This is a genomic window from Leifsonia xyli subsp. cynodontis DSM 46306 (genome assembly GCF_000470775.1).
Classification (GTDB): domain Bacteria; phylum Actinomycetota; class Actinomycetes; order Actinomycetales; family Microbacteriaceae; genus Leifsonia; species Leifsonia cynodontis.
In genome coordinates, this window is the sequence record NC_022438.1 from 512,442 (window position 1) to 570,112 (window position 57,671).

Consider the following 57,671-nt stretch of genomic DNA (forward strand, 5'->3'; position numbering starts at 1 on the left):
CGGCGTGCGGGCGCGCGATCTGGAGACGGACGAACGGTTCGAGATCCGCGCCAAGCAGGTCGTGAACGCGACCGGCGTCTGGACGGACGACACCCAGGCGATGGTGGGGGAGCGCGGTCAGTTCAAGGTGCGCGCCTCGAAGGGCATCCACCTCGTCGTTCCGCGCGACCGCTTCCAGTCGAAGATGGGTCTGCTGCTGCGCACCGAGAAGAGCGTGCTGTTCGTGATCCCGTGGGGCCGGCACTGGCTCATCGGCACGACCGACACCGACTGGAACCTCGACAAGGCCCACCCGGCGGCGACCGCGGCCGACATCGACTACTTGCTGGCCCACGTCAACGAAGTGCTCAACGTCCCCCTCACCCGCGAGGACGTGGAGGGTGTCTACGCCGGCCTCCGCCCGCTTCTGGCGGGAGAGTCGGAGGAGACCTCGAAACTCTCCCGCGAGCACCTCGTGGCGCATTCCGTGCCCGGGCTCGTCGTGATCGCGGGCGGCAAGTGGACGACCTACCGTGTGATGGCGAAGGACGCGATCGACGCCGCCGTGGACGCGCTCGACGGCAAGATCCCGGCCAGCGCCACAATGGAGATCGCGCTCGTCGGAGCCGAAGGCTACCAGGCCGCCTGGAACAGCCGCGGCCGCATCGCGCGGGAGAGCGGCCTCCATCCCGCCCGCATCGAGCGCTTCCTCAACCGCTATGGGACGATGACCGGCGACATCCTGGCGCTCATCCGCGAAGACCCGGCGCTCGCCGAACCGCTCCCGGGCGCCGACGACTACGTGGCCGCCGAGGTCGTCTACGCCGCCTCCCACGAGGGCGCCCTGCACCTCGAAGACGTCCTCGCCCGCCGCACCCGTATCTCCATCGAAGCCTGGGACCGCGGCGCCTCGGCGGCGCCCGTCGCCGCATCCCTGATGGCCAGGGTGCTCGGCTGGGACAGGGCCCGCGAAGAACGCGAGGTGCAGACCTACCTGCTGCGCGTCGCCGCCGAACGCGAGAGCCAGCTTCAGCCCGATGACGAATCCGCCGACCGCGTGCGGCTCGAAGCGCCGGACATCGTGGCGGTGGACGCCGCGGCCGAGACCGGGTCCGCGGCGAAAGCGCCGCGGACGGCAGCAGCGTCCCGGACGGCAGCAGCGCCGCGGACGCCCAAGGAGCCTAAGGGGTAGCCGCTCGACGGGCGGCCTCACCGCGCGCTCCCCCTGGCGGATCGCTGTCTCCGTGGACGTTCCGTGCCTCCGGTAGGCTGGAACCCAGTGCCCGCGACGGATGGAGACAGGGAAATGGTTGACGTTCGACGGGTCAAACTGCCCGGGGTCGGGGTGTTGCACACCTTTGTGACGGATGACGGCGGCAAGGTGGGCGTGATCGCGCACCGGTCCGGGCACAGCGACTTGATCACGTTCTCGGACTACGAAGACGGCTCCGATGTGACGAAGGTCTCGTTGCGCCTGAACGAGGACGAGGCGCACACACTGGCCGAACTGCTCGGCGGCACGCAGATCACCGAATCGCTGACCGCCCTCGACCAGATCCCGGGGCTCAGCATCGACTGGTTCACCGTCGACTACGAGGACTACATCGCCGGGCAGCAGCTCGGCGCTCCCGGCGATCGCGGTGTCGTCGGCCTCACCGTCGTCGCCGTCGTGCGCGGGGACTCGGCCAGCCCCGCGCCCGCGCCCGACTTCAAGGTCTTCCCGGGCGACACCCTCGTCGTCGCCGGGACGCCGGAGAAGGTCGCCAAGGCCTTCGCACTCTTCCGGACAGGCGAGACCGCCCTCCGGGCCGCCGCCGACGCTCCGCCCGGAGGCTGATCCATGCATCTCGGCGAAGACCTCATCATTCTGGGCCTCCTGCTGCTCGTCGCCTATGCGCTGGGACGCCTCGGCAAGCTGGTGGGTCTCCCCGCGATCCCCATCTACATGATCGTCGGGCTGCTGGCGAGCCCGCGCACCGGGTGGTTCCCCTCGATTTCGAGAGCCGCTACATCGAGCTCATCGCGGTGTTCGGGCTCATCCTGCTGCTGTTCAATCTGGGGCTGGAGTTCGACCAGGACGAGTTCTTCGGCAATTTCGGCAAGCTCATCATCTCCGGCGGCTCCTACATCCTCATCAATATGGGCGTCGGGCTCGCGTTCGGCTTCTGGGTCAGCTGGGGCACGCGGGAGGCGCTGGTCATCGCTGGGATGACGGCCACCTCCTCGTCGGCGATCGTCACGAAGCTGCTCATCGAGCTGCGCCGTCTGGCCAATCGGGAGACGCCGATGATCCTCGGCGTGACCGTGGTGGAGGACATCTTCATCGCGATCTACCTGGCGATCGTCTCGGTGGTGCTCAGCGGGGAGACGGCGCTCTGGCCGGTGGTCGGGAAGCTGGCGATCGCCTTCACCTTTCTCGTGGTGATGTTCACGCTGGCCCGGTGGGGCGGGAAGGTGTTCTCCCGGCTCTTCCGGACGAAAGACGATGAGCTGTTCACCATCCTGTTCTTCGGGCTCGCCGTGCTCTTCGCGGGCATCGGCGAGATCCTGGGCGTGACCGACGCGATCGGCGCTTTTCTCATCGGCCTCGTGCTCGGCGCGACGAAGCACCGGAACAAGATCGAGCACATCGCCATCCCGCTCCGAGATGTTTTTGCCGCCTTCTTCTTCCTCAACTTCGGGCTCGAACTCGACCCGGCGAAGTTCCCCGAGGTACTCGGACCGGTGCTCATCGCCGTCGCGATGACGATCGCGCTCAACATCCTGGCCGGTCAGGTCGTCGCGTGGATCAATCGGATGGACGCACAGGCCGGCATCAACACCACGGTCATCCTCCAGAACCGCGGAGAGTTCGCGTTCATCCTCGCGACCCTGTCGATCAGTGCGGGGCTCGACGCGCGCATCCAGCCGTTCGCGGGGCTCTATGTGCTCATCATAGCCGTCCTCGGCCCGGTGCTCGCAGCCAACTCCGAGAGGATCGGTGCCGTGGTCCTGCGGACCGGCAAGCCCCGGCGGCGCGGCCGGCGCAAGCCTCGCCATCCGATGCTCGACGAGGAGATCGCGCTTGTCGAGGCGGCGACCGCCGACCTCGACTCCGACAACCGCCGCGAGGAGAACAGCGCCGGAGCGAACGCGGAGGAGACCCGCCGGGCCGTCGACCGGCTCGTCGAGCAGGCCATGCAGCAGCAGGCCGGACCTCAGAACGACACCACCGGCGACCGAAAGCGGGGCTGACCCATCGAAACCACTCCGGCCCGCTTGGCGTCTCCGGGCGGGACCACCCTCCTCAAGACGATGCTGCGCCCTCGCTGGATCGGCGCGCTGGTGTTCGCGCTCGCCCTCGCCGCCGGTTTCGCCGGGCTCGGTCAGTGGCAGCTGGAGCGCGCGATCGAATCGGGCAAAGCGGTCGAGGCGCCGACCGAGACCGTTCTGCCCCTCTCGCGGGTCGCTCAGCCCGGCGGCCCCATTCGGGACGCAGCGGTCGGCCAGCTTGTGGAGGTCACCGGCACGTTCGTCCCGGGCGACGAACAGCTCCTCTCCGGCCGGCTCAACCACGGCGTGAGCGGTTTCTGGGTCGTCAGCCACGCGACCGTCGAGCTGCCCGGCGGCGAGACGGCGGCGCTCGCCGTGGCCCGCGGCTGGGCGAGTGACGAAGCCGCCGCCCGGGCTGCGGCCGGGCGGCTGGCGCAACAGCCCGAGACCCGGCAGTCGATCGTGGGCCGGATCTTGCCCGATGAGCAGCCCGAGGTGCCCGCCGACAGATCGAAGCCGACCGCGATGCGCACGCTCGGTGTCGGCGCGCTCTACAACCTCTGGCACGGCGTGGACGGCAGGGCGGTGTATTCGGCGTATGTGGTCGATCGCACCGCGCCCGCGGGCCTGGCGGCGATCGACTCGCCCCCGCCGATCGCCCAGACCGAGCTCAACTGGCTCAATGTCTTCTACGCGGCCGAGTGGATCATCTTCGCGGGCTTCGCGATCTTCCTCTGGTATCGGCTCGTGAAAGACGCGAAGGAACGCGAGGACGAGCTTCGCGGGCTCGCCGCGGCGCAGGACCCGGATGCGCAGTCCGGTGCCGCGGAGGCTGCTGCCGCGGAGAAAGTAGACTAGGCCCATGCCCCTCGCCCCCAAACCGGAAGACGTCCCGAAGATCCGCGGGGCGCTGCGGCTTTACCAGGTCTTCGCCTACGTCACGGGCATCATGCTGCTTCTGCTCTGCGCGGAGATGATCGTGAAGTACGGCCTCGGTCACCAGCTGTTCGCTTTCAGCAACTACGGCGCGCTCGCCTTCGTCCCGGTCGAGACCGCCGTCGCGCCCACGGGCGTGGACCTGAGCACCGGCATCCTGATCGCGCACGGCTGGCTGTACGTCGTGTACCTCTTCTCCGACTTCCGCCTGTGGAGCCTCATGCGCTGGAACTTCACGAAGTTCGTCATGATCGCCCTCGGCGGCGTGGTGCCGTTCCTCTCGTTCTTCGTGGAGGCGCGCATCAGCAAGCAGGTCAAGACCTATCTGGCCGGCCGTGGGGCCGCGAACCTCGTGGAGGCGACAAATTAGCACCGATCCCGCACTCTCGGACCGTGGGGAGGCTGCCGGCTCCGCGAACCCGAGCGGCCCCCTCCTCGTCATCGACTTCGGTGCGCAGTACGCGCAGCTGATCGCCCGCCGCGTGCGGGAGGCGAACGTCTACTCCGAGATCGTGCCGCACACCGTCACGGCTGCCGAAATCGCCGCCAAACGCCCTGCGGGCATCATCCTCTCCGGCGGGCCGTCCAGCGTCTACGAGGAGGGCGCGCCCCGTCTGGACGAGGGCATCTTCGAACTCGGCGTTCCGGTGCTCGGCATCTGCTACGGCTTTCAGGTCATGGCGGCCGCGCTCGGCGGCGAGGTCGCGAAGACCGGCCATCGCGAGTACGGCTCCACGGCGGTGCGCGTCTCCGCGGACGCCGGGAGCGGAGCGGGCTTTCTGCTGGACGGCCAGCCGGGCGAGCAGACCGCGTGGATGTCGCACGGCGACTCGGTCTCCCGGGCGCCCGAGGGCTTCGACGTCCTCGCTTCCACGGACGACACCCCGGTCGCCGCGTTCGCGAACGACGGGCGGAAGCTCTACGGCGTCCAGTGGCATCCCGAGGTCAAGCACTCGGAGCACGGTCAGGCGGTGCTCGAGAACTTCCTGCACCGTGCCGCGGGCATCCCGGCCGAGTGGAACTCCGGCAATGTCATCTCCGACCAGATCGCCGCGATCCGCGCCCAGGTCGGCTCCGGCCGCGTGCTGTGCGCCCTGTCCGGCGGAGTGGACTCCGCGGTCGCCGCAGCGCTCGTCCACAAGGCCATCGGCGACCAGCTCGTGTGCGTGTTCGTGGATCACGGCCTTCTCCGCCAGGACGAGGCGCGGCAGGTCCAGGAGGACTACGTCTCGGCGACCGGCGTCCGGCTCATCACGGTGGACGCGGAGGAGCAGTTCCTCGCCGCGCTGGAGAGCGTGAGCGACCCCGAGGCCAAGCGCAAGATCATCGGCCGCGAGTTCATCCGCGTTTTCGAGCGGGCTCAGGCCGATCTCATCGCCGAAGCCGCGAGCGAAGGCGACCCGATCCGCTTCCTCGTGCAGGGCACGCTCTATCCGGATGTGGTGGAGTCGGGCGGTGGCGCGGGAGCCGCGAACATCAAGAGCCACCACAATGTGGGCGGCCTGCCGGAGGACCTGCAGTTCGAGCTCGTGGAGCCTCTGCGCACGCTCTTCAAAGACGAGGTCCGCGCCATCGGCCGCGAGCTCGGTCTGCCCGAGGTCATCGTCGGCCGCCAGCCTTTCCCGGGGCCGGGGCTGGGCATCCGCATCGTAGGCGAGGTGACGCGCGAGCGTCTCGACCTGCTGCGCGACGCGGACGCCATCGTTCGCGCAGAGCTGACCGCTGCCGGTCTCGACAGTGAGATCTGGCAGTGCCCCGTCGTGCTGCTGGCGGACGTGCGCTCGGTTGGCGTGCAGGGCGACGGGCGCACCTACGGCCACCCGATCGTGCTGCGCCCCGTCTCCAGCGAGGACGCGATGACCGCCGACTGGACCCGTCTGCCCTCCGATCTGCTCGCGAAGATCTCCAACCGCATCACCAACGAGGTGGACGGGGTCAACCGCGTGGTCCTCGACGTCACCTCGAAGCCGCCGGGAACGATCGAGTGGGAGTGACCTCCCGCTGAGGCGAGACCCTCGCGCACGAAGGCCCGGGATGCTGTGGAAGCATCCCGGGCCTCTTCGTGCGCGGCGGCGTCTAGTTGCGCGAGATCGCGAGGAGTCGCAGGATCTCGAGGTACAGCCAGATGACCGTGACCATGATGCCGAACGCGCCGGACCAGCCGTAGATGCGCGGAGCACGGTTCCGGACGCCGCGCTGGATGAAGTCGAAGTCGAGCACGAGCGAGTAGGCGCCCATGATGACGACGACGACACCGAGGAGGATGCCGAGCGGGATGCCGAAGAGCCTGACATCGGTGCTCAGGTCGAAGGCGCTGTTCGTGACACCGGTCCACATCAGCACGACGTTGATGAGCGAGTAGGCCAGGTACCCGAACATCGCGATCATGAAGACCTTGGTCGCCTTCTTCGATGCGCGGATCTTGCCCGAGGCGAAGAGCGCGAGCGTCACGCCGACCACCGCGATCGTCCCGATGACCGCCTGAATGACGATGCCCGGCAAGTTCGTCTCGAAGATCATCGAGATCGCGCCGACGAAGACGCCCTGCACACCGGCGTAGCTGAGGATGAGTGCGGGCGACGGCTTCTTCTTGAAGATGTTGACCAGCGCGAGCATGAATCCGATCAGAGCCGCCGGCAGCGCCAGAGCGGGAACCAGCCAGCCGACGACCGCCCCCACGACCAGCAGGCCGAACGAGGCCGCCGTCTTGTGAATCGTGTCTTCGACGGTCATGCGGTCGGTGTCGAGGGCCGTCGCGGACGGCGCCTGGTACAGCTGCTCGAGGTTCTCGGCGTTCACCCCTCCGGCGGTCGCTGTCGCCGCGGCCGTGCCGTTGGTGCTGAAAGCCGGGTTGTTCGAGAAGGCCGGATTGGTGAGTGCCATGCATTCCTCGCTTGCTCGGGGGATCGCTCAGGATCCCTGTCCATCAAACTTAGCTTGTTGGTCTCTGTGAGGTCTGGCAGATTGCCATGAATCGGCCACACGTGCGATGAGACGGGCGAGCCAGGTCGCGCCGATGACGGCCAGCGACATCGTCAGAATGACGATCCAGCCTTGTTCGTAGTCGCTCACGACAAGCGGCAGGACGAGACTCGTAGCCACCGGCATCGCGAGGGCCGCGTATGACGGCACAGGCCGTATCCGCACCAGCAGCCACGCTGCGAGCAGAACGGCATAGCACCACGCGAACTGGGACCCTCCGAGCATCAGCCAGCTGAATCCGAGCACGGGGAGCGGGACGGCCGCACGGCGTCCGAGGGTGGTGGGGAGAACGGCCCAGCCGGCGGGCTGGAGGAGGGAGCCTGCCAGGAGGAAAGGCAGACTGTAGGCCGTCGTGGCGAGGATGCAGGCGGAGCCGATCGTGATCAGCGCGATGCCGGCGACGAGCCGCGGGCGGTAGGCTCCCCAGCGCAAGGGGAGCAGAGAAGCGGGTTCGCGCCAGATGCCGGATGCGGGCACGGCACGATTCTGTCACCGGGAGCGCTGCCGGGACAGCCCCTGCCTGCAGTCTAGGATCGCCACATGCCTGCCCACCGGAGCCCCCTCGTCATCGGCCACCGCGGCGCGCCGGGGTATCGGCCGGAGCACACCGCGGCCGCCTACGAACTGGCTTTCGAGCTGGGCACGGACGCGGTCGAACCCGATATCGTCGCGACCCGGGACGGGGTTCTGGTCCTCCGGCACGAGAACGAGCTCTCGGGCACCACGAACGTCGCCGAGCATCCCGAGTTCGCCGCACGCCGGACCACCAAGGAGGTCGACGGCGTCCCGCTCACCGGCTGGTTCGCCGAGGACTTCACCTGGGCGGAGCTCTCGGGGCTGCGCTCGCGTGAGCGCATCCCGTCGCTCCGGCAGGGGAGCGCGACCTTCGACGACCGGTATCCGCTGCTGCGGCTCGCCGACCTGCTCGACCTCATCGACCGCGCCTCCGACGCCGCGGGGCATCAGCTCGGGATGGTCGCCGAGCTCAAGCACGCCACCTACTTTGAGGCTGCCGGGCTCCCGCTGGACGAACTGTTCGCCGCCGAGCTGGCCGCCGCCGGATGGTCGGAGCATCCGGGGCTCATCGTGGAGAGCTTCGAGCGCACGGTGCTGACTCGGCTGTACGAGCGCGGTTTCCGCGGCAAGCGGGTCTACCTGGTCGACTCCGACGGCGCTCCGGCCGATCGCGTCGCGGCGATGGGGACGGACGCGCCCGGCTATTCCAGCGACCTCGCCCCGCGCGGTCTCTACGCGCTGAGCAGCGCCCCTGCCCTGGCCGAGCGGGTCGACGGGATCAGCGTCGGCACCGAGCTCATCCTCCGCGCCGGTTCTGTCTCTCTCGGGCTGTTCGGAGAGGACGAGGGCGGGACCGACATCGGCTCGGTCACCTCCGATCTGGTCGACCTCGCACACTTGGCGGGCCTCTCGGTCTACTGCTGGACACTGCGGCCGGAGAACGGGATGCTCCCCGAACCGTTCCGCGGGCCGGGCCGGTCCGAGGAGTGGGGCGACTGGCGGCGGCTGTACACCGTCCTGTTGCGCTCGGGTGTGGACGGGGTCTTCGCCGATCATCCCGACCTCGCCGTCGCCGTTCGCGACGGACGGTGACCCGGAGCGACGCCTCCCGCCCGGAATGACGGTGGAGGCGGCTAAAATCGTCAGCGATATGACGAGCCTCCCCGATGCCCCTTCCCCCTCCGCCGTTCCGATCGTCCTGGACGGGTGGGAGGGCGACCGCCGGTCCGCCGTCGGCACCGGCGCGGCCGATGCGGACGGGGCTCCGGGCGCAGCCTGGCTGAATGCGAGCCAGCGGCTGTTCGACGGTTTGAACCCCCAGCAGCGCATCGCGGCGGAGTATCGCGGCCAGGCGCTTCTCATCGTCGCGGGAGCGGGGTCCGGCAAGACGAGCGTCCTCACCCGGCGCATCGCCGGCCTGATCGAGAGCCGGGAGGCGTGGCCGAGCGAGATCCTCGCGATCACGTTCACCAACAAAGCGGCGAACGAGATGCGCGAGCGCGTCGAGCAGCTGCTGGGCGGGCGAGCGCAGGGGATGTGGATCTCCACGTTCCACTCGGCGTGCGTGCGCATCCTCCGCCGCGAGGCCGAGACCATCGGCAAGACCCAGAGCTTCACCATCTACGATTCCGGCGACAGTCGCGCGCTGCTGAAACGCATCATCAAGGAGCTGAGCGCCGACGCCCTCGGCGTCACCGTCGCGAGCGCCGGCGGCCGGATCTCCAAGCTCAAGAACGAACTCACCGACCTCGAGACCTTCGCCCGCACCGCCGATCTGAGCGACCCGAAAGAGGTGATGTTCGTCGAGATCTTCCGCCAGTACACACGGGAGCTGCGGCGCGCCAATGCGTTCGATTTCGATGACCTCATCGTCGAGACGGTCTTCCTCTTCCGTGCCTTCCCGAAGGTCGCGGCGCTCTACCAGTCCCGGTTCCGGCACATCCTGGTGGACGAGTACCAGGACACGAATCACGCGCAGTACGCGCTCATCCGTGAGCTGACCATGCCGATCGCCGCCGATATCGCGGACGAACTGGAAGCGAACGGCCGCGCCATCGGCAAGCTGCGGGACGCCGTCGGCGTCGTCCCGAGCGCGTCGCTCACCGTCGTCGGCGACTCCGACCAGTCCATCTACGCCTTCCGCGGTGCGGACATCCGCAACATCGTGGAGTTCGAGCGCGACTTCCCCGGGGCCAGGGTCGTCCTGCTGGAGCAGAACTACCGGTCCACGCAGAACATCCTGAGCGCCGCGAACGCCGTCATCGCCAACAACTTCGACCGCAAGGACAAGAAGCTGTGGACCGCCGTCGGCGACGGCGAGAAGATCGTCGGGTACACGGGATACTCCGGCCACGATGAGGCGCAGTTCGTCGCAGACGAGATCGAGAGGCTGCACTCCGGCGGGATGGACTACAAAGACATCGCCGTCTTCTACCGCACCAACGCCCAGACGCGAGCGCTGGAGGAGATCTTCATCCGTTCGGCCCTGCCCTACAGAGTCATGGGCGGCACGAAGTTCTACGAGCGCGCGGAGATCAAGGATGCGATGGGGTATCTCATCGCCGTCGCCAACCCGGCCGATATGCTCGCTCTGCGCCGCATCCTGAACACCCCGAAGCGCGGCATCGGACCGGCCACCGAGACCCAGCTCGCCAGTTATGCCGACGACAACGGGATCGCGTTCCGCGATGCCATGCGCGACGCCGGTTCGCTCGGGCTCGGTCCCAAGGTGACCGGCGCCATCCTGCAGCTGTCGGCTTTGCTGGACGACGCGACCGCCAAGGCCGACCCAGCGAATCCCGCGGGAGTCGCGCCGGTGCCCGACATTCTGACCTTCCTGCTCGACGGCAGCGGGTACCTCGACGTGCTGCGCAACAGCCGCGACCCGCAGGACGAAGCGCGTGCGGAGAACGTGGAGGAGCTCGTGGCCGTGACGCGCGAGTTCGTGCGCAACAACCCGGACGGGACGCTGGTCGACTTCCTCACCGAGGTCTCCCTCGTGGCCGCAGCCGATGAGATCGACGACTCCAGCGGGTCCGTCTCACTCATGACGCTGCACACCGCCAAGGGCCTCGAATACGATGCCGTGTTCCTCACCGGCATCGAGGAGGATCTGCTTCCCCACCGGATGTCCGCGAACGAGCCGGGCGGCCCGGCGGAGGAGCGGCGCTTGTTCTACGTGGGCATCACCCGCGCGAAGAAGCGTCTGTTCCTGTCGCTGGCGATGACACGCGCGCAGTTCGGCGAGACCGCCGTGGCGATGCCGAGTCGTTACCTGCAAGAGATCCCCTCCGATCTGATCGACTGGCGGCAGTCGCCTGGCGCCGCGAACGGCCGTGGCGGGTCGCAGTCGCGTGCGCTCAACGCGCGCCGTCTGGGGCTCGGCTCCGGGGGCACGGCCGGGCGCTGGAACGAGAGTTTCCCGGTCGGCGGCTCGGGCGTCCCGGAGCGGCCGAAGGCGGAATGGCCGAACCGGGTCACCGGCAAGGTTCGCGACAACGGCGACCTTGTGCTGGCGCCGGGCGACCGCATTCGCCACTCCGACTTCGGCGAGGGCCGCGTGACCACCGTGACCGGCGAGGGAGCGAAGCGCGTCGCGCACGTCCAGTTCGAGAAGGCGGGCGCGAAGAAACTCCTCATCAAGATCGCCCCGATCGAGAAACTGTGAGGTCGTTCGGACGGGTCTCGACGGACGAGGCCGGTGTCCGCGCCGTGTCCGCGGCTCCGGCTTAGCGCTCCGGCCGCAGGGAGCCGCTCGTGCCCAAGCGGCTGGTTCCGGTGCCCGTTCCGGTCTCTGCGTCCGTGTCGGGAGGGCTGCCGCTCGCCGTGTCGCCGGCGTTCCTGTTTCCGTCGCCGCTCATCGCGCCGGTGCTGTCGCCGCTGCCGGTGCTCTCGGCTCTCTCGCCGCTGCCGGCGCTGCCGCTGTGCACCCGGTCCGCTTCCGGGGTGGGCGGGGTACTCGTGTTCGACGCGTTCGCCATCGACTCCCGCAACCGCCGCAGGAAGAGGTCGCGGGGGCGGTGGCGGAGCCGGGTGGGCAGAAGCGGGTAGACCGACGCGATCCACCGCAGCTGTCGCTGGAAGCGGCGCTCCCGGCGCGCGTCCCACGGCAGGCCGAACTGTCGGCGGACATCCGCCGGGAGCAGCCCCGTCGTCAGGAGACGTGTGGCGGGCAGGGCCGGTCGCAACCAGGCCGGGACATCGCTCGGGGAGAGTAACTGGCGTGCGACGGCCCGGGCGCCGTCGGACACTCGGAGACTGCCGAGCGACTCCGCCCAATACGCATCGAAGGCCGCTGAGTCTCGCGGCCACACATCGGGATGTGCCTGTAGCATCCGGTCGCGCGAGCGGATCTGCTGGTAAACCTGCTCCCGCTCCGCCGGGCAGAGCGGGCCGAAAACGCACTCGTGGAGGTCGATCATCGTGTGGTGGAGCGTCGCGGCGACCCAGAGCTGGAGGGAGACGTCGTACGCGCTGTAGGCGGGCTGACCTTCGCTCGCTGGCGCGTGAACCGGAGCATGCGCCTGGTTCACTCGGCGGCGCGCCTCCGCATACTCCTCCGGTGTTCCGAACGCCGCGGCGTACACGAACATCATGGTCCCGTGGAAGCGGTCCATCGCCCGCGTCGCGAAGTCGCTGTGCTCCACGACTCCCCGCCCGACGGCCGGATGAGCGATTTGCAGCAGGAGCGCCCGCCCGCCGCCCGCGAGCGCGAGCGCTTCGGACGCGATCTGTTCTAACGTGGTCTCCCCGACCTTGCTGCGCACCCGCACATCCTCCTCGTTCCGGCTGAGCTTCTGCAGGGAGTTCTGTGCCGCACGGGCGCTGACCGCGTGAGCCGGTCCGGGCGGCGGTCACGAGCGGTTCCGCGCTCGCCGGCGTCGCACGACGCTCGCCACAGCGAGCGCACCGAGGCCGGTCGCCAGCAGTCCGAGCGCGATCCCCGGTTCGGCTGTCGACACCGGGCCGCCCGTCGCCGCCAGGGTGGCGGGGCGGTCGGGCGCCGCGACGGGCGGCGGCGCGTGCGCGAACGTCACCTCGCTCGCGACGCCGAACGCGCTCTGCCACGGGAGTAGCCGTGCCCCGCCCTCGGCGTCGGGCGTCCGTGCGGCGTCGATTCGTTCCGTCCACACGTAGTACCCTGCTGCCGGCAGCTCGCAGTCCGGCGTCTCGTACCCGCCTGTGCCGGTGACGACGGTCTCCACGGTGCAGACGGCAGGAGCGCCCTCGGGGGCGGAGGGCCCCGGCGCGATCGGCTCCGCGAAAGGTCCGTGGAGGGTGCTCTCGACCGTCGCCGTGACGGGAGCGAACCCGTCCTCGGACATCCAGACGCCCCAACTGGGCAGGAGACCCGCTCCGGTGGCGACACCGACGGTCAGGCGGTCCCTGATGGCCGCGCCAGGCGTTGCGGTCGCCGAACTGGTCACGGTGCTGACGACCGGCTGGAACGGCAGCGGTGACGGTCCCACACTCGACGCGCTCGCGGAAGCGGTGGCCGGGACCGCGACGAGGACAGCCTGGGCGTCGTCGCGGGGCACCGCCACCGTCAGCCGGTCGCCATACGGCAGGGCTCCGAGCATCGCGCTCATGCCGACGGCGACGCTCGCGGAGGAACCGGACGGGACGATCGGGATGTCCGTCCCGGTCGGGATGTCGGCGCTCGCTCCGCCATTCAGGAAGGTCGCTTCTCGAGCGCCACACGGGCGGTGTGCGCTCCGGGCGGCAGGGTTTCCGGTCCGCTCAGCCGGTCGACTGTCAGCTCGACCCGCACACGGCCCGGCCTCCGCCAGCTCCACGATCGCATCGGCGCGGACGGCCCTCGAGGCGAGGCTCGCCGACTCCTCTGCCATCGCGTGCGCCCGTGCCAGCACCGCGGCCGCGTCGGCGCCCGCTCCCGTGGCGAGCTGCTCGGCGCTGTGGTCTCCCATCCCGGCGACGAGCCAGGTGGCGATCTGCCCGGCCCCCGCGGTCAGCCGATCGCCGGTTCCCGCCCAGGACCGGGAGATATAGGCGAGCCGGGCCGACTGCTCGGGGGTGAACCAGCCGAGCGGGTGGCCGGTCGGACTGGGCTTCCCGGCGTTGAGGCAGAAGCCCTGTGCGCCGTCGTCGAGCCGGTAGGTGCCGAGCCACCAGCCTGTGGGGGAAAGGTATCCCGGCCCGTGGCCGATCCCGGCGAGCGGCTGGGTCGGCGGTGCCAGGACGACCGCTTGGAGGACGCAGAGGAGCGCTGCGGAGCACAGGGAGGCGAGTGCCGTGATGATGCGTGGTACGTGGTATGAGGTTCGTCATGGCTCCCACACTCGACGGAGCGGGGAGATCGCGGCCGAGCGGAACGAGATCTGTGGAGAACTCGTGAAACGCGTCTGCCTGTGGGGAGAAGCCGTTTCGGGGAGCTCGGACGGACACGCTAAAGTTCTCAGTGGCGAATTCATCTTGGCGTCGAGCTATTCTCCCGCCGGAAGCCCAGGAGATATCGACCGGCGGCGCCAGGGGCGCGCCGGACAATCAGCGGATTGGATAACCGTGGATCTATACGAGTACCAGGCCAGAGACCTGTTTGAGAAGTACGGGGTCCCGGTCCTTCCGGGCCTCGTCGCAGACACCCCGGAGGAGGTTCGCGCAGCCGCGGAGAAGCTCGGCGGGGTGACCGTGGTCAAGGCGCAGGTGAAGACCGGCGGCCGCGGCAAGGCAGGCGGTGTCAAGGTCGCCAAGACCCCGGAGGAGGCGGAGGAAGCGGCGAAAGCCATCCTGGGCCTCGACATCAAGGGGCACGTCGTTCGCAGGGTCATGGTGGCCGGCGGCGCGCGCATCGCCCGCGAGTTCTACTTCTCGGTGCTCCTGGACCGGGCCAACCGCTCCTATCTGTCGCTCACGAGCGTCGAGGGCGGCATGGAGATCGAGCAGCTCGCGGTCGAGAAGCCGGAGGCGCTCGCGCGCATCGAGGTCGACCCGATCGAGGGCGTCGACACCGTGAAGGCCACCGAGATCGCGAAGGCCGCCGGGTTCCCGGAGGAGCTGGCCGCCACGGTCGCCGCTGTGTTCGTCAAGCTGTACGAGGTCTACAAGGGCGAGGACGCGACGCTGGTCGAGGTCAACCCGCTGGTTCTGACCGAGGAGGGCGAGGTGATCGCGCTCGACGGCAAGGTGACGCTCGACGAGAACGCCGGGTTCCGTCACCCGGAGCACGAGGAGCTCGAAGACAAGGCCGCGGCCGACCCGCTGGAGGCGAAGGCCAAGCAGGCGGATCTCAACTACGTCAAGCTCGACGGCCAGGTCGGCATCATCGGAAACGGCGCGGGTCTCGTCATGTCGACGCTGGATGTCGTGGCTTACGCGGGTGAGAAGCACCAGGGCGTCAAACCGGCGAACTTCCTCGACATCGGCGGCGGCGCGTCGGCCGAAGTGATGGCGGCCGGGCTCGATGTCATTCTGAACGACCCGCAGGTCAAGAGCGTATTCGTGAACGTCTTCGGCGGCATCACCGCCTGCGACGCGGTCGCGAACGGCATCGTCAAGGCGCTGGAGATCCTCGGCGGCGACGCCAACAAGCCGCTTGTGGTGCGTCTCGACGGCAACAACGTCGACGAGGGGCGCCGCATCCTGACCGACGCGAACCACCCGCTGGTCACCCTCGCACTCACCATGGACGAAGGCGCCGACAAGGCCGCCGAGCTGGCCGCGAAGTAAGCGCCGAGTAAGGACGAATCAGAGATATGTCTATCTTCCTCAACAAGGACTCCAAGGTCATCGTCCAGGGCATCACCGGCGGCGAGGGCACCAAGCACACCGCACTGATGCTGAAGGCGGGCACGCGGGTCGTCGGCGGCGTCAACGCCCGCAAGGCCGGCACCACCGTCACCCACGGGGACGCCGAGCTGCCTGTGTTCGGGACGGTCGCCGAGGCCATCGAGAAGACCGGCGCCGATGTGTCGATCGTCTTCGTGCCGCCGGTGTTCGCGAAGGACGCCATGATCGAGGCGATCGACGCCGAGATCCCGCTGCTCGTCGTGATCACCGAGGGCATCCCGGTGCAGGACTCCGCCGAGGCGTGGGCCTATGCCAAGGAGAAGGGCAACAAGACCCGGATCATCGGACCGAACTGCCCCGGCATCATCACCCCGGGCGAGTCGCTGGTCGGCATCACCCCGGCGACGATCACCGGCAAGGGCCCGATCGGCTTGGTCTCGAAGTCGGGAACGCTGACCTACCAGATGATGTACGAGTTGCGCGATCTGGGCTTCTCGACGGCCATCGGCATCGGCGGCGACCCGATCATCGGGACCACTCACATCGACGCGCTCGCCGCGTTCGAGGCGGACCCCGAGACCAAGGCGATCGTCATGATCGGCGAGATCGGCGGTGACGCGGAGGAGCGCGCGGCCGACTTCATCAAGGCCAATGTGACGAAGCCTGTGGTTGGCTATGTCGCCGGGTTCACCGCGCCGGAGGGCAAGACGATGGGCCACGCGGGCGCGATCGTCTCCGGCTCTGCGGGCACGGCTCAGGCGAAGAAGGAGGCGCTGGAGGCCGCGGGTGTGAAGGTCGGCAAGACTCCGTCCGAGACCGCGGCGCTGCTCCGCGAGGTGTACGCCGCGCTGTAATCGCGCTGCCCACCTGCGAGACCGTCCGGACGGGCCGGGTTCCTCCCCAGGAACCTGGCCCGTCCGCCTTCCAAACGGATTGCGCGGGTTCGACTCTCGTGGCCCTCCTTGCTGGAGAAGACCAGATCAGAGCAGATGTTCTGGCAACAGGAGCGTCAGTTAGGAAGCGAGGAAAGGGGTACGGGTCCGCCGTCGGGAAGGACAACGGCTCCGGTCGTTGTCACTGTCCACGATCACGCCACTGACTTCTCCACAGAAACGAAATGTGTCATCGGCAGTTGGCTCCGCGGCGATACAGTGAACGCACTCGGTGAAGGGGGCGGCCATGACACGCTTGACGAAATCCGACCTTCTGGAGCGTCTCGCGGTCTTGGAAGCGGAGAACTCCTCCCTCCGCGCCCGCGTGGACGACAGCGTGACCGAGCCGTTGCCGGATGCGGCGGCCGGAACACCGCGGAAGCACCGGCGCGGGTGGGGATGGACGCTGCTGGCGGTCGCGCTGATCGCGATCGGCGCCGTTCTGGCCCCGGTGGCTGTGGTGGCGGCCTGGGCGAAGGCGCAGCTGACGGACACCGACAGCTGCGTCTCCGCCTATGCGCCGCTGGCGGACGACCCCGCGGTGCAGAAGTACATCACGGCCGAGACGGTCACGGTCATCCAGAGCCATGTCGATATCCCGGGCATCACCTCCGAGGTCGTCGACGGGATCACCCAGCTCGGCACGGCCCCGGCCGCCACGAAAGCGCTGGAACTGCTGAAAGGGCCGCTCGCTCAGGGGGTGGTTTCGCTGATCCAGACGACAGTCGGGAACTTCGTGTCGTCGGACGCGTTCGCTCAGGTCTTCGAACAGGCGCTGCGGACCTCGCACGACCAGCTCGTCGCGACGATGCAGAATGACCCGAAAGCGGCGATCAGCGTGGGGTCCGACGGATCGGTCGGCATCCAGCTCGCGCCGATCATCGACCGGGTGAAGCAGGTGCTCGAGGATCGGGGCATAACGTTCGCCTCGCGGATACCGTCCATCGATCAGACACTCACGATCGCCCAGAACTCCTCCAATCCCGACCATCCAGTTGTTCTACGGAGTGGCGGTCGCAGCGGGCGCGTGGCTGCCCTGGGTGTCGTTCGCCCTGCTCGCGCTCGGTGTGGTCGTCACCCGGCGCCGCCCGGTCGCGCTCATCGGGGCGTCGGCGGCGCTGGCGATCGCGATGAGCGCGATCCTCGCCGGGATCGGGATCGGCCGGATCGTCTTCGTGGCCTCGGTGTCGCCGTCGCTGATCCCGGCCGGGGTGGCGACCACGGTCTACGCCACTGTCACGACGAGGATGCAGGACACGGCGGTCGCGGTCCTCGTGCTGGCGCTCGTGGGCTGGTATTCGGGTCCGTTCGCCGTCCCGCGGCGGTTGCGGGGCTTCTTCGGCTCCGGCGCCGCCTGGGTGCGCGCGGCCGCCGAGCGGCACGGGATCTCGACCGGGACGGCCGGCGAGCGGTTCTACGCGCAGCGGGTGCTGCTGCGGAGTGCGGTCGCGGTCGTCGCGGCCGCGATCGTGCTGTTCGTCCGGCCGCTCTCGTCCGGTCTCATCGTCGGCACACTGGTTGTCGCGGCGGCCATCGTCGCCATCCTGGAAGTGGTGCAGCGACCGGTGATCACCGTGCCCGAGAACGCGAGCGAGGACACGCCGGTGATGACCGTCTCCTGAGCCCCGAAGTGTCGGGCGGGCGGCGCGGGCGGTGGCCGGTAGGCTCCATCCGGTCATGAATCGCACAACCGTCGCCCTGCTCGCCGCGCTGGAAGCGGTCGTCGTCGCGGCGGTCGGACTCGGGATCTGCGTCGTGCCGTTCACGATCCTCTGGGCGGCCCAGTATCACCTCGGCTCCGAATTCCTGGTCGTGTGGCGCGCGGCGGCCGATGTCTGGCTGACCGGTCACGGGGTCGACCTGACCGTGACGCTCGGCGCCCAGACCGTCGCGACGCTCGGGCTGCCGGGCGCGGCGACGCCGTTCCCTGTGACGATCGCCCTCCTGGGGTTCGCCGTCCTCACCGCCGGGCTCGGCGTCCGGACCGGGATGCGCGTCGCCGAGACGCCGTTCCGCTTCACCGGCGCGGTGAGTGCGCTCACCGCCTTCCTGATCGTGTCGGCCCTCGTGACGCTGACCGCGGGCAGCGCGCCCGTGCAGCCGTCGGTGTGGCAGGGGATTCTGCTGCCGCCGTTCGTCTACGGGGTGGGCATCGCTGCGGGGTTCGCGTTCGCCGCCGGGCACACGCCGCGCCCGGCCGACGCTGCGAGCGCGGACGCCCGGGCAGACGCTCCCGGCGGTGCGGCGACGGGTGCGCCAGCGCCGGACCCGGTGGCCGCGGAAGCGCGGGACGGCGCATCGGCGAGCCCCGTGGCCCTCCTCACCGCTCTCAGCACCCGAGTCCGTACGATCGCCCTCTCGGTCCCGGCCCCTGTCTGGACGGCGGCTGTCGGCGTCCTGCGCGCCGGGAGCGCCGCCGCCGCCATCGTCATCGGGCTGGCCTCCCTCATCCTGACGCTGCTCATCTTCGGCAACTACGGTGCGATCATCAGCCTGTACGAGCAGTTGCAGACCGGGGTCGCGGGTGGAATCGCGCTGACCGTCGGGCAGCTGGCCTTCCTGCCGAACCTCGTGATCTGGCTGGCGTCGTGGCTCATCGGTCCGGGCTTCGCGATCGGAACCGGTTCGTCGGTGAGCCCGATCGGAACCGATCTCGGACCCTTGCCAGGGCTCCCGCTGTTCGGGGTGATCCCGGCTCACGGGTACTCGTTCGGGCTGGTGGGGGTCGTGGTGCCGCTGCTCGCGGGTTTCCTCGCGGGGGCGCTGCTCCGGGGCACACGCCGGGTACACACCGATGGTGCGTTTGCCCTCTTTCTCATCGCACTTGGCATCGGTATAGTGTCTGGCGTCGAGCTCGGTCTGCTCGCGTGGGGGTCTTCTGGTGCGCTCGGCCCTGGTCGACTGCACGACGTAGGGCCGAGCCCGTGGCTGGTCGGAGCTCTCGCGGCGGCGGAGGTCGCGGTCGCGGCTGTGATCGGTCTGTTGGCGGGAGGACGAGGGCGAAGATGAGATTCTGGCGATGTCGCCAGCGGTCGGAGCCGGTGTTCCGGCGTCGGCGGGTCGAGGCGGAACAGCTTGTCGAGAGCCCATCCGTGCAGCTGCAGGAGTTCCTGGTCCAGCTCGGCGGCGCCCTGCTCTCGATCGGAATGGCGGCGACCGATATCCAGAACACGCTGAAACGTGTCGCCACGGCGCTCGGCGCGCCGAAGGCCGCGATTTTCGTGTTCCCGACGTTCATGGCCGTCGGGATGCCGGGGGAGCAGCAGACGCGCTTCGAGGTCTCCGTCCCGTCCGGCGAGGAGCTGCGCTTCGACCGAGCCTCCTCCGTCTACGCGGTCGCGGACCGGGCTGTCAGCGGGACGATCACCGCCACCGAGGGCATCAAAGTGCTGCACGCGGTCGAGGTCGCGAAACCGCGGTTCCGTGGTCTTGTCCGTGTTTTCGGACACGGGTTCGCCGCTGCCGGGGTCGCCCTCGTGCTCCTCGGAGCCGAACTTCCCACCATGCTGGACGCCCTGGTGCTGGGGATGCTCGTCGGTGCGGCGAAACTGGCGGTGCGCCCCGGAACCCACGCTGCCATCCTGTTTCCCGTCGCCACCGCCTTCCTGCTCGCGCTGCTGATCTTCTCGCTCGGGAAGACGGTGGTCGTCGGCGCGCCGTTGCAGGCGCTCATCCCACCGCTGGTCACGCTCCTGCCCGGCGCGGTCCTCACGACCGGTGCCCGGGAGCTCGCGGCAGGGGACACGATCGCGGGCGCCAGTCGGCTGGTCTCGGGGATCGTCCAGCTCGGTTTCCTCGCGACCGGCATCCTGGCTGCGATGACCATCACCGGTGTCCCCGCGCGCGCAGCGCTGGTCGCGACAACGCCCACGCTCGGCGCGTTCCAGCCGTGGCTCGGCGTGATCCTGTTCTCTCTGGGGATTTTCCTCTACTACTGCGGACCGCGGCGCTCGCTGTTCTTCCTGACGTTCGTGCTCCTGGGGGCCTACGGCGCACAGGTGCTCGGCGCGATGGCCGTTGGCACGGTTTTCAGCGGGTTCTTCGGCGCCTGCGCGCTCACGCTCCTGGCCTACCTGATCCAGTCGGCGCCGGGCGCGCCCCCGGCTGTCGTATGTTTCCTGCCTTCATTCTGGCTGCTCGTCCCCGGGGCGACCGGGCTGATCGAGCTCGCTCAGAGCGCGGCCGGTGTCGGCTTCGACCCGAGGAGCGTCCCCAATGTGCTGGGCTCCATCGTGGCGATCGCTCTCGGCGTGCTGGTGGGGACGGCGCTGTTTCGGCAGATCTACACGTTCACGCCGGCGCCCTGGAGGCTGCGTCCGGTCTGAGCGCGGTCGGGCCGCCTTCGTGCGCCCCGGTAGGCTGGACCCGTGCTTTCGATTGTGGTGCTGATCTCCGGCGCTGGCTCCAACCTGCGCGCTCTGCTGGAGGCCGCGGCCGATGCCGAGTTCCCCGCCCGTGTGGTCGCCGTCGGCGCCGACCGCGATGCGGACGGGCTCGCCCACGCGGAGGCGTTCGGCGTGCCGAGCTTCACGGTGCCCTTCACGTCGTACGACGATCGCGCCGCGTGGGGGGATGCGCTGCTCGCACAGATCGAGCAGTGGCAGCCGGACCTCGTCATCCTCTCCGGCTTCATGCGGCTGGTGCCTCCGCGCGTGGTCGCGGCGTTCTCGCCCTTCCTCCTCAACACCCACCCGGCCTACCTGCCCGAGTTCCCCGGCGCCCACGGGGTGCGGGACGCGCTGGCCGCGGGCGCGACCCAGACCGGCGCGAGCCTGATCGTCGTGGACGACGGAGTGGACGCCGGGCCCATCGTCTGCCAGGAGCGCGTGCCGGTGGAGCCGGGCGACACCGAGGCCAGCCTGCACGAGCGCATCAAACCTGTGGAGCGGCGGCTGCTCATCGGAGCCGTACTCGACATCGCCAACGGACACCTCGACCTCAAGGAGCTTTCCCGAGCATGAGCGGCCCCCGCCACGACACCAGCCTCTTCCGCGAACGGGATGTCGTTCCGATCCGACGCGCGCTGATCTCGGTCAGCGACAAGACCGGTCTGCTCGACCTGGCGGCGTCCCTGGCGGACGCCGGTGTCGAGATCGTGTCGACCGGGTCGACCGCCCAGACCATCCGGGAGGCCGGGCACACGGTCACCGATGTCGCGAGCGTCACCGGTTTCCCCGAGTCGCTCGACGGCCGCGTCAAGACCCTGCACCCGGCCATCCACTCCGGCCTGCTGGCCGATCTGCGGCTCGCCTCGCACGAGGAGCAGCTGAAGGCTCTCGGCGTCGAGCCGTTCGAGCTCGTCGTCGTGAACCTGTACCCGTTCGTCGAGACGGTCGCTTCGGGCGCGGTGGGCGACGACGTGGTCGAGCAGATCGACATCGGGGGGCCGGCGATGGTGCGGGCGTCCGCCAAGAACCACGCCAATGTCGCGATCGTCGTCTCGCCCGCCGACTACGCAGGTCTCGCCGCCGCGCTGGCCGCGGGCGGCACCACCCTGGGCCAGCGCCGCGAGCTGGCGGCGCGGGCGTTCGCGCACACGGCCGCCTATGACGCAGCGGTGGCCGCGTGGTTCGCGGGCGAGGTCCCGGACACCGCCGCTGCCGACGAGCGGTTCGAGGTGCGCGCCGAGCTGAGGCAGCCGCTCCGCTACGGCGAGAACGCGCACCAGGCGGCGGCCCTGTATGCGGACCCGGCCGGCCGCGGCATCGCGCAGGCCTCGCAGCACGGGGGCAAGGAGATGTCGTACAACAACTACGTGGACGCCGACGCCGCCCTCCGCAGCGCGTACGACTTCGCCGAGCCGGCCGTCGCGATCGTCAAACACGCGAACCCGTGCGGCATCGCGATCGCCGGCGACATCGCGGAAGCGCACCGCAAGGCCCACGAGTGCGACCCGGTCTCCGCTTACGGCGGTGTGATCGCCGCGAACCGGACGGTGACCCTCGCGATGGCGGAGACGGTGAGGGGCATCTTCACCGAGGTGCTGGTCGCGCCCGGCTACGAGCCCGGGGCGCTCGAACTGCTGCGGACGAAGAAGAACCTGCGCATCCTGGAGCTGCCGGCCGGCTATGCGCGGTCGCTGACCGAGTTCCGGCAGATCTCGGGCGGCGTTCTGGTTCAGGACACCGACCGCTTCGATGAGTTCGACTCCTCCGGCTGGAGACTCGTCGCCGGCCCCGAGGCGGACGCGGCCACTCGCGCCGACCTCGAGTTCGCCTGGAAGGCGTGCCGCGCTGTGAAGTCGAACGCCATCCTGCTCGCCAAGGACGGCGCCTCAGTCGGAGTCGGGATGGGCCAGGTCAACCGCGTGGACTCGTGTACCCTCGCCGTCAGCCGCGCAGCGGAGCGGGCCGTGGGCTCGGTCGCCGCCTCGGACGCCTTCTTCCCGTTCGCGGACGGTCCGGAGATCCTGATCGCCGCCGGTGTGGCGGCGATCGCGCAGCCCGGCGGCTCCATCCGCGACGAGGAGGTGATCGCCGCCGCGACGGCGGCCGGCGTCACCATGTACTTCACCGGCGAGCGGCACTTCTTCCACTGAGCTCCGCCCGGCAGGTCGGGCTGACCTCAAACGGGACGAATGCCAGCAATTGCATAGCAACTGTCCGATAGGTTGTGTCTATGACGTCTTCGTGGGGCCGCCGGCTCGTCGCATCCCTGATCGCCGCGTTCACGGTGGCCCTGGTCGTCCATGCGGCCATGATCGCCGCCTTCTATGTCGGCAGCATGGCCGGGTCGACGGCTCCCACGGGTGCGCTCATCGTCGCGGTCAGCAACTACTTCTCCTTCACGAGTGTGCTCGCCTTCGTGCTGCTCTTCGCCGCTGGTTCGGGCGGTGCGTTCGAGCGGTGGTGGACCGCGCTCATCGCCGGCGTGCTCGCCGGCTTTCTCGCTCCGGCGGCCGGCACACTGGCGACGGCGACCGCGGCCGGCTCTGCGTTCGGCGGCGACCTCTTGCTCGCGGTGCTGGGCACGCTGCTCGGGATCAACCTGCTCTACGCCGTCGGGATCGCCGTGCTGACCCCCACGTTCGGCCGCTGGCTGTTCCGCCTCGTGTCGGGCAGCAGCTTCGGGTCCGGCCGCAAGGTCGCGCTGGTCCGCATCCCCGCCGCCACCCTCGCGGGCGGCCTGGTCACCCACCTCGAGCGCGAAGCGGTCGACACCGCCAAAGCCGATGAGCAGTGGGACGCCTACGTCGCCGCTCTCGCGGGCGAGGGCTGGCAGACGGTCGAGGTTGCCAGCGCCGACGATCTCGCGGACTCAGTGTTCGTCGAGGACACCGCCGTCGTCTTCGGCGATGTCGCCGTCCTCGCGCGTCCCGGCGCCGACGAGCGCCAGCCGGAGGTCGCGGGCACGGAGGCGGCGCTGCGCACCCAGGGCCTGCGCCTGGAGCGCATCGAGGAACCGGGCACGCTCGACGGCGGCGATGTCCTGAAGGTCGGCACTATGGTCTACGTCGGTCGCAGTGGCCGAACCAACGCCGAGGGAATCCGCCAGCTGCGCGCCCTCGTGACGCCGCTCGGCTACACGGTGGTCGCGGTTCCGGTGACCAAAGCCCTGCACCTGAAGACCGCCGTCACCGCGCTGCCGGATGGCACTCTGATCGGGTACGAGCCTATCGTGGACGATGCCCGTGTCTTCGAGCGTTTCCTCCCCGTTCCGGAGGCACACGGCACGGCTGTCGTGGTCCTGGACGAGGGGACCGTGCTGATGTCCGCCAGCGCCCCGCAGTCGGCGGCGCTGATCCAGGACCTCGGCTACCGGGTCGTCACCGTGGACATCTCCGAGTTCGAGAAGCTCGAGGGGCGCGTGACCTGCCTCTCCGTCCGGCTCCGCTGACCTGCCCGGCTGATCCACCTGTTCTTCTTGCGTCGCATGCCAATCTGCCCTATCCTGCAGGGTTGCCTTGTCGCAGCAATCGGAAGACGCATTCGCTCTGTGGGAGGACGCCATGACAACGACGGGAAACACACGAATCCTGACCGTGTACGGGCTCGTCGCCGCCGCGTACGCGTCCCCGGAGCCGGCCCCAGCCGGGTAGGTCCCGGGAAGGCTCGCGCTTCCGGCTGACTCTCGCCGGCGCGCCGTCCGGGTGCCCCTCCCGGAATCCCCCGCTCGGCGCACGGTCAAGCGAACGCCTCTTTCGGCGACCTCTCAGCGCGCCCTCGGCGGGTCGGAGCCGATCCGCCGAGGAGAAGCATCGAAGAAGAACGACACAGAAAACGGAACTTATGTCTATCGTTGAAGCACCTCAGCACCCTCCGCAAAAAGGAAAACAATTAGAAGAGACGAGAGCCGACAACGCACGGGGACGGTCCGGACGCTGCTGCGCATCCTGCCGTTCGCGAAGTCGGCCGCTCCGCGCATCCTGCTCGGAATGGCCGCCGCGCTGCTGGCGAGCTTGGTCGCGCTGAGCATCCCCCAGGTGCTGCGCTGGCTGGTGGACGGTCCGCTCTCCACGGGCGACCCGAGCGCGGTGTGGCCTGCGGCGCTGCTCGTCGTCGGGCTGGGCGCGGCTGAAGCGGTCTTCATCGCGCTTCGGCGTTGGTTCGTGCTCACACCGGGCACGCACATCGAAGCGCGGATGCGCAACGCCCTGTACGAGAAGCTCCAGGATCTGCCTGTCGCCTTCCACGACCGCTGGCCGAGCGGCCAGCTGCTGTCGCGCGCGGTCAGCGACCTCGGCCTGATCCGCCGCTGGCTGTCCTTCGGGATCGTGCTGCTGGTGGTGAATGTGGTCACGATCGTGGTCGGCTTCGTCATCCTGATCGGCTGGAACGTGGTCCTCGGGACGATCTTCCTCGTCCTGTCGGCGCCGCTCTGGATCTACGGGTTCGTTTTCAAGAAGAAGTACTCGATCGTGGCCCGGCGCAGCCAGGACCAGGCTGGCGATCTGGCCACAGCGGTGGAGGAGTCGGTACATGGCATCCGGGTGCTCAAGGCGTTCGGCTGTGGCAAGCACGCGCTGAAGAAGTTCGCGTCGCAGGCGGAGGAGCTTCGCGGCACCGAGATCGAGAAGGCGAAAGCCATCGCCGGCATCTGGCTCTGGCTGCTGCTGATCCCGGATGTGGCGTTCGGGCTCTGCCTCGTCGCCGGCGTCTGACTCGCGGCCCAAGGGCAGCTGTCGGTCGGCGAACTGGTGGCGTTCTTCGCCACGGCGACCGTCCTCCGGTTCCCGATCGAGTCGATCGGCTTCCTGCTCTCGATGACTTTCGACACCCGCACGGCGGCCGACCGGTTCTTCGAGGTCATGGACGAGGGCAACGCGATCACCGACCCGGCCGAGCCGAAGCGGATCGCGGCTCCGAAGGGCGAACTCGTCTTCGAGGATGTGCGCTTCCGCTACCAGGACTCGCCCGAGCGCTTCCCCGATCTGCTCGACGGCGTCGACCTGAGGCTGGAAGCCGGGGGAGACGATGGCGCTGGTCGGTCTGACCGGAAGCGGCAAGTCGACGCTGACCGCGCTGACGACCCGCCTGTACGACGTGACCGGCGGCGCGGTGCGGGTGGACGGTGTGGATGTGCGCGACCTGACCCGCTACGAGCTGCGGAGGGCCATCGCGATGGCCTTCGAGGACGCGACGCTGTTCTCGGCGTCTGTGCGCGAGAACGTGCTGCTCGGCCGCGACGGGCTCGACCTCCGTTCCGCCGAAGCGGAGCGTGTGCTGGCCGAGGCGCTCGAGATCGCCCAGGCGGGTTTCGTGTACGACCTCCCCGAGGGGGTCGAGACGAAGGTCGGCGAGGAGGGGCTCAGCCTCTCCGGCGGGCAGCGGCAGCGGCTCGCGCTCGCGCGCGCGGTGGCGGCAGCGCCCAGCGTCCTCGTGCTGGACGATCCGCTGTCCGCGCTGGATGTGGACACCGAGGCCCTTGTCGAGGCTGCGCTCCGGCGGGTGCTGGCCGCCACGACGGCTCTGATCGTGGCGCACCGTCCTTCGACGGTGATGCTCGCCGACCGTGTCGCGCTGCTGCAGGACGGCAGAATCACCGCCGTTGGCACGCACCACGACCTGCTCGCTGGGAATGAGCACTATCGCTTCGTCCTCTCCAGTCTCGAGGACGAACGGAACGAGGGGCTTCGGAAGGAGGTAAACCTGTGAGCACGACGACCGTGACGGGGGGTCGAGGGCGAAGAGCGCCACGACCTCACCAAAGAGGAGAGCCGGCAGATTCGCCGGCGCTCGCTGCGCCTGCTCGGATCGCGGCTGCGCCCGCTGCGCCTGCGGCTGGTGCTGACGGCGGCCGTGGTCGTGGTCAGCACGGCCGCCCAGGTCGCCGGTCCGGCGATCATCGCGTTCGGCATCGACAACGGGCTGCCCGCGCTGCTCAAGCAGGACTGGTTCCCGCTGGCCGCGGCCGGTGCCGCGTACCTGCTCACTGGTGTCATCGGCGCTGCGCTGATCGCGTGGTACACGGTGCTGAGCGCGCGGATCAGCCAGGCCATCCTGATCGACCTGCGCAAACGGGTTTTCCTGCACACGCAGAAGCTCTCGCTGGAGTTCCACGAGTCGTACACGTCCGGCCGCATCATCTCGCGGCAGACGAGCGATCTTGACTCGATCCGCGAACTGCTGGACTCCGGCATCAACCAGCTCGTGCAGGGCTTCCTGTACATGCTGTTCATCGCGATCATGCTGTTCTCGCTCGATGGGGTGAGCGGCCTCGTGCTGTTCGGCTCGCTGGTGCCGCTGTACCTGCTCACCCGCTGGTTCCAGAAGCGCTCGCAGGTGCTCTTCCGCATCTCGCGGGTCGCCTCGGCCAAGCTGATCGTGCATTTCGTGGAGACCATGACCAGCATCCGCGCGGTCAAGGCGTTCCACAAGGAGAAGCGCAACGAGAAGGAGTTCGGCGGTCTGGTCGAGGAGTACCGGGATGTGAACGCCCGGGTCATCCAGCTGTTCGGGGTCTTCGATCCGGGACTGGTGATGATCGGCAATATGACGGTCGGCGTCGTCCTCCTGGTCGGCGGCTTCCGGGTGGCGGACGGCCAGCTCGCGATCGGCGTGCTGCTCGCGGCGCTGCTCTACACTCGCCGGTTCTTCGACCCGATGGAGGAGATGGCGATGTTCTACAACTCCTACCAGTCGGCTGCGGCCGCGCTCGAGAAGATCTCGGGCGTCCTGGAAGAGGAGCCGAGCGTCCCGGACCCGGTGAAACCGGTGGATCTGTGGACGGCCGAGGGGCGTGTGACCTTCGAGGAGGTGACGTTCGCCTACACGGAAGACCGGGTCATCCTGCCCGAGTTCAGCCTGGACGTCCCCGCGGGACAGACCGTGGCGCTCGTTGGCTCGACGGGGGCGGGAAAGTCGACGCTGGCGAAGCTCATCTCCCGGTTCTACGATCCGAGCGACGGTGCTGTCCGTCTGGACGGCGTCGACCTGCGGAGTCTGCACCCGAAGGATCTGCGCCGTGCGATCGTCATGGTGACCCAGGAGGCGTATCTGTTCAGCGGCTCGGTCGCGGACAACATCGCGCTCGGAATGCCGGACGCGACCCGCCAGCAGGTGATCGAGGCGGCGACGGCGGTCGGCGCGCACGAGTTCATCCAGGGTCTGCCGAACGGCTACGACACCGACGTGAACAAGCGCGGCGGACGGGTCTCGGCGGGTCAGCGGCAGCTGATCTCGTTCGCACGGGCCTTCCTCGCGAACCCGGCGGTGCTCATTCCTGGACGAGGCGACCAGCTCGCTCGACATTCCGAGCGAGCGTCTGGTGCAGGAGGCGTTGCAGACACTGCTCGCCGACCGCACCGCGGTGATCATCGCGCATCGTCTCTCGACGGTCGCGATCGCGGGCCGGGTGCTCGTGATGGAGCACGGCCGTGTGGTCGAGGACGGCGCACCGGGCGACCTCATCGCCGGCGCCGGCCGGTTCGCGCAGCTGCACGCGGCCTGGCGCGACTCGCTGGTGTGAGCCGCGCGAGAAGGACGCCGGAGGGGATCTCGTCTCCTCCGGCGCCCTTCTTCGCGTGGCCGACTCAGCGGTTCACGGTCACAACGAGCGGAGCGCCCAGCGCTGCCGGCCGCGGATATCCTGCCCTCCTTCGAGCTTGTGGGCGTGGCGCGCGGTCGGATCGCCCACATCCGGGGGGCCACCCGTTCTGGGCTCGGTGGTGGCACGGATGCGTGCGGGGCGCTCCCGGGTGAAGATTGTCCGCATGTGTTTTCGTGTTGTGATCGTCGACGACCACGCGCGATTCCGTGCACAGGCGGCCGAATTGCTCCGTCTGGAGCGGTTCTCGGTGGTCGGCACCGCGGAGACCGGAGCGGGCGGCGTCGAGCTGAGCAGGCACCTCACGCCCGATCTGGTGCTGCTGGATGTCGCTCTCCCGGATGCGAACGGCTTCGACCTCGTCGGCGCTGTGCATGCCACTGGAGCCGCTGTCGTCCTCACCTCCAGCAGGTCTTACCACGACTACGGGACGCGCGTCACAGACAGCGGTGCGGACGGGTTCATCAGCAAGGCCGAGCTGACGGGTGAGGCGATCCGCAGCCTGCTAAGGTAAGCGCGTGGTGGGAGTGAACTGGGAATCCCGCCCGCTTCGGGTCGCGGTCGCCGACGACGCGGTACTGCTGCGCGAGGGCATTGGCCAGATTCTGCGCGCGGGCGGAGTGGAGGTGGTCGCCTCCGTCGACACGGCGGGGCAGCTGCTCGATGTGGTCGCGCGGGACGGCGCCCTCGACGCCGTTGTCCTCGACATCCGCATGCCGCCGACCCACAGCGACGAAGGTCTGCGTGCGCTCGAAGACCTGCGGGCCTCCGGCTCGGAGATGGGCGTGCTGCTGCTCTCGATGTACACCACCGCCGCGTACGCCATCCGCGCCATGAGCGCCGGCAGCGGAACCGGATATCTGCTGAAGGATCGCGTCGCGGACGCCGGCACCCTCGTGAACGCCGTGCGCGCTGTCGCCGCCGGCGGTTCCGTGGTCGATCCGGAGGTCGTGCAGCTGCTTGTCGCCGCACGCTCGTCGGAGGTGTCGCTGGACGCGCTCTCCGCCCGCGAGCGCGACGTCCTCCGGCTTATGGCCGAGGGGCGCTCGAACGCGGGGATCGCCGCGGATCTGCATCTCAGCCTGCGCACCGTCGAGTCGCATATCGGCCGCATCATGACGAAACTCGGCATCGAGGACTCCGCGGAGGGCCACCGCCGCGTGCTCGCCGTTCTGCGCTTCTTCCGCCAGGGCGCCTGAAGCCGTGGCCGCTGCGCGCCTTTGGCTCCGCGCGCTCGCGGTCGTCGCCGCCATCGCCGCCAATGCGCTCGCCCAGGTGCTGAGCGCCGCCTGGGAGGATTACGGTCCGCGACCGCACGGCATCGGCTGGGCGCTGGTGTTCGTCGTGGTGGCCCTCGACTACGTGGTCTGCGCGATCATCGCGTGGCGTGCGGTGCGGAACCCGCTCCCCGGCTGGCTGATGGTCGCTGCCGCCCTGTTCTGGTCGGCGGGCGCCTGGTATCCGCTGGCCCGCGGTGTCGGCTGGCTGTGGCCGCTGCTGGCGGGGGCGACGGACCTGTGGGCGGTGCTGGTCGGCGTCCTGGTGCTCTCCTATCCGGCCGGAAAGATCCTCTCCGCGTTCGACCGGACCGTCGTCCTGGTGGTCTCGGCGGCCTTCCTGGTGCGCTTCGCCGGCATCCTCCTGTTCAGTTCGCTAGCGCCGTCCGCTTGCGGCTGCGTCGCGAACAGTTATGCGGTCCTGCCGAGCCAGGACGCCGACTACGGGCTGGGCTTCGCCTGGCGGATCATCGGGCTGGGGCTGATGCTCACCGTCGTGGTGCGGCTCGCCGTGCGCTGGTTCACGAGCTCGCTCCCAGCCAGGCGGGTGTCGTTCGTGATGCCGCTGGCCCTGCTGCTGTGGTGCTACGGGACGATTCAGGACTCCCTGAGCTTCGCGATCGGCTGGGACGGCGGCTGGTTGCAGTTCATCCCGCCGGTGGCGATCGCCTTCATTCCGCCGGTCTTCGTCGGCGGTGTCTTCTACGTCCGTGGCCTCCGCTCCCGGGTGGCCGATCTCGTCATCGTCGCGCGTGACAAAGTGGACAGATCGCTGTGGGAGTCGAGCCTGGCCCGGACGCTGCACGACAGCTCGCTGCGTGTGTTCTGGTGGGAGGAGAAGTGGCGCGGCTACGTGACCAGCGACGGGGAGCCGGTGCCGGCTGCGGCGGAGAGCCGCCCGGGTTGCTCGACCCTGGCGATCGACTCCGATCAGGGACCCATCGCGCTGATCGAGCACGATATCGCGCTGAGCCAGGACGACCGGCTGCTGGACGCGGTCTCCTCGGCGCTGCTGCTCTCCGTCGACAACGACCGGCTGCGGGACCGGCTGGAGCAGACCATCCAGGAGCTGCGCGAGTCCCGCCTCCGGATCGTCGAGGAGCAGTATCTCGCGCGGCGGCGGCTGGAGCGCGATCTGCACGACGGCTCGCAGCAGCAACTGGTTTCGCTCGCGATCGGCCTGCGTATCGCCACGGGCAAGGCGCAGAGCGCGGGGGAGACGGAACTCGTCGCGGATCTGGAACAGGCGTCCACGCAGCTCGCCGACGCACTGCGGGAGCTCCGGGAGCTGGCGCGCGGCATTCACCCCACTGTCCTGACCGACGGCGACCTCCGTTCGGCGCTCCTCGAACTCGCGCAGCGCAGCCATCTGCCGGTCGAGGTGGAGGTCGAGCCGTTCGAACGGCTGCCGACGGTCATCGAGGAGACGATCTACTATTGCGTCTCGGAGTGCTTGTCCAACGCAGCCAAACACGCGCGGGCGCGCACCTACGCCATCGTGGTCAAGCGGGATCGGGATGCGGTCGCGGCCACGGTGAAGGACGACGGCCGCGGCGGTGCGAGGATCGAGGCCGGCGGCGGGCTCGAGGGCCTGCGCGACCGGGTGGAGACCGTCGGCGGGCGTGTGGAGGTGTGCTCGGTGGCCGGGCTCGGGACGATCGTGGAGCTGCTCATCCCCGTGCCGACATGATCACTTGCCGCTCGCGGCCTTCGCGGCGTAGGTCTGGTCGCCGAGCACGAACGCGCTCCAGCCGCCGCCGCAGTCGCTCGCCTTTTCGGGCAGGCCGCTGATCGGCCACCAGCTGTCTTGGATCTTCGGCTTGGGCATCGCCGTCTCGGTCTCGCACGTTCCTGCGAGGACGTGCGTCGGCGAGGTGTAGGTGAGGATGGCCTCACCCGTGCTGGTGTCGTAGTTCACGCGGATCAGGGTCGCGTCGCCCGGCACGAAGCCGGGCGAGCCGAACCTCGCCGTGCCAGCCGCTTCGAAGCCCTTGGCGGTGTCGAAGATGGCCGACTCGACGTGTGGGGCGAACATCGACACGACCGAGCAGCCCGAGAGGGTGATCAGGACGGGGACGGTGGACGCCGCGATGGCGACTCGGCGAGCACGAGGCACAGCTGACTCCTGAGTGACGATGACGATCCTGCCAGTCAACACCATTCACCTGAGTGCAAGCGTCGATCGCGAGAACGACGCTCCGGAGCGGGTTCCTGTCAGGGGCGGTGCCGGGCGTTTCGCAGGTCCACACGGTAGGCAGGGCCGTCCACGCCGAGCAGGGGTGTACGCTCCGCCCGATAGCGCTCCAGGGCGCTGTGCTCGTGGTTCACGGCGGGATGGCCGCTCGCGCGGACGACGCGCCACCACGGCACGCCGCTGCCGAAGTGGGCCAGCGCCTGCCCGACACGGCGGGCAGCGCGCGACCCCAGTGCGGCGGCGACATCCCCGTAGGTCATCACGCGACCGGGAGGGATCTCGCCCACAACGGCCAGGACGCGGGAGGCGAAATCGTCCTGCTCCCCGCCCGGGACCGCCGGCTCAGAGTTCGAGGGCACCGATCGTCTCGCCGTACTGCGTCTCGCCGACAGGACGGAAGCCGCTGCGCAGGAAGAACTGCTCGGGGCCCTCCTCGCCGGCCTCCCAGATCACAGAGAGACGCTGGTGGCCACGCGCACGGGCCTCGTCGGCCAGCGCGAGGACCGCGAAGGTGCCGACGCCGCGGCCCTGCTCGCCGGCCTCCACGTTGATGCGCCAGAGGATCGCCTGGAACTCCTCGTGCTGGGCGTGAGGGTTGAAGTCGCCCATGATGAAGCCGACGACATCGTCGCCGTCGAGCACGACGCGCTGCCAGGAGGTGCTGGGGTCGGCGACAGCGGCCTCAGCCGAGTAGGACACCGGAGCGACGAACTGCTCCTGGCCCGGCTTCAATGTGAGCGCGTTCGCTGCCACCACGGTCCGCGCGCTCAACTCTTCCAGTCTCAACTCAGCCATAACGAAAGGGTAACGTGCGAGGCCGATACTGGCATAGTCGCCGGACGGGTGAGCGCCGCCCGGAGCAAAGTGTCTCGATGTCAAGACAGTTGCCGCGCTCGGGTAAGCTGTCGTCGGCTGAATCACGGCACCGAAACCAGGAGAACCAGTGGACAAGATCAAGGTTGAAGGAACGGTCGTCGAGCTCGACGGCGACGAGATGACCCGCATCATCTGGAAGGCGATCAAAGACTCGCTCATCCACCCGTACCTCGACATCGACCTCGAGTACTACGACCTCGGCATCCAGAAGCGCGACGAGACCGACGACCAGATCACGATCGACGCGGCCCACGCCATCCAGAAGCACGGCATCGGCGTCAAGTGCGCCACGATCACGCCCGACGAGGCGCGGGTCGAGGAGTTCGGCCTCAAGAAGATGTGGAAGAGCCCGAACGGCACCATCCGCAACATCCTCGGCGGCGTGGTCTTCCGCGAGCCGATCATCATCTCCAACATCCCGCGCCTGGTCCCGGGCTGGAACAAGCCGATCGTCATCGGCCGCCACGCCTTCGGCGACCAGTACCGCGCCACCGACTTCACCTTCGACGGTCCGGGCACCCTGACTCTCAGCTTCCAGCCGAACGGCGGCGGCGAGGCGCAGAGCTTCGAGGTCTACCAGGCTCCGGGCGCCGGTGTCGCGCTCGCGATGTACAACCAGGACGAGTCGATCCGCGACTTCGCGCGCGCCTCCTTCAACTACGGTCTCGACCGTCAGTACCCGGTGTACCTGTCGACCAAGAACACCATCCTGAAGGCCTACGACGGCCGGTTCAAGGATCTGTTCCAGGAGGTCTTCGACGCCGAGTACAAGAAGAGGTTCGACGCGGCCGGCCTCACTTACGAGCACCGCCTGATCGACGACATGGTCGCCTCCAGCCTCAAATGGGAGGGCGGCTACGTCTGGGCGTGCAAGAACTACGACGGCGATGTCCAGTCGGACACCGTCGCGCAGGGCTTCGGCTCCCTGGGTCTCATGACCTCCGTGCTGACCACACCCGACGGCAAGGTCGTCGAGGCGGAGGCCGCGCACGGCACGGTGACTCGCCACTACCGCCAGCACCAGAAGGGCAAGCCCACCTCCACCAACCCGATCGCCTCGATCTACGCCTGGACGCGCGGCCTCGCGCACCGCGGCAAGCTCGACGGCAATCAGGAGCTCATCGACTTCACGCACACCCTCGAGGACGTGGTCGTGACGACGGTCGAGGAGGGCAAGATGACCAAGGACCTCGCGCTCCTGGTCGGCCCGGAGCAGACGTTCCTGACGACAGAGGAGTTCCTCGAGGCGATCAGCGCGAACCTCAAGGCGCGCCTGGGCTGAGCCCGCGGTCGCACCCGGGCGGCCCGGTGGACCGAGACCCGGTGGCTCCCGGTCCACCGGGCCGCTCTCCGTCGCAGGCTCGCGTCTCCTGTCGCCGGCTCCACCGGCGAACCGGACGGCCTCGACGCAGCAGAGCGGCGGTGAGCGCTCCAGGGGCCGCTCGCTCTTCGCGGCTGCGGCGACAGGACCGCGATCGAGGTTAGGCTGATCGAAGGCATCGCCGCAGCGGTGCGGGTCCTCGCGCTGACCGTCGAGGCCGACACCGTGGTGATCGGCGGCGTCAGCCCCTCGGGGACCGGCTGCTGTGGCCATGTCCACGAGGTGCTCGACAGCGGTGCGGGACGGCCTTTTCCGTTCCTCGCCTCGCTGGCGCTGGCGCTGTCGCGCCGTGTCCGCCTCGTCCCCGAAAGAACATCTGTCGCCGCGCTCGAAGCGGCGCTCGCGAGGAGGAACAGTTGGCTGAAGTCGTCGTCGTCCCGGATAAGGACGCAGCAGGAGAGCTCGCAGCGGAGTCGATTCTCGACCTGATCTCGCACAAGCCGGACGCCGTTCTCGGCCTGGCCACCGGGTCCACTCCGCTTCCGGTCTACCGGGCCCTCGCGCGTCGCGTGGGCGAGCGGAAGGTGGACGTCTCCCACGTACGCGGCTACGCACTGGACGAGTACGTCGGGCTCGAGGCCGGCCACACGGAGTCCTACCGAGCGGTGATCACCCGCGAGGTCGTGGAACCGCTCGGGCTCACCCCGTCGCTCGTCCATGTGCCCAATGGCGCTGTCGACGGCATCGAGCACGCGGGCCTCGACTACGAGCGGGCGATCGCCGAGTCCGGCGGGGTGGATGTGCAGCTCCTCGGCATCGGCACCGACGGCCACATCGGTTTCAACGAGCCCGGCTCCTCGTTCGCCTCGATCACGCGTGTGAAGACCCTGACCGAGCAGACGCGCCGGGACAACGCGCGCTTCTTCGCCTCCGAGGACGAGGTGCCGATGCACTGCATCACGCAGGGGCTCTCGACCATCCTGAAGGCGCGACATCTGCTGCTGCTGGCTTTCGGCGAGGGCAAGGCCGAGGCTTTGGCTGGCGCCGTCGAGGGGCCGGTGTCGGCGTCGAACCCGGGCTCGGCCATCCAGCTCCACCCGCACGTCACCGTCCTGGTGGACGAGGCGGCCGCCTCACAACTGAAGAATATCGACTATTACCGCTACGCCTACGACCACAAGCCGAGCTGGCAGACGCTGTAGCCAAGCGGCGGCGAGAGGGATATCCGGCCGAGGGAGGCGGGATGTCCCTCTGCTGTCTCTCACGTACTTCCGGGGCTTTTCTGTGTGCTTCCGTAGTTTTCCGAGTACTCAGCGCTCCACTCAATATGGATCGCGCGAGCGCTGTCTCCGCCGGCGACCTCTTAGAGATGGTTTCAGTAGTCGTTTTTGGTGAGTTTGCGGGCGCTGGTGATCGCGATTGCTAGAGCGACGAGCGCCGTGATCGTTGAGGCGGTGCGGTCGTGCGATGCGTGCCTTGATCCCACGACAACGCAGGTAACAGCGGACGCGGCGGTTGTCGTAAGCCTTATCGGCGTGGAAGATAACCGGGCGGCGTCTGGGCCGACCGCGGCCGACGCCCTTGATCGCGGTGATGTTGTCTAACACAGGTTCCACGAGCATGGAGTCGTGTCGGTTGGCGCCGGAGATCTCCACATGCAGCGGGAGTCCGTTGCGGTCGGTCAGGACATGGTACTTGGTGCCCCGTTTCCCACGATCCGTGGGGTTAGGTCCAGTGAGATCGCCCCCCTTTTCGCCCGGACACTTACGGAGTCCAGGCAGGTTCTTGACCAGTCGATCATGCCAGCCTGGCCGAGTTCGTCGAGCATGATCTTCCGCAGTGCATCCCACGCGCCCGCTTCGGACCATTCACGCAGACGCCGCCAACAAGTGACCCCGGACCCATACCCCAACTCGGGCGGGAGCTTCTCCACGGGATCCCCGTCAGCAGCACGAACACGATCCCAGCGAACACCTTCCGGTCAGGAACCCGAGGCTGCCCAGCCCGCCCATTGACCACAGGCGGCCGAGGCGGAATCAACGGCTCCAGCCGCTCCCACAACATATCCGTAATGAACCGATCCTCAGCAAGCGTCGACACTCGACCAGCATCCCCGCTAACCAGCCACAACAACCACCGCCACGCCGACTACTGAAACCACCTCTTAGCGTGACGAGTTAAACCTTCGTTATCGGGAGAGGAAACGACGATGTCTCTGCAACAGACCGGCCAGACTCTGAACGACCGGGCCGTCACTGGACTCGACACGGATGCGACGGCCAGCTTCTCGGCGCAGCACCACGAGGTCACGTGTTTCGTCATGTCGATTTTCGTGGTGGCGGCGACGGCGGACATCGCGGCCTACGACATGGCTATCGGCGCGTCGGCCCTGGCCGCGACGGCCTTCGCCGTCTAGTCCGGGGACCTCGGGCTCTGGCGAGATCGCGCAAGACGCTGCGCGGGCGTGCCGGATGCCCCTCTTCTGTCTCCGGGCACTTCAGGGTTTCTCCGGGTACTCAGTGCTCCACTTAGTTTGGGCTGTGCCCCCGCTGTCGTCGGCGGCGGCCTCGTAGGGTGACGAGCGAGACCTTGCTTGTGGGAGAGGAAATGACGATGTCTTTGCAACGAACCTTTGCAACGAACCGCACAGATCGTGAGCGACCGGATTCCCGCCGGACTCGATACGGGATCGACCGCCAGCTTCTCGGCGTCGCCTCAGGAGATCACGTGTTTCGCAGTGATCGCTCTCGCCGCTGCGCAGGCGGCGTCTGACTTCGCCGCTATCGACATCGCCGACCTTGCGGCCATGGCGGCCGTTGCGGCCGTCGGGTAGTCGGTGAGGTATCGAACAGTGGCGAAATCGCGTATTGGGGTGCGATCGTTGCGCGCGTGCGTATCGAAGGCAGGCGGCCTGAGCCGGGAGGGCACCCTCCGCATCGCGGAGTGCCTGAGCGCTGTGACTGTGCTCACGAGTGTCGCCGAGTATCTGGCGAACTCGGACGATCGCCGTCGCGGTGGGCTCAATGCGTGGGCGACGCTGCGGGAGGAGCAGCGCCGCATCCTGCCATCGGTGCTCTTCCGGCTGGTCGATGTGGTGTCCGGCCGGGGCGTCAGCCTCGCTCTCACGCTGTTCCGGGGCGCGGCTTCGGCGGCCGTGCTCTCGGGTCGCGTCAGCGGACGTGCCGGCGGCGCCCTGCAACTCGGGTCGGCGATCGCCCAGATGCTCCTGGGCCCGAGGACCCGGCGCGGCTCGGACGGTTCGGATCAGGCGGTCATGCAGACCACGCTCGCCGTTGGAGCCGCCCGGGCCATCGGCACGCCCCGCGCGGCCGACATCGCCCTCAGCCATCTGGCCCTCCAGTCGACGCTCGCCTACCAGGCATCGGGGTGGGCCAAACTCCCCAACCCGGACTGGGAATCCGGGAAAGCCCTCACCGGTGTCATGCGGACCCGCGCCTACGGCGATCGCGGAATCTGGCGGATGCTGCACGCGCACCCTGGACTCGCCCGGATGCTGAGCCGCGGGATGCTCGGCTTCGAGTGCGCCTTCGCGCTGGTGCTCCTCCGATGCGCTCCCGTGACCTGGCTGTTCACGCTGATCGCGGCGGGCTTCCATGTCGCCGTCGGAGCCACGATGGGGCTCGGACGCTTCGTCACCGCTTTCCCCGCCATGCTGATCGCGGTCCCGTACGTCTTCGGGTCGCGACGTCGCAGCGCCCAAGACCGGTCGGTGCCGCTTCTGCTGGCCGGCACGATCGCGGCGGGGGTGACCGCCGGGGCGGTGAGCGCTGGCCGGCACGAACGTCGCTGGCGCGACGAGCAGAGCCTGCTCGAGCGGCGTCTCACGGCCGCCGGGACCACCATCAGCTTCAGCGAGCGCCGCTCCTCCGGGCCCGGCGAGGTCTGTTTCGTCCTCTTCCCCGGTCTCGGATCACTCCACCACGATCTCACCCGGTGGGCGTCTCTGCTGTCAAGCGGTGGGCGCGTGATCGTCCTCGCCGATGCGCTCGGCGGCCAGAGCCTCTCCGCCGGGGGGATCGAAACAGCGTTGCGCGGCCTCTGCGACTTCGTCTCAGCGCTCCCGGGGCGGGTGGTGCTCGTGGGGCATTCGCTCGGAGCCTGCATTGCCGGGTCGATCGCCGCTCGCGTGCCGGAATCGGTCTCGGAGCTCATCCGGGTCGATCCGACCGATCCCGCCGTGGTGGACACCGATCCGCGGACCAACCCGACGCTCAGGGCCATGCACCTTCTCCCCGCGACGCTGCTCCTCAGCGGCGGCCTGCTCTTCACCCGGCCGGGATGGATCGCGGGACTTCCCGGCCCGGCCGGCAGCCGCTCCTGGGACGCGCAGCGGACCCCGTCATGGTGGCGGCGGGCGGCGGCCCTCTGGCGTCTGATCCTCGAGGACTGGGCGGCGAACGGCGTCCCCGGGCTTGTCGACGCCACCGGGATCGATATCTGGTCCCAACTCGTCTCCGCGCAGCTGCCCGCCGACGAGTCCCCCGAGAACGGGCGTGTCCGCCTGGTGGTGCGGGGATGCGACCACCACACCATCCTGAGTTCGCGTGAGCACGCCGAGACGGTGGCGGCGCTCATCCTCGAACACCTCGAGGCGCCCGCATGAGGCCGGCCGCGGGGGTCGCGGCCCGCTGGTCTTTCTCTGCGGCATCCTGTGCGCTGCTGTTGCTCACTCTGCTGCGTCAGCATCCCAACCGCTCCGTCCGGCTTCTGCCGCAAACGCGGACGGTTCGGCCCCTCTTCGACGAACTCGTGCCCGATTGGCGATTCTTCGCCCCCCGGCCGATGACGACGGATGTCCTGCTGTTCGCGCGAACGCTCGACGCCGCCGGCGAGACGTCTCCGTGGGTCCCGCTCACCCGCTATCCGCGACGGTCCGCCACCCAGCTGCTCTTCTTCCCCGACCGGCGGCGCAGCAAAGCCTTGCTGGATGTGACGAACCTGTTCCTGAATCAGCTGGCCGCGAACCCGGGCGGGGTCGAGCGTTTGCCGATGTACCGTCTCCTCGCCGATCGCGCTCGTGTGCTCCTGGAACCGTTCGACGCCGGTGTCATCGGTTTCCAGTTCTGTGTGGTGAAGGACAACGGCCACGAAGGGGGCGATATCGACATCCCGTTCACCTCGGGGTATCTCTCCCTCGCCGCAGAGCGCGGCGAGACGGAGGAAGAAAGAAGATGACATGAAAAGAAACATGACGATGAGCCAGACTGCTGAGACCGTGAACGGCCTCCTGAGTTCGCGGCTCAAAACGACGACACCGGCGGAAGGGTTCCGGTCTCAGAGCGAGGTCACGTGTTTGTCGGTTGCTGCGGTCATGGCCTACGCCGCATTTCTGGGAGCCGAAGCGACGGTGGACGTCGCGGTGGGCGTGGCGGCCTCAGCGGCCACCGCTCTGGCGGTATGAGAGGAGGGGCTTTCCGATATCGCCGCCACGGGTGACGTTTCGGCATCACAGCGCACCGCCAGGAGTGTCGAGTTCAAACCTGATACCCGCGTCGACCCGCGTGTCGCTGCCACAACGGCAGCGTATCCGGGCTCCTTCCCAGCAGCCCCGCGACGTGACGGATCGCGGCCATCATCGTCGCATGATGGCCGCGTCTGGCGGGGTGGTGTCGTTCCGTGCCGCGTGGTGAAGGCGGTGAGCCCTCGTGCGATGGTCAGTGAGAACGTTCTGACAGTTACTCACGAGAAAGACACAGAGCACGAGGGCTCTCGACCAGTCTGCTCTCCTCGACCTGCTCGGGGAATCGAAACTCGCTCATACGACCAGACCGTGTCGGGGGCGTGCCCGCGACGTCATGCCCGCCCGCGCGCTTTCGTCAAGGCTGGCTGAGCCCGCTCGCCACGCCACGTCGTCCCGGCTCTGGCGAGTCGAGCGGACCGCCCCTGCCCTACGCTTGTGAACATCGATTGCTACCGCCACGCTTACGATCGCAAGCCGAGCTGGCAGAAGCTGTAGCGAAGCGGCGGCGAGAGGGGCATCCGGCCCGGGGAGGTGGGATATCCCTTCTTTTTCCTCTGGGTACTCAGTGGTCTTTCAGAGTACTTAGCGTTCCACCCAATTCGGGTCGCGCGACCGTTGTCGTGGCTGGCGCCTTCTTAGCGTGATGGTAGCGAAAATCTCGCGCTGAGGAAGAGGAAACGACGATGTCCCCGCAACAGGCCGCCCAGACACTGAACGACCGGGTCGCCACCGAACTCGACACGGATGCGACAGCCAGCACCTCGGGGCTGCACCGCGAGAACATGTGTGTCGGAGTGGTGACGGTCGTCGTGGGGGCGGCGGCGGACATCGCAGCCTTCGATGTCGCCGCGGGCGCCGCGGCCCTGGCCGCGACGGCGCTCGCCGTGGTGTGTTTCTCAGGGACGTTGGTCAATCTGCTGATGGGTGGCTGGCTGCCGATGGCGGTGTGGGGCCTGTGGTGATTGTAGGAGTGCAGCCAGGCCGGGAGTGCGTTGCGGCGGGCTGATTCGGAGTTGTAGTGCCGGGCGTATGCCCAGCCGTCGGCGAGGGTGCGGTGGAAGCGTTCGATCTTGCCGTTCGTCTGCGGATGGTAGGGCCGGGTGCGTTTCGGTTGGATGCTGAGCTCGGCGCAAGCGTCGCGCCAGGCGTATGAGCGGTATGCGGAGCCGTTGTCGGAGAGCACCTGTTCGACGGTGACGCCACGGCTGGCGAACCAGCCGACCGCTCGACGCAGAACAGCGATTGCAGTGGCGGCGGTTTCGTCGTCGTGGATCTCGGCGTAAGCGACACGGGAGTGATCGTCGATGACGGTATGAACGAACGCTGTGCCGGTGATCATGTCGCCGGTGATCCCGTGTTTCCCGGTCCGCTTCGCGGTGATGGCCTTGTTCCGCTCTCCCTGGAGACGTCCGACGTAGCGCCAGCCGCCACCGTCGGGGATGTTGCCGAGTTTCTTGATGTCGACGTGGATCATCGATCCGGGATGCTCGTGCTCGTAGCGGCGGGCGGGTTCGCCGGTGCGGACGTCGACGTGGCTGGGCCGATTGATCCGGCACCGGGAGAGGACCGTGTGAACGGTCGAGGCGGGCATGCCGAGCTGGGCGCCGATACCGACTGGTCCCAGCCGCTTCTTCCACCGCAGATGCACGACCTTGCGGACCAGTCTTCGCGGGGTCTTGTTCGGGCTGTGATGCGGCCGTGACGAACGGTCCAGCATTCCCGCCTCGCCCATCTCCACGTAACGACGAGCCCATCGGTCCGCGGTGCGTCAGGACACTCGGAAGTAGGTCGCCGCCGCAGCAACGGACCAGCCGTCGTCGACGACTTGGCGGGCCAGGCGGAGGCATTCGCGAGGAGTCAAAGCAGCATTAGCGTGGGTCACGAGGACCTCCTAAGTCATCGAGTGCAGGGAAACTAGACAGCCCCACTCTCGACCGGGAGGTCCTCACCCATCTATCGCGTCACACCTCAACCAACGTCCCTGAGCAGCACATTTAGGCCGGGGGACCTCGGACCGTGGCGAGATCGACATCCCGTTCACCTCGGGACACCTCTCCCTCGCCGCAGAGCGCGGCGAGACGGATGAAAGAAGGAGATAAGAGGACATGACTCTCACAGACACCCAGGTTCTGCTCTCGCAGGCCACCGCGAACGAGCCGCTCACGCTGGAGACTTCCCCGGCCTTCACCCGGCGACCGGGTGAGACGACCTCAGTGGTGACGTTCATCGTGGGGACGGCGGAGGTGGCGATCTATGTCACCGCGGCGGCGGACATCGCGGCGGGGGCGGGGCCGCAGAGGCCACCGCTCTGGCGGTGTGACGACCGTGGTGGCTCAGACCAGGAGGACTCTGCCCTGACCGCCCCTCACCGGAACTCGCACCGGCCGTTGATCACGCCGCTGACCGTCGCGATGAGGGCGAACGCAGCCGCCACGATCGGCTGGCCGAGCCCGAGCCAGGCGAACGCCACCGCGCCCATGACGACCAGTTCGACGAGTGCCTTCGCGAACGGGTCGACCCGCAGCACGGCCCGGGGGGAGCGGAACAGCGCCCAGAGCAGGATGGCGAGGACCGGCGCGCCGAGGCCGATCGCGATGTTCCACGGCAGCGGCCACACGAGGAAGCCCCAGCTGCCGAGCGACACGATCGCGAACAGCTCCAGCACGAGACGGAGGAGGTCGTTCGGCCCGACGCTGTGCTGTTCGGTGTTCTCCGGGGGTGTTGCGATCACGGGACCAGTTTACTCAGCGGAAGATGATCGTCCGTGCCCCGTCGAGCAGCACTCGGTCCTCAGCGAACCACTTGACAGCCTGGGTGAGCGTGCGGCTCTCCTCGTCCTGGCCGATCGCGACCAGCTCCGGCACGCTGCTCGCGTGATCCACTCGGACCACGTTCTGCTCGATGATCGGCCCCTCGTCGAGGTCGCTGGTGACGAAGTGCGCCGTCGCTCCGATCAGCTTCACACCCCGCGCGTGCGCCTGGCGGTAGGGGTTCGCGCCCTTGAATCCGGGAAGGAAGGAGTGGTGGATGTTGATCGCCCGGCCCGCGAGCCGCTCGCACAGCTCCGGCGACAGGATCTGCATGTAGCGGGCGAGGACGACCAGCTCGATGCCGTGCTCCTCGACGGCGGTCAGTATCCGCTCCTCGAAAGCGGCCTTCGAGGCCCGGCCGGTGACCGGGGCGGACTCGAAGGGGACGCCGTAGAAGCCGGCGAGGTCGCGCAGCGTTCCGTGGTTGGACAGCACCAGCGGGATCTCGACCGGCAGCTGGCCCGCGCGCTGGCGGAACAGCAGGTCGTTCAGGCAGTGTGCGGCCGTGGAGACCAGCACGAGTGTGCGCAGCGGCCGCCCGACGTTGTCGACGCGGTGCGACATCCCGAACTGTGTCACGACCGGGGTGAGCGCCCGCTCGAACTCCTCCCGGTCGGCGGCGGACTCGACCTGCAGCCGCATGAAGAAGCGGCCGGTGTCGGTGCTCGTGAACTGCTGGCTCTCGGTGATGTTCCCGCGCGCCGCGACGATCGCCCCGCTCACCGCATGCACGATGCCGGGCCGGTCGGCGCAACTGAACGTGAGTACCCAGTGGTTGGGGTGCGTGGGCGGCGCGGGCGAGTCCATCCGACCAGGGTATCCTGACGGTCCGGGCGCCGTGCAGAGAAAGCGGCGCATGACCAGCGCGGCCGGGGAAGCCCTGCCCGCATGCAGGTGGCCTCCGGGGTCCGGCGCCGAGCCGAAGCGGCCCTGCACGATCCAGCGGCCCGGGAGGAAAGGCCGTGCCCACGACCTGCTCCGGCGGTGGCCCGCCATCGCAGTCTCCGTGTTCCGGCGGAGCTTGCGGTTCCTTCCCGCCCGAGTTCGGCCTCGTCCTTCCGGCAGGCGGTGCCTGTGCGGCACTCACCGGCGGCGCGTTCTCGACGCGATGACCCTCTCGGCGCCACTCATCGAGGCTGGCGGCAGCCGCTTCCCGATCCCGGCGGCGTAGACTCGACGCGGTCGGTTGACCCAGCCGGCCCTGGGCGCGCACACGGGCGCGAAGCCGGTCCGGTGGCGCTCCACCCGGCCGCCATCCGCCGGACAGAGGCTCATGACCGCGCCACCCCCGTCTTCGTCATCCCTCACCGCCCGGTCCCGCGTTCCCCTGGGCCGGGCTCATCGCGCTCGCCGCCGCCGTCTTCCTCTCGGTCACCAGCGAGATGATCCCCACCGGCCTGCTGCCGGACATGAGCGCGTCGCTCGGCGTCAGCGAGGCGCAGATCGGCCTCCTGGTCAGCGTCTTCGCCTTCACTGTCGTGGTGTCGAGCCCGCCGCTCACCGTGCTCACCCGGCGCTGGCCTCGGCACGGGATGATCGTCGGCGTCCTCGTCGTCCTCGCCGTCGCGAACGCCCTCACCGCGCTCGCGCCCGACTACAGCTGGGTGGTCGTCGCGCGCGTGTTCGGCGGTCTCGGGCACGGGATGTTCTGGTCGGTCGTCGGCGCGTACGCCGGTCACCTCGTTCCACACCGGCAGATCGGCCGCGCCGTCGCCATCACCCTGAGCGGCGGGACGCTCGCCTTCGTCTTCGGTGTCCCGCTCGGCACCTTCGCCGGGCACCTGCTCGGGTGGCGGCTCGCGTTCGGCACGCTCGCACTGCTCATGCTGGCGGGCGCCCTGCTCATCGCCAAGCTCCTGCCAGCGGTCGAGCGGGACGCGGAAGAACGCGACCGCGACCGGTCGCAGCCGCGGGCCCGCGACCGCAGCGTCTCGGTGGTCCTCATGATCTGCCTCATCGCCGCGGTCACGATGATCGGGCACTACGCGTTCTACACCTTCGTCGTGCCGTTCCTGACCGGACCGATGGGGGTGCCGCCGGGGGATGTCGGAGCGCTGCTGTTCCTCTTCGGCATCGCTGGAGCGGGCGGTCTGCTGCTCGCCGGTTCCGTGCTCGGTTCGCGGCCGCAGCGGGGAGCCCTGCTCGGGCTCGCGGTGACCGGGGTCGCGGTCGTGGTGCTCGCGGCGTTCGCGTCCTTGCCCGTGCTCGGGATCGGCGCGTTCGTCCTGTGGGGGCTCGCCTTCGGCTCCCTCCCGCCGCTGCTGCAGACCCGGCTGCTGCACACCTCGAGCGCGCGCTTCCGCGACACTGCCTCCGCGCTGTACACGAGCTCTTTCAACATCGGCATCGGCGGCGGTGCGCTCGTCGGTTCGCTGATCTTCGACACGGGCGGGCTCGGGCTGCTCCCCGTGTTCTACATCGGCGTCCTGGCCGTCTCCGTGGTCCTGGTCGTCGTCATGGGACGGATGTCGGCGGCGCTCAGTCGCGTGTGATGGCAATCGGCGCCTCGGCGAGCACTCCGTGGCGGCCGTCCGCGGTGTAGGCGAACCCGATCCGGTGGTCGCCCGGGCTCCGCCACTCGTACTGGGAGGCGAACACGCCGTCGTCGCCGATCCTCCCGGTGTGGCCGCTCGGCTTGCCGTCTGCGTAGAGGGCGATCTCCCGCCCCGGAACACCCTCCACGATCACGGAGAACACCGTGCCACTGGTCTCGGCGGCGACGGAGGGCACCGCGATCTGGCCGCTGATCGTCTCGCTGGCCGCCGAGACGACGCCCGACGAGTCGCTCGAGCGTGCGCTGATCGCGAAGGACGCACCGGTGCCGAGCGGGTCGGTTCCCCAGCGGCCGTCGTCCCCCGTCGTGACCGTGGCGAGCAGCGAACCGCGATCGAAGACTTCGACGGTCGCGCCCGGCTCCGCTGTCCCGGAGACGATCGGGAGCAGATAGCCCGAGCCGGTGTCGACGGCGATCGTGGGTGCAGGGGGCCGGCGATCGACCACGACCTCGATCGGGACCGGGGCAGAGGCCGCGCCCGAGACGACCTGCACCAGAGAGAGCGCCCAGGTGCCGTTCGCCAGCCGGTCGATCGGGAAGGCGGCGGCCCACGACCCGTCGGGGGAGGCGGTCGTGGTCCCGAGGAGGATGTCGCCGTACCGGAGTTCGACCGTGGCGCCGGGGACGGCGGTTCCGGCGAAGGCCAGTTCGAACGCCGCGGTGGTCATCCTGGTGGCGGAGCCGAAGGAGAGCGGGTCCGGGCGAGCGGCGAGCGGCGCAGCCGCGGGATCTGCCGTCGGCGTCTGCGCGGGGGCGGGGAGCGGGGGCGCTGCGGGCGTCGAGACGGGAGCGGGCGGTGTCGTCGCCGGGGTGGGAGGCTCGGCCGTCGGCTCAGCGGGGCCGGCCGGCCCGTTCGGCGGTGTCGCCGGCTCCGGCTCACGGGGCCGCGGTGCGCTGGGCTTCGGAGCGCTGGGCTCCTGTGCGGCGGGCGGCGGCGAGGTCTCCGCGGCGCCCGGCGCTTCGGCGAAGAGTCCCGGGCCGAGAATGAGGGCTCCGGCCACGGCGGCGGCGAGCAGCGCGCCGCCGGCTGTGAGACCGGCGATCGTCATACCGGACATGGCAGCGCCGCCGGCCGAGCTCGTCCCGCTCGAAGCGGCCGAGCCTGTGCCGGCCGAACCACCGGCCGCGCCCGTCCCGGCCGCCGTTGCGCCCACGGTCACCGATCCGGGTAGCGCCGCCCCCGCCGAACCGAGCGCGTAGCCCACCGCGTTCGCTCCGGTCTGCGCCCACGCGGTGTACGCGGCCGTCCCGCCGACGCCGACCGCCAGGGGGAGCAGCACCAGCGCCAGCCGGCTGCCGATGTCCTTCGCCTCTTCGGCGACGATGGCGCAGCGGGCGCAGTCCGCCAGGTGGGACTCGATCTTGGCGGTGTCGCGTTTGCCGAGGCCGTTCCGTGCGTAGGCACCGAGGCGGTCCGTGGCCCAGCGGCACTCGGAGTCTTCGGGGCTGTTCGCGATGTGGGCCTGCACCCATGCCTGCCGCAGTCCTTCGCGGGCTCGGTAGGCGAGCGCGGCGACAGCGCTGGCCGACATCCCGAGCAGGGGTGCGACATCGGCCGGCTTCATGGCCTCGACCTCGCAGTACCAGAGCACCTCCTGCCAGCGCGAGGGGAGCGAACGGAAGGCCTGGGCTGTCAGTGAGCGGTCGAGCTCGGCGAGTGCATAGTCCTCGTCGAAGGCTGGATCTGCGAGGGATGCGGTGTCGTCGATGGGCGTCTCGCGGGCTGTGCGACGGCCCCAGGTGGAGGCGACGTTGCGGACGGTGGTGAAGAGGTAGGCCCGGAAGGACCCGATGGGTCCGTGGCCGCGGGAGAGGGCGTGGAAGATTTTGGCGTACGCCTCCGCGACGAGATCGTCGGCGTCGATGCTCGTGAAGCCGTGCGCGACCGTCCGGCCCGCCCGGGCGTGCCGGCGCCAGAGCTCCCCGAAGGCCGTGCTGTCGCCCGAGCGCGTGAGGTCCACCAGATCGGCGTCGGAGAGATCGGTCACAGAGGGCATCCATCGATTCTGCTCGATCAGCGAATGAGATGTTCGAAATTCATTGTTTCAGGAGGTGAAGGAATATGAACAAGTCGCGTCATGGATGGGGAGGTCGATGGTCTCTTATCGTGTGGCGCGCTTCGCGGAGCGGATCGCCACAGTGTGTGACCGGCGACCCGAGCGCCGATCACACCGGGGAGGTCCGGGGCCGGGTTCGTCAGAATCCGGCCCCCGCACCCGCGCTGGGCACATCAGGACCGGGCGACCGGCGAACCGGCCGCCCACACCTGCACCACCCGGAAGTCGTCGTCCAGCAACACCGCGTCCGCCGCGAACCCGGCGGCGAGTCGGCCGAACTCGTCCCCGCGGCCGATGGCCGTGGCGGGCGTCTCGGTGAGGGCGAGCACGGCGTGCTCGACACCAATCCCCACCTCCGTCACGGCCCGGCGCAGAGCGTCGTCCAGCGTCAGCGTCGAACCCGCGATCGAGCCGCCCTCGGCCAGCCGGGCGACGCCGCCGCGCACCTCGACCGCAAGCGAGCCCAGCAGATAGTCCCCGTCCGCTGACCCGGCGGCGGCCATCGCGTCTGTGATCAGGGCGATGCGGCCGGGGGCCGATGCGAACAGCATCCGCACGACCTCGGGGTGTACGTGCGTGCCGTCGTTGATCACCTCGAGCGTCACGCCCGGGGTGCGCGTCGCCGCCGCCACCGGGCCGGGCGCGCGGTGGTGGAGGCCATCCATCGCGTTGAAGGCGTGGGTCAGGATGCGGGCGCCCGCCTCGAACGCCGCCAGCGTCTGCCCGTAGTCGGCGGCGGTGTGCCCGACTGCGACAGCGGCGCCGGCCTCCGCGAAGGCGCGCACGGCCGCCATCCCGCCGGGGAGCTCCGGCGCGATCGTGATCTGCCGCAGGGTGCCGCCGGCGGCGTCGAGCAGCAGCGCGATGTCGTCGCCGGTGGCCGGGCGGAGGAGCCCGGGGTCGTGCGCCCCCTTGTGCCCCACGTCGAGGAACGGGCCTTCCAGGTGCGAGCCTAGGACGCGCGGGTCGTTCGCCGCGAGCTCCCTCACACCGCGGAGGCGCTCCGCCAGCTGCGGCACCGAAGCGGTCACCAGCGAGATCACCGCACGGGTCGTCCCGTGCCGGCCGTGGAGGTCCAGCGCCGCACGGATCGCGTCGGGGCCGTCGTCGAAGCTCGTGCCCCCGCCGCCGTGGCTGTGGATGTCGACGAAGCCGGGCGTCAGCCAGCTGCCGTCGGCGTCGGTGACGATCGCCTCCGGGTCGCCCGCGACCGCGGCACGCCAGGTGTCACCGGCCCCGGTCTCGGCGATCCTGTCGCCCGCGAAGCGGACCCAGCCGGTGTGCGTGATTCGGCCCTCGCTGACGAGGCGGGCTGAGTGGATGAGGTGAGTGGACATCCCCACAACCTACGCGACGCGGGCGCTGAGTGCCTTTCCTTCCGTCCACGCCGGGCTGTCCCGATCCCACCGGTCTGTCTCCTCGGAAAGGGAGGAGATTCGGGAGGATGTCGGCGCGAATTCCTCCGTTCCCTGTGGCCGTCGCTCGGGGGGAGGGGGGAGGAGGGCAGGGCAGGGGCGCGCTCAAGCGACGATGACACCGACGCCGTGCTCCGCGAAGGCGGCTCGCTGCTCGTCGGTGATGCCGTCGTCTGTGATCAGCGTCGTCAGAACCGCGGGTCCGCCGAGGGTCGCGAACGCCGTCCGGCCGATCTTTCTGGAGTCGGCCACGATCACCGCGCGCGTCGCCCGCCGTGCCATCAGCGAGTTCACGCTCGCTTCGCCCTCGTCGTGGACGGTCGCGCCGACGAGCGGGTCGATCCCGTTCACGCCGATGAACGCGATGTCCAGGGTGATCTTCTCCAGCACGACATCGCTGTACGGCCCGACCAGTTCGTACGAGCGGGCATGCACGACACCGCCGGTGACGACGGTCTTGATCTGCGGCCGCATCACGAGCTGCGCCGCGATGTTGATGGCGTTCGTCACGATCGTCAGCGTGGGATGGGGCGACGGCTCCATGAGGTCCGGTCGCGATCCCAGCACGGTTGCGACGGCGGTGCTCGTCGTCCCGCCGCACAAGCCCACCACCGCGCCGCGCGGGACGAGCGCGCTGGCCGCCTGCGCGATCCGCAGTTTCTCCGGCGCGCGCTGTTCGCGCTTGTAGCGGATCGGGAGGTCGTAGGCCACCGATTGCCCGACCGCTCCGCCCCGCGTGCGCGTCAGTAGCCGCTGCGAGGCGAGCGCGTCGAGGTCGCGTCGCGCGGTCGCCGCCGAGACATCGAGCTTCGTCACGATGTCCTCCACCTCGATCTGACCGGAGCCGGCCAGCAGGTCGAGCACGGCGGTGAGCCGTTCCGCCCGGTTCATGGCGTCGTCTCCTTCGTCCGTTCCCCCTCGCCCTCGGCGCTCGCTGCCACATCGAACAGCCGCATCAGCCGGGCCGCCTCCGCCGTCATCGCCGTGCGTCCTTCGCGCAGGTACGTCCGCGAGTCGACCGTGTCGGGATTCGCGGCGAGGTGCCTGCGGACCCCTGCGGTGAACGAGCGGTTCAGCTGGGTGGAGACGTTGACCTTGGTGATGCCCGCCCGGATCGCCGCCTCGATCGTCTCGTCCGCGGCGCCGCTCGACCCGTGCAGCACGAGCGGCACCGGAACAGCCTGCCGGAGAGTGGCCACCAGCCCGAGGTCGAGCCGGGCGGTCCGCTCCGTCATGGCGTGCGAGCTGCCGACCGCGACGGCGAGTGAGTCGACGCCGGTCTCGGCGACGAAGCGCTGCGCCTCGTGCGGTTCCGTGCGCACACCGGGAGCGTGTACCCCGTCCTTGCCGCCGATCTCGCCGAGTTCGGCCTCGACCGACACCTCGTTCGCGTGGGCGTGCTCGACGACCCGCACGGTCGCCGCCACGTTCCGCTCGTACCCCAGCGCCGCTCCGTCGAACATCACCGAGCCGAAGCCGAGGTCGATCGCGCGCCGCGTCAGCTCCTCATCCTCCGCGTGGTCCAGGTGAACGGCCGCGGACGCCGACGACCCCGCCGCGGCCGCGAGGGTCGCCGCCGCGATCGGCTCCAGCGCACCGTGGTACTTCATACAATTCTGCGAGATTTGCAGCACGACCGGCAGCCCCGTCTCCTCCGCGGCGGCGAGCAGCGCCTCGGCGGTCTCCAGATGGATGACGTTGAACGCGGCCAGTCCGGTGCGGTGGGCGACGGCTCTGCGCAGCAGGTCGAGCGTCGGGACGAGGGGCATGGGGACTCCGGTCGGTCAGGCGGGGACGAGGCGGGCCTCGAACTCCGCGTAGGCGGGGTCGAGCTCGCCCGCGAGCGCTGTGGCGACGGCCGCGACGGCGGCGTCACCGGCGCCCGTCGCGTTTCCCCTGAGCGGTTCGGGCAGGCGCACACCGACGGGTTCGGCTCCGGGGCGCACGGCGAGCATTCCCTCGGCGCCGAGCGACACGAGCACCAGCCCGGCGCCGGCGTCGAGAAGGAGGCGGGCGCCGGCGACCGGGTCGTCCGTCCCGGCGGCGCCGGGCCAGCTCGCGCCGATTGGGTTTGAGCACGCTCGCCCCGGCCTCCGAGGCCGCGAGGAGCGAGCGCCCGGCCGCGTCGATGACGCTCGGAATCCGGTGGGCCAGCGCGATCGCGACCAGCTCGGCGTAGATGTCGTCGGGCGCGTCCGGTGGGAGGCTGCCCGAGCCGACGAGGGCGGTCGCGTGCCCCGCGAGCCGGTTCGCTCCCTCCCGGAGCGCGTTCCATTCGGCGGCGGACAGCGCCCCGCCGGTCTCGGTGAGGATTGTGGCGGTCCCGGCGCTGTCGTCGACGATCGCGACGGTGGTGCGGGTGGCAGCGGCGACCGGCACCAGCTCGGAGGGGACGCTGCTCGTTTCGAGATCGCCGGCCAGGCGGAGCCCGGACGCGCCGCCCGCCGTCGTGAGCGCGAACACCGCCCCGCCGGTCTGGGCGATCACCCGTGCGACGTTCAGGCCCTTGCCCTCGGCTCGAGCAGCCGGGGGAGCGACCCGGTGCGTCTCGCCGGCTTCCAGCGCGGGGACGCGGTAGGTCAGGTCGATCGCGGGGTTCGGCGTGACGGTCAGGATCACAGGGCCGGCTCCCGCGCCGTCGCGGCGAGCAGGTCTCTGGCCCGCAGCGCAGCGCCGATGACCCCGGCGTTCTCGCCGATGAGGGCCGGCAGCAGTGCGGGCCGCCGCTGGAAGGTCAGGATGGTGTCGAGCTTCTCCGCGAGCGGCACGAACAGCGCATCCCCCGCCTGTGAGAGCCCGCCCCCGATGACGATCGCCTCCGGGGCGAGCAGCGCCACCGTGTGCGAGAGGTCGAGAGCGAGCGCGTCGAGGGCGCTCTCCCAGACCCTGGTGGCGGCCGGGTCCCCGGCTTGAGCGCGCTCGAGCACCTCGCGCGCTCCCGGAACGGAGCGACCGGTCAGCGCACTGTACCGGCGCGCGATGGCCGCGGCCGAGGCCACCGCTTCGAGACAGCCGTGTCCGCCGCACGCGCAGTCCTGCCCCTCGGCGACGCGGGAGTGTCCCATCTCGCCGGCCAGCCCTCCGCCGGCGTGCAGGCGGCCGTCCAGGAAGATCGCCCCGGCGATGCCCGTGCCGATCGCCATCACCACCGTGTCGCGGAACGGCGCTGCGGCCCCGAGCCGGTGCTCTGCCTCGCCCGCGCCGCGCACACCGTGGCTGAACGAGACGGGCATGCCGAGCGCCGCAGAGGCGCGGTCGCGGAACGGGAAGTCCCGCCAGCCGAGGTTCTCCGCGAAGACCCCGACTCCGGTGTCGTCGTCCACCTGGCCGGGCACCAGCAGACCCGCGGCGGCCGGGCGGACGCCGGGATGCGCGCCCGCGAACCCCGCTGCGAGATCCGCCACGGCCGCGACGACGGCCTCACCGGTGCGTTCCCCCTCGAGCGGTGTGGGACGCCGTACGATTTCCGCGATCCGGCCCGCCGGGTCGATCAGCGCCGCCTTCATATCGGTGCCGCCGACATCGAACGCGAGGACGGCCTCTCCGTCGCCGAGGGGAGTGGGGGAGGGGAAAGCTGGCTGATTCACGAGGACAGGATGACAGATCGCGTCAGGTTGCGTGGCCGGTCGGGGTCCAGCCCGGAGCGCCGGGCCCGTTCCAGGGCGACCCGTTGCGCGCGGACGAGGTCGGCCATCCCGTCGATGCCGCGGTGCTCGAAATGCGCCCCCGTGGCCGCGATGTCGTCGGCGAGGCCAGCCGGGGTGTCCCCGAACATCCAGGTCACCCGCCCGGGCGCGGCGATCGCGATCGGGCCGTGCCGGTACTCCTTGGCCGGGTACGACTCGGTCCACGACTGGGATGCTTCGCGCATCTTGAGCGCGGCCTCGTGGGCGAGCCCCACGCTCCACCCGGCGCCGAGGAACGAGTATTGGTCCGCGGTGACGAGGGTCTCGTCGAGCTCTTCCCCGATCGCGGCGCTGGCATCGTCGATGGCCGGTCCCAGATCGTGACCGAGGGAGGCGCGGATGAGCGCGAGGGCCGTCGTGGCGAAGCGCGTCTGCACCACCGAGCGCTCGTCGGCGAACGGCAGCGCGATCACGTCATCCACGAGCGTCACCAGCGGTGTCTCGGGGTCGCCGACGACACCGACGGTGCGGGCTCCGCTCCCGGAGGCCCGCAGCCGTTCGAGCAGTTCCAGAACCTCCGTCGTCGTCCCCGAGCGGGTGAGCGCGACGACGGCATCGTAGTCGCGGTCCACGAACGCCTCGGAAGCCGTGAACGGGTCGGTCACGCCGTGCCCGGCCGTCTCGCGCAGCGCCGCGTACGACTGCGCCATGAACCAGGACGTGCCGCAGCCGACCACGGCCACCCGCTCCCCGCTCGCCGGGAGGAGCGCCTGCTCGGCGCGCAGTCCCGCCGCACGCTCCCAGGTCTCGGGCTGCGAGCGCAGCTCGGCCTCCATGTGCGCGCCGGGTGGGGGTGTCCGTCACTGTGCTCACTGCATATCGTCGCGGATTGCCGCGACAATGATTGCTGATGAGCGATAAGTCTGTCTAGTGATCATCTTCGATCGTTCGGGTCGTGTTGACGCCACGGCTCCTCCCCGCATCACAGGCAACTGCTGCTAGCGTGGAACCCCTGTGCCACCGGGTCAGAGGCGCGGGCCCAGCCGCTTCGACCGGCGATCGTCATCCCGCTTCCGGTGGTGAGCGGACTTCCGGCTGCGCTCGGGTGGCCGCACAGCCCCTCAGCATCCTGATCTCTGCACCGATCTGCCTCCCGGCGGGGCGCACCCGGGTGCCCGCACCGAGTAGCATCGGAGGCTATGATCGCGGGCGTCATCAGTCTTGTCCGACCGGCAGGCAGCGGGCGGCAGCCAGCGCACCCGCGCATCCCGCTGTTCGGCCGCGAGTGGCGCTGGTGGCCGTTGCTGCTCGGGGTTTTCGCGGTGTCCCGTCTCCTCACGACGGCTTTCATGCTGGCGCTGTATGTGGCGGAGACCGCCGGGCACTGGCCCGCGGCCAGCCCGATCGGGCAGCACGGCTTCTTCCGCTTCTCGGCCACCTGGGACGCGTCCTTCTATCGGCGGATCGCGGACGGCGGCTACCCGCACACCCTGCCGGTCGATTCGTCCGGGGACGTCGAGCAGAATCCGTGGGCGTTCCTGCCGCTCTATCCCCTGATCGTGCGCGGTCTGATGGCGGTCACAGGGCTCGGCTTCGATCTTCTCGGCGTCCTCGCCGCGGTCGTGTTCAGCGCGCTCGCGACGCTGGTGCTGTACCGTCTCGTCGCCTCCCGCGTCGGAGCGCTGAGCGGCTTCTGGGCCGCGGTCTTCTTCTGCTTCGGGCCGCTCTCGTTCGTGCTGCAGATCGCGTACGCTGAGAGCCTCTTCCTGCTGCTGATGTTCTCCGGTCTCTGGATGATGATGGAACGCCGCTACCTGGCCGTCATCCCGCTCGCCGTCGCGGCCGCCTTCGCGAAGCCCGGGGAGCTCGCGCTGCCGCTCGCACTCGGCATCGTCTTCCTGGTCCGGCTGGCGCAGGCTCGGCGAGGCGGCGAGGAGTTCCCAGGCCGCCAGCGCGCTGCGATGATCGCCGCTGGCATCGTCTCGGCCCTCGCCGGACTCGCCTGGCCCGTCGTCGCGTCCGCAGTCACCGGCATGCCGGGCGCCTATGTGGAGACCGAGCTCTCCTGGTGGACGGGATTCGTCGGCCGGGTGACGTTCGTGCCGATGACCCCGTGGTTCCTGCTCACCTGGACGTACGCGGGCCTTGCCGGGGCGGTGCTCGCCGTCTCCGTCGTCGCCGGGTACATCTGGCTGTTGCGCCGCCCCGGCATCCGGGAACTCGGTGTCGAGGTCGTCGCCTACGCGGCGAGCTACGGCCTCTACCTCTTCGCCGTTTTCCTGCCGCAGCAGAGCCTGTTCCGGCTGCTGATGCCGCTCGCACCCCTCGCGGGCACGCCGGGACTCACCAGCCGGGCTCGCGCGATCGTGCTCGTCGCCGGTGTCGCACTGCAACCCGTGGCCCTGCTGCTGCTTTGGTTCCTCGGCTACCCTTAGGCGGCGATCGACTGGATGAGCGAGGCCAGTTCCGCGCGGTTCGAGACAGAGGTCTTCCGCATGATCCGGTGCAGGTGGCTCTCCACGGTCCGCACGCTGAGCACGAGTCGCGCGGCGATCTGCGGGTTGGACAGGCCGCTCGCGACGAGTCGCGAGATCTCGCGCTCGCGTTCGGTCAGGTTGATCGCCGTCGCGAACATCCGGGTCGCGTCGTAGCTGCGGCCCGGCAGGTCGGCGATGAACGCCTCGCGCACCCGGTCGAACTCGCGCGCCCGCTCGTGCTCGCCATCCTCGTTCAGCCACTCGGCGGCCAGGCGGAACGCGACGACGGCCAGACCGGGCCGGCCGCTCGCGGTCAGTCGTGGCGCGAGGGCGGCGATCGCGTCCGCGTCTCTGTCCTGGCGGGCGATCAGGAAGGCGAGGTGTGCGTCGAAGAACTCGGACTGCATCCCGCGGAGGAGAGCGGATGCGTGCTCCACGCCGGCCGGGTCCGGGTTGAGTTCGAGGGCCGACAGCAGGGCGAACACGCTCCCCGAGTGGATCCCGATGCCGTGGAGGTGATCCGAGTGGGCGCGGAGCAGCTGTGCTGCCTCGTTCGGCTGTCCCCGGTAGGCGACCAGCTGGGCGGTGCTCCAGGCGAGACCCGAGCGGCCGATCAGAGTGCCGGCGGCGGGAGTGGCGGCGATGTCGGCGCGCAGCCTTTCGCCGAGGGCCGCGTTGTCCCGGCGGACTGCGACCACGGAGGCCAGCGCCTGGATGCCGATGTGGTCGGTCAGATCCGTGAGCGGGGGCTCTCCGAGAGCGAGCGCGACGGAGATCACATTCTCCGCCTCGCTGTACTGCCCGGAGACCGTCAGGCACAGCGCTGCGACGAAGCTGTGGGCGCGGAGCCCGGAGACATCCAGATTGGCGTGCGCTTCGTCCACACCTCGCTCCGCCCAGGCCAGCGCCTCGGCGTGCCGGCCCTCGCCGAGCAGGGTGTAGCCGTGCGCGGCGACGATGTCGGTCGAGATGTCGGCGGTCCCCAGTTCGGAGAGCTGGTCGAAGAGCGCGTGCGCCTCAGCGAACCGGCCGCGGAGGGCGGCGATGGTGAGCGCGATTTCGAGCAGCCGTGTGCGGATCGGGTGCGGGAGGTCGCCGCCGGTCTCAAGCCGATCGTCCGCGTCGTCCGGGATGCCGCGCACGGCCGCTTCGAGGAGCACGGCCTCGGCGTCGGCCAGCCGGGTCGCGGGGCCGAGCCCGGTGGTCCGCTCGCGCAGCTCGCGGAGCACCTTCTCGAGGTCGCTCCCGGAGGCGAGCTGCCACTGAGCGCGCAGCACGGCCAGCCGGGCGAGGTCGACCGGCTCGCCGGCGCTGTTCTCGGTCTGGGCGAAGGTCCGGGCGACGAGGCTGTCCGAGTCGGCGTCGGCCAGGAGCGCCTGCAGGTATAGCGCGGTGGGCGGAGCCGGCTTCCGGCGCGTTGCGCCACTCCGCTTCGGTGACGACGCGGCGCGTTCGTGCGCGCTCATGGACGAGACGCACGAACAGAGCGTCCCCGTCGCCCAGGCCGTGCGGGACGACCGGGGTGTCGGCGAGGATGGCCTCCAGCGAGTCCAGCGAGCCGAGCACGACCCGGATCCGGCTCGCCAGGCGCTGCCGCCGCACGGCGGAGGACTCGTGCCGGTAGAACTCGGACAGCAGCGGCGGGCCGACCGTGACCAGCTGGTGGCTGCCGCTCGGGACGATCCGGAGGACGCCCGCGTCCGCGGTGTGCTGCTCAGGGACGTTGGTTGAGGTGTGACGCGATAGATGGGTGAGGACCTCCCGGTCGAGAGTGGGGCTGTCTAGTTTCCCTGCACTCGATGACTTAGGAGGTCCTCGTGACCCACGCTAATGCTGCTTTGACTCCTCGCGAATGCCTCCGCCTGGCCCGCCAAGTCGTCGACGACGGCTGGTCCGTTGCTGCGGCGGCGACCTACTTCCGAGTGTCCTGACGCACCGCGGACCGATGGGCTCGTCGTTACGTGGAGATGGGCGAGGCGGGAATGCTGGACCGTTCGTCACGGCCGCATCACAGCCCGAACAAGACCCCGCGAAGACTGGTCCGCAAGGTCGTGCATCTGCGGTGGAAGAAGCGGCTGGGACCAGTCGGTATCGGCGCCCAGCTCGGCATGCCCGCCTCGACCGTTCACACGGTCCTCTCCCGGTGCCGGATCAATCGGCCCAGCCACGTCGACGTCCGCACCGGCGAACCCGCCCGCCGCTACGAGCACGAGCATCCCGGATCGATGATCCACGTCGACATCAAGAAACTCGGCAACATCCCCGACGGTGGCGGCTGGCGCTACGTCGGACGTCTCCAGGGAGAGCGGAACAAGGCCATCACCGCGAAGCGGACCGGGAAACACGGGATCACCGGCGACATGATCACCGGCACAGCGTTCGTTCATACCGTCATCGACGATCACTCCCGTGTCGCTTACGCCGAGATCCACGACGACGAAACCGCCGCCACTGCAATCGCTGTTCTGCGTCGAGCGGTCGGCTGGTTCGCCAGCCGTGGCGTCACCGTCGAACAGGTGCTCTCCGACAACGGCTCCGCATACCGCTCATACGCCTGGCGCGACGCTTGCGCCGAGCTCAGCATCCAACCGAAACGCACCCGGCCCTACCATCCGCAGACGAACGGCAAGATCGAACGCTTCCACCGCACCCTCGCCGACGGCTGGGCATACGCCCGGCACTACAACTCCGAATCAGCCCGCCGCAACGCACTCCCGGCCTGGCTGCACTCCTACAATCACCACAGGCCCCACACCGCCATCGGCAGCCAGCCACCCATCAGCAGATTGACCAACGTCCCTGAGAAACACACCTAGCTGCTCCAGGACGCTGTTGTCGCTCAGCTTGAGGGCCGTCTCCAGGTCGCTCACGCCGACCATCGCGATCATCTCGAGCGCTTCGCGGTGCTCGTCGCCGAGGCCGGAGAGATAGGTCTCGACCGCGCTGCGCAGGGATGGGCTCCACAGGCTGCGCCGGGCCATCCAGACCTCGTTCGTCAGCAGCAGGCGTCCTTCGCGCGCGGCGAGGTCGATCATCGTGAGGGCGAGTCCGACATTGCCGCCGGACTTCGCGTAGACGCGGCTCATGGTCCCTGCGTCGATCATTCCGCCGAGCCGTTCGGTCAGCACGATCTCCAGATCGTCGTACCGGAGCGAGGGGAGGTCGATCACGTATCCGGCCGCGTGCGCGCTGTCCGCGCTGAGCCGCGAGCGCGTCCTCGCCGTCGGCACCCGCATCGAGCGCTGGACGGCTTC

General features: G+C 69.4%; 45 protein-coding genes and 6 pseudogenes (1 of these 51 only partly in view). 31 read left to right on the forward strand and 20 right to left on the reverse strand.

What is annotated here, in order from left to right; all coding sequences use genetic code 11:
* The 6 genes from O159_RS02440 to guaA all read left to right on the forward strand — a co-directional run.
* On the forward strand, window positions 1-1,171 hold the 3' portion of the coding sequence (locus O159_RS02440; protein WP_043993454.1) for a glycerol-3-phosphate dehydrogenase/oxidase. It extends 680 nt beyond the left edge of the window; only the last 1,171 of its 1,851 coding nucleotides appear in the window; its start codon lies beyond the left edge, outside the window; it ends in the stop codon at window positions 1,169-1,171.
* A gap of 114 nt (window positions 1,172-1,285) precedes the next feature.
* The gene (locus tag O159_RS02445) at window positions 1,286-1,816 is read left to right on the forward strand and encodes a cation:proton antiporter regulatory subunit (RefSeq protein WP_021754182.1); all 531 of its coding nucleotides are present in this window, start codon (window positions 1,286-1,288) and stop codon (window positions 1,814-1,816) included.
* A 143-nt stretch (window positions 1,817-1,959) separates the two neighbouring features.
* A complete protein-coding gene (locus O159_RS02450; RefSeq protein WP_021754183.1) occupies window positions 1,960-3,213 on the forward strand; it encodes a cation:proton antiporter in 1,254 nt (417 codons plus the stop codon).
* 24 nt (window positions 3,214-3,237) lie between these two features.
* The gene (locus O159_RS02455; protein ID WP_021754184.1) at window positions 3,238-4,089 is read left to right on the forward strand and encodes an SURF1 family cytochrome oxidase biogenesis protein; all 852 of its coding nucleotides are present in this window, start codon (window positions 3,238-3,240) and stop codon (window positions 4,087-4,089) included.
* A 4-nt stretch (window positions 4,090-4,093) separates the two neighbouring features.
* The gene (locus O159_RS02460; protein WP_021754185.1) at window positions 4,094-4,537 is read left to right on the forward strand and encodes a DUF3817 domain-containing protein; all 444 of its coding nucleotides are present in this window, start codon (window positions 4,094-4,096) and stop codon (window positions 4,535-4,537) included.
* Between the two features lie 70 nt (window positions 4,538-4,607).
* Window positions 4,608-6,161: a glutamine-hydrolyzing GMP synthase gene (gene guaA, locus O159_RS02465; RefSeq protein WP_144267728.1), complete on the forward strand. Its 1,554-nt coding sequence runs from the start codon at window positions 4,608-4,610 to the stop codon at window positions 6,159-6,161.
* A gap of 82 nt (window positions 6,162-6,243) precedes the next feature.
* On the opposite strand, the gene O159_RS02470 is transcribed toward guaA, so the two are convergent.
* Both O159_RS02470 and O159_RS02475 read right to left on the reverse strand, forming a co-directional pair.
* Entirely contained in the window at window positions 6,244-7,050 is an 807-nt protein-coding gene (locus O159_RS02470) for a Bax inhibitor-1/YccA family protein (protein WP_021754187.1), read from the reverse strand.
* Window positions 7,051-7,077: 27 nt separating this feature from the next.
* The gene (locus O159_RS02475) at window positions 7,078-7,626 is read right to left on the reverse strand and encodes a hypothetical protein (RefSeq protein WP_021754188.1); all 549 of its coding nucleotides are present in this window, start codon (window positions 7,624-7,626) and stop codon (window positions 7,078-7,080) included.
* Window positions 7,627-7,689: 63 nt separating this feature from the next.
* On the opposite strand from O159_RS02475, the gene O159_RS02480 reads away from it, so the two are divergent.
* Both O159_RS02480 and O159_RS02485 read left to right on the forward strand, forming a co-directional pair.
* Window positions 7,690-8,757, forward strand: coding sequence for a glycerophosphodiester phosphodiesterase family protein (locus O159_RS02480; protein WP_021754189.1), 1,068 nt, complete (start codon window positions 7,690-7,692; stop codon window positions 8,755-8,757).
* Window positions 8,758-8,815: 58 nt separating this feature from the next.
* Window positions 8,816-11,332 carry an ATP-dependent helicase gene (locus O159_RS02485; protein WP_043993455.1) on the forward strand — a complete coding sequence of 839 codons (2,517 nt, stop codon included), beginning with the start codon at window positions 8,816-8,818 and terminating at the stop codon, window positions 11,330-11,332.
* 61 nt (window positions 11,333-11,393) lie between these two features.
* Here O159_RS02485 and O159_RS02490 read toward each other — a convergent pair whose 3' ends face one another.
* Both O159_RS02490 and O159_RS02495 read right to left on the reverse strand, forming a co-directional pair.
* Window positions 11,394-12,431, reverse strand: a complete 1,038-nt coding sequence (locus O159_RS02490; protein WP_021754191.1) for an oxygenase MpaB family protein — start codon at window positions 12,429-12,431, stop codon at window positions 11,394-11,396.
* Window positions 12,432-12,518: 87 nt separating this feature from the next.
* Window positions 12,519-13,592 carry a hypothetical protein gene (locus tag O159_RS02495; protein ID WP_021754192.1) on the reverse strand — a complete coding sequence of 358 codons (1,074 nt, stop codon included), beginning with the start codon at window positions 13,590-13,592 and terminating at the stop codon, window positions 12,519-12,521.
* Window positions 13,593-14,187: 595 nt separating this feature from the next.
* Between O159_RS02495 and sucC the strand changes: the two genes are divergently transcribed.
* Window positions 14,188-15,351, forward strand: coding sequence for an ADP-forming succinate--CoA ligase subunit beta (gene sucC / locus O159_RS02500; protein ID WP_021754193.1), 1,164 nt, complete (start codon window positions 14,188-14,190; stop codon window positions 15,349-15,351).
* 26 nt (window positions 15,352-15,377) lie between these two features.
* The gene (gene sucD, locus O159_RS02505; protein ID WP_021754194.1) at window positions 15,378-16,265 is read left to right on the forward strand and encodes a succinate--CoA ligase subunit alpha; all 888 of its coding nucleotides are present in this window, start codon (window positions 15,378-15,380) and stop codon (window positions 16,263-16,265) included.
* Window positions 16,266-17,099: 834 nt separating this feature from the next.
* On the opposite strand, the gene O159_RS15485 is transcribed toward sucD, so the two are convergent.
* Window positions 17,100-17,261 carry a hypothetical protein gene (locus tag O159_RS15485; protein WP_236609524.1) on the reverse strand — a complete coding sequence of 54 codons (162 nt, stop codon included), beginning with the start codon at window positions 17,259-17,261 and terminating at the stop codon, window positions 17,100-17,102.
* Between the two features lie 89 nt (window positions 17,262-17,350).
* Here O159_RS15485 and O159_RS15490 point away from each other — a divergent pair, with 89 nt between their 5' ends.
* The 11 genes and pseudogenes from O159_RS15490 to O159_RS02560 all read left to right on the forward strand — a co-directional run bounded on the left by O159_RS15490 (window position 17,351) and on the right by O159_RS02560 (window position 31,295).
* Complete coding sequence (locus O159_RS15490) at window positions 17,351-17,965, forward strand: hypothetical protein (RefSeq protein ID WP_236609525.1); 615 nt, start codon at window positions 17,351-17,353, stop codon at window positions 17,963-17,965.
* Window positions 17,966-18,020: 55 nt separating this feature from the next.
* Window positions 18,021-19,352 carry a cell division protein PerM gene (locus O159_RS02515; RefSeq protein WP_021754197.1) on the forward strand — a complete coding sequence of 444 codons (1,332 nt, stop codon included), beginning with the start codon at window positions 18,021-18,023 and terminating at the stop codon, window positions 19,350-19,352.
* 83 nt (window positions 19,353-19,435) lie between these two features.
* Window positions 19,436-20,668, forward strand: coding sequence for a threonine/serine exporter family protein (locus tag O159_RS02520; RefSeq protein WP_169725648.1), 1,233 nt, complete (start codon window positions 19,436-19,438; stop codon window positions 20,666-20,668).
* 42 nt (window positions 20,669-20,710) lie between these two features.
* On the forward strand, window positions 20,711-21,304 hold the full coding sequence (gene purN / locus O159_RS02525) for a phosphoribosylglycinamide formyltransferase (protein ID WP_021754199.1): 594 nt from the start codon (window positions 20,711-20,713) through the stop codon (window positions 21,302-21,304).
* Window positions 21,301-22,881, forward strand: coding sequence for a bifunctional phosphoribosylaminoimidazolecarboxamide formyltransferase/IMP cyclohydrolase (gene purH / locus O159_RS02530; RefSeq protein ID WP_021754200.1), 1,581 nt, complete (start codon window positions 21,301-21,303; stop codon window positions 22,879-22,881). The genes purN and purH overlap by 4 nt, the downstream gene beginning before the upstream one ends.
* Window positions 22,882-22,961: 80 nt before the next feature.
* Entirely contained in the window at window positions 22,962-24,179 is a 1,218-nt protein-coding gene (gene ddaH, locus O159_RS16425; protein WP_021754201.1) for a dimethylargininase, read from the forward strand.
* A 538-nt stretch (window positions 24,180-24,717) separates the two neighbouring features.
* Window positions 24,718-26,437: pseudogene (locus O159_RS02540) on the forward strand (ABC transporter ATP-binding protein).
* A pseudogene (locus O159_RS02545) lies at window positions 26,434-28,250 on the forward strand (ABC transporter ATP-binding protein). Before O159_RS02540 ends, O159_RS02545 begins: the two co-directional pseudogenes overlap by 4 nt.
* A 244-nt stretch (window positions 28,251-28,494) precedes the next feature.
* A complete protein-coding gene (locus O159_RS02550) occupies window positions 28,495-28,842 on the forward strand; it encodes a response regulator (protein WP_043993939.1) in 348 nt (115 codons plus the stop codon).
* Window positions 28,843-28,855: 13 nt separating this feature from the next.
* Complete coding sequence (locus tag O159_RS02555; RefSeq protein WP_043993456.1) at window positions 28,856-29,527, forward strand: LuxR C-terminal-related transcriptional regulator; 672 nt, start codon at window positions 28,856-28,858, stop codon at window positions 29,525-29,527.
* 4 nt (window positions 29,528-29,531) lie between these two features.
* Window positions 29,532-31,295 carry a sensor histidine kinase gene (locus O159_RS02560; protein WP_021754204.1) on the forward strand — a complete coding sequence of 588 codons (1,764 nt, stop codon included), beginning with the start codon at window positions 29,532-29,534 and terminating at the stop codon, window positions 31,293-31,295.
* Here O159_RS02560 and O159_RS02565 read toward each other — a convergent pair whose 3' ends face one another.
* The 3 genes from O159_RS02565 to O159_RS02575 all read right to left on the reverse strand — a co-directional run bounded on the left by O159_RS02565 (window position 31,296) and on the right by O159_RS02575 (window position 32,594).
* Window positions 31,296-31,721: a hypothetical protein gene (locus O159_RS02565; RefSeq protein WP_043993943.1), complete on the reverse strand. Its 426-nt coding sequence runs from the start codon at window positions 31,719-31,721 to the stop codon at window positions 31,296-31,298.
* Between the two features lie 98 nt (window positions 31,722-31,819).
* Entirely contained in the window at window positions 31,820-32,158 is a 339-nt protein-coding gene (locus O159_RS02570; RefSeq protein WP_021754206.1) for an MGMT family protein, read from the reverse strand.
* A complete protein-coding gene (locus O159_RS02575) occupies window positions 32,142-32,594 on the reverse strand; it encodes a GNAT family N-acetyltransferase (RefSeq protein ID WP_043993457.1) in 453 nt (150 codons plus the stop codon). Before O159_RS02575 ends, O159_RS02570 begins: the two co-directional genes overlap by 17 nt.
* A 148-nt stretch (window positions 32,595-32,742) precedes the next feature.
* Between O159_RS02575 and O159_RS02580 the strand changes: the two genes are divergently transcribed.
* On the forward strand, window positions 32,743-33,957 hold the full coding sequence (locus O159_RS02580; RefSeq protein WP_021754208.1) for an NADP-dependent isocitrate dehydrogenase: 1,215 nt from the start codon (window positions 32,743-32,745) through the stop codon (window positions 33,955-33,957).
* Between the two features lie 455 nt (window positions 33,958-34,412).
* Entirely contained in the window at window positions 34,413-35,198 is a 786-nt protein-coding gene (locus tag O159_RS02585) for a glucosamine-6-phosphate deaminase (protein ID WP_021754209.1), read from the forward strand.
* Between the two features lie 213 nt (window positions 35,199-35,411).
* Here the strand turns inward: O159_RS02585 and O159_RS16695 are convergent.
* Window positions 35,412-36,129 (reverse strand): annotated as a pseudogene (locus tag O159_RS16695) (IS5 family transposase); the annotation flags it as partial.
* Window positions 36,130-36,205: 76 nt separating this feature from the next.
* Between O159_RS16695 and O159_RS02590 the strand changes: the two are divergent.
* The 4 genes from O159_RS02590 to O159_RS02605 all read left to right on the forward strand — a co-directional run bounded on the left by O159_RS02590 (window position 36,206) and on the right by O159_RS02605 (window position 39,192).
* A complete protein-coding gene (locus O159_RS02590; protein ID WP_043993458.1) occupies window positions 36,206-36,412 on the forward strand; it encodes a hypothetical protein in 207 nt (68 codons plus the stop codon).
* 237 nt (window positions 36,413-36,649) lie between these two features.
* Window positions 36,650-36,829 (forward strand): hypothetical protein, encoded by a 180-nt coding sequence (locus tag O159_RS02595; protein ID WP_043993459.1) that lies wholly within the window; start codon window positions 36,650-36,652, stop codon window positions 36,827-36,829.
* Window positions 36,830-36,952: 123 nt separating this feature from the next.
* Window positions 36,953-38,620, forward strand: a complete 1,668-nt coding sequence (locus tag O159_RS02600; protein WP_236609526.1) for an alpha/beta fold hydrolase — start codon at window positions 36,953-36,955, stop codon at window positions 38,618-38,620.
* The gene (locus O159_RS02605; RefSeq protein WP_021754211.1) at window positions 38,617-39,192 is read left to right on the forward strand and encodes a hypothetical protein; all 576 of its coding nucleotides are present in this window, start codon (window positions 38,617-38,619) and stop codon (window positions 39,190-39,192) included. The genes O159_RS02600 and O159_RS02605 overlap by 4 nt, the downstream gene beginning before the upstream one ends.
* A gap of 1,187 nt (window positions 39,193-40,379) precedes the next feature.
* Here the strand turns inward: O159_RS02605 and O159_RS02615 are convergent.
* The 3 genes and pseudogenes from O159_RS02615 to purU form a co-directional block, all read right to left on the reverse strand.
* Window positions 40,380-41,360: pseudogene (locus O159_RS02615) on the reverse strand (IS481 family transposase); the annotation flags it as partial.
* Between the two features lie 483 nt (window positions 41,361-41,843).
* Window positions 41,844-42,209, reverse strand: coding sequence for a YrdB family protein (locus O159_RS02620; protein ID WP_021754214.1), 366 nt, complete (start codon window positions 42,207-42,209; stop codon window positions 41,844-41,846).
* 13 nt (window positions 42,210-42,222) lie between these two features.
* Window positions 42,223-43,095, reverse strand: coding sequence for a formyltetrahydrofolate deformylase (purU, locus tag O159_RS02625; RefSeq protein WP_021754215.1), 873 nt, complete (start codon window positions 43,093-43,095; stop codon window positions 42,223-42,225).
* Window positions 43,096-43,670: 575 nt separating this feature from the next.
* Between purU and O159_RS02630 the strand changes: the two genes are divergently transcribed.
* Window positions 43,671-44,780, forward strand: coding sequence for an MFS transporter (locus O159_RS02630; protein WP_021754216.1), 1,110 nt, complete (start codon window positions 43,671-43,673; stop codon window positions 44,778-44,780).
* Here the strand turns inward: O159_RS02630 and O159_RS13085 are convergent.
* The 7 genes and pseudogenes from O159_RS13085 to O159_RS02665 form a co-directional block, all read right to left on the reverse strand.
* The gene (locus O159_RS13085; protein WP_081689791.1) at window positions 44,767-46,839 is read right to left on the reverse strand and encodes a sigma-70 family RNA polymerase sigma factor; all 2,073 of its coding nucleotides are present in this window, start codon (window positions 46,837-46,839) and stop codon (window positions 44,767-44,769) included. The two genes, O159_RS02630 and O159_RS13085, sit on opposite strands and share 14 nt — an antisense overlap.
* 233 nt (window positions 46,840-47,072) lie before the next feature.
* Window positions 47,073-48,236: an N-acetylglucosamine-6-phosphate deacetylase gene (gene nagA / locus O159_RS02640; RefSeq protein WP_043993946.1), complete on the reverse strand. Its 1,164-nt coding sequence runs from the start codon at window positions 48,234-48,236 to the stop codon at window positions 47,073-47,075.
* A gap of 183 nt (window positions 48,237-48,419) precedes the next feature.
* Window positions 48,420-49,205 (reverse strand): DeoR/GlpR family DNA-binding transcription regulator, encoded by a 786-nt coding sequence (locus tag O159_RS02645; RefSeq protein WP_021754219.1) that lies wholly within the window; start codon window positions 49,203-49,205, stop codon window positions 48,420-48,422.
* Window positions 49,202-50,083, reverse strand: a complete 882-nt coding sequence (locus O159_RS02650; RefSeq protein ID WP_021754220.1) for a class II fructose-bisphosphate aldolase — start codon at window positions 50,081-50,083, stop codon at window positions 49,202-49,204. Before O159_RS02650 ends, O159_RS02645 begins: the two co-directional genes overlap by 4 nt.
* A gap of 15 nt (window positions 50,084-50,098) precedes the next feature.
* Window positions 50,099-50,933, reverse strand: a pseudogene (locus tag O159_RS02655) (PfkB family carbohydrate kinase).
* Window positions 50,930-51,901: an ROK family protein gene (locus tag O159_RS02660; RefSeq protein ID WP_021754221.1), complete on the reverse strand. Its 972-nt coding sequence runs from the start codon at window positions 51,899-51,901 to the stop codon at window positions 50,930-50,932. Before O159_RS02660 ends, O159_RS02655 begins: the two are co-directional and overlap by 4 nt.
* On the reverse strand, window positions 51,898-52,776 hold the full coding sequence (locus O159_RS02665) for an SIS domain-containing protein (protein WP_021754222.1): 879 nt from the start codon (window positions 52,774-52,776) through the stop codon (window positions 51,898-51,900). Before O159_RS02665 ends, O159_RS02660 begins: the two co-directional genes overlap by 4 nt.
* Before the next feature lie 363 nt (window positions 52,777-53,139).
* Here O159_RS02665 and O159_RS02670 point away from each other — a divergent pair, with 363 nt between their 5' ends.
* Entirely contained in the window at window positions 53,140-54,375 is a 1,236-nt protein-coding gene (locus tag O159_RS02670) for a mannosyltransferase family protein (protein ID WP_021754223.1), read from the forward strand.
* Here the strand turns inward: O159_RS02670 and O159_RS02675 are convergent.
* Entirely contained in the window at window positions 54,372-55,883 is a 1,512-nt protein-coding gene (locus tag O159_RS02675) for a helix-turn-helix transcriptional regulator (RefSeq protein WP_021754224.1), read from the reverse strand. The genes O159_RS02670 and O159_RS02675 overlap by 4 nt on opposite strands.
* On the opposite strand from O159_RS02675, the gene O159_RS02680 reads away from it, so the two are divergent.
* On the forward strand, window positions 55,882-56,148 hold the full coding sequence (locus tag O159_RS02680; protein ID WP_021754225.1) for a hypothetical protein: 267 nt from the start codon (window positions 55,882-55,884) through the stop codon (window positions 56,146-56,148). The two genes, O159_RS02675 and O159_RS02680, sit on opposite strands and share 2 nt — an antisense overlap.
* An 86-nt stretch (window positions 56,149-56,234) precedes the next feature.
* A pseudogene (locus O159_RS13680) lies at window positions 56,235-57,233 on the forward strand (IS481 family transposase).
* The last annotated feature ends 438 nt before the right edge of the window (window positions 57,234-57,671 follow it).

Bases quoted from the DNA above. Each gene is read 5' to 3' on its own strand.
- O159_RS02665 (WP_021754222.1), bottom strand. From the start codon at position 52,776: ATGGAGGCCGAGCTGCGCTCGCAGCCCGAGACCTGGGAGCGTGCGGCG.
- nagA (WP_043993946.1), bottom strand. From the start codon at position 48,236: ATGTCCACTCACCTCATCCACTCAGCCCGCCTCGTCAGCGAGGGCCGA.
- O159_RS02470 (WP_021754187.1), bottom strand. From the start codon at position 7,050: ATGGCACTCACCAATCCGGCCTTCTCGAACAACCCGGCTTTCAGCACC.
- O159_RS02675 (WP_021754224.1), bottom strand. From the start codon at position 55,883: ATGAGCGCGCACGAACGCGCCGCGTCGTCACCGAAGCGGAGTGGCGCA.
- O159_RS02575 (WP_043993457.1), bottom strand. From the start codon at position 32,594: ATGGCTGAGTTGAGACTGGAAGAGTTGAGCGCGCGGACCGTGGTGGCA.
- O159_RS02650 (WP_021754220.1), bottom strand. From the start codon at position 50,083: ATGCCCCTCGTCCCGACGCTCGACCTGCTGCGCAGAGCCGTCGCCCAC.
- O159_RS15485 (WP_236609524.1), bottom strand. From the start codon at position 17,261: ATGCCCCGATCCTCGAGCACCTGCTTCACCCGGTCGATGATCGGCGCG.
- O159_RS02590 (WP_043993458.1), top strand. From the start codon at position 36,206: ATGTCTCTGCAACAGACCGGCCAGACTCTGAACGACCGGGCCGTCACT.
- O159_RS02630 (WP_021754216.1), top strand. From the start codon at position 43,671: ATGATCCCCACCGGCCTGCTGCCGGACATGAGCGCGTCGCTCGGCGTC.
- O159_RS02515 (WP_021754197.1), top strand. From the start codon at position 18,021: ATGAATCGCACAACCGTCGCCCTGCTCGCCGCGCTGGAAGCGGTCGTC.
- O159_RS02495 (WP_021754192.1), bottom strand. From the start codon at position 13,592: ATGGGAGACCACAGCGCCGAGCAGCTCGCCACGGGAGCGGGCGCCGAC.
- O159_RS02680 (WP_021754225.1), top strand. From the start codon at position 55,882: ATGGACGAGACGCACGAACAGAGCGTCCCCGTCGCCCAGGCCGTGCGG.
- O159_RS02605 (WP_021754211.1), top strand. From the start codon at position 38,617: ATGAGGCCGGCCGCGGGGGTCGCGGCCCGCTGGTCTTTCTCTGCGGCA.
- O159_RS02445 (WP_021754182.1), top strand. From the start codon at position 1,286: ATGGTTGACGTTCGACGGGTCAAACTGCCCGGGGTCGGGGTGTTGCAC.
- O159_RS02485 (WP_043993455.1), top strand. From the start codon at position 8,816: ATGACGAGCCTCCCCGATGCCCCTTCCCCCTCCGCCGTTCCGATCGTC.
- sucD (WP_021754194.1), top strand. From the start codon at position 15,378: ATGTCTATCTTCCTCAACAAGGACTCCAAGGTCATCGTCCAGGGCATC.
- ddaH (WP_021754201.1), top strand. From the start codon at position 22,962: ATGACGTCTTCGTGGGGCCGCCGGCTCGTCGCATCCCTGATCGCCGCG.
- purU (WP_021754215.1), bottom strand. From the start codon at position 43,095: ATGGACTCGCCCGCGCCGCCCACGCACCCCAACCACTGGGTACTCACG.
- O159_RS02645 (WP_021754219.1), bottom strand. From the start codon at position 49,205: ATGAACCGGGCGGAACGGCTCACCGCCGTGCTCGACCTGCTGGCCGGC.
- O159_RS13085 (WP_081689791.1), bottom strand. From the start codon at position 46,839: ATGCCCTCTGTGACCGATCTCTCCGACGCCGATCTGGTGGACCTCACG.
- O159_RS02550 (WP_043993939.1), top strand. From the start codon at position 28,495: ATGTGTTTTCGTGTTGTGATCGTCGACGACCACGCGCGATTCCGTGCA.
- O159_RS02670 (WP_021754223.1), top strand. From the start codon at position 53,140: ATGATCGCGGGCGTCATCAGTCTTGTCCGACCGGCAGGCAGCGGGCGG.
- O159_RS02480 (WP_021754189.1), top strand. From the start codon at position 7,690: ATGCCTGCCCACCGGAGCCCCCTCGTCATCGGCCACCGCGGCGCGCCG.
- purH (WP_021754200.1), top strand. From the start codon at position 21,301: ATGAGCGGCCCCCGCCACGACACCAGCCTCTTCCGCGAACGGGATGTC.
- O159_RS02460 (WP_021754185.1), top strand. From the start codon at position 4,094: ATGCCCCTCGCCCCCAAACCGGAAGACGTCCCGAAGATCCGCGGGGCG.